Source organism: Butyrivibrio sp. WCE2006 (assembly GCF_000701985.1).
Taxonomy (GTDB): Bacteria; Bacillota; Clostridia; order Lachnospirales; family Lachnospiraceae; genus Butyrivibrio.
Genome location: NZ_JNKH01000002.1, coordinates 57,672 through 115,342, shown reverse-complemented (window position 1 = coordinate 115,342; position 57,671 = coordinate 57,672). Strand labels below are relative to the sequence as shown.

The following is a 57,671-nucleotide window of genomic DNA, read 5'->3' as shown; positions in this document are numbered from 1 at the left end:
CTGAACTTTTTTTATCAAGTCTTCCACTGAAATTATACGAAAGCTCTTACTTCCTAATGAAAAATAATGCCCCCAAAGTGAAGGATTATTATCAACCACAATTTCAATATCTTTGTCCAAAAAATATATTTCTACACACGATTCGAAAGATCTACCTGCGCCAAATACAATTACCTTCTTGTTCTTTATGTATTCTTTAAACTTTGTTGATCCAATGTTCTTAATTTTAACCATAATATTTTAGGAATTTGTAATCCGCATTATATGTATACTATAAGCTTTTATATAGTTCACATAATCCAATTATTTTGTCGCTCTTATCACTTTAAAATTATTAAATTACCCTTCACCTTTATTGAATATCATTCCTAAGCTTATAAAGGCATTGGTTAAGCTCATCCCTCTCATCTTTATAGTAATTTATTTCCTCTATTATTTTTTCAGTAAGTTTTACTTCATCGTTAATATACGGTTTATTGTCTAATGTTCTATAAATATCGCAATTTACTTTAGATATACCATGATAATAAGCCAATGCTAATCTATGCACTCCGTCGAAGATTTCATTGTTTTCATCTATCTTTAATTTGCTATCGTTTGAATATCCGCTATCTTCCCAAGAAGCAATTAGTTTTATAAATTGCTCTAACCTTTTCCTTGCTGTATCTGGACTACTATGTACCTGTTGCGCCTTCATATATATTGAATAACCAATTTTGTTTATCTTATAATATTCTTCAATAGCCAACACTCGAATCACTATCCTATAATCATTTTTGCAAGTTGTTAGAATTTCATTAGTTGGTACTAAAACTCCTTTTTTTATCGGTTCTCCATACCACATGTCAAAAATAAATGGATATATCCATACATAATTTTTTAGTCCCCTTTCATTAAGCACTTCTACAATTTCTTTCAAATTAGCTTCATGTACCGCAATACATATCAATAGATCATCATTTATATCTTTTATGCTCTTTACTGGAATCCCGTGATATTCACTGTTTTGATTATGGGTAGTAACAAATGAAACAGTATTTTTGCTAAGTTCAAGTCTGTTTAAAGCTTCATAAAAATGTTCAGCTACAAATCCTGTTCCATAGATATAAAAATTCTGTTTTTTCAACTTATCAATTAGTTTATCAGCTGTATACCCTTCATTCATGCTCATATGTTAAGTAATCTAATCGTTTTTTCTACAGCCTTACCATCATGCATAATTCCATTTTGTTTTATAAAACTCTCTGACTTACTTCTATATTCATGATCATCAAACTTTAGAATATTATTAATAAGTTCATCATTATTTGTCGCTATACTAAACGGTATCTCATTAAGCTCAAACATCATATTTCCACGGTCCCTCACATATTCTTCCAAATCATCCGCATAAATAAATCCCGGTTGTCCTGTAAGAAATCCTTCAAAAATTACAGTCGAATAGTCTGTTATTATTGCATCCGTAGCAGCCATGATCTCATTCATATCTGGTCTTACTGTTACATCAATAAGCCTATCGCTTTTGGTATTTACTGCCATCTTGTCCGTGTATTTCAATAGCTGAGGATGAAGTCTTAAAAAGACGTACCATGTTCCTCCAAATCTTTTTTCGAATGCATCTATCACTCTATCAAAATCAATTGATGATACATTTTCATTTATCGACCTGAATGTGCCCTGGCTTCCACCTCTAAATGTTGGCGCATAAATGACTATTTTGCAGTCCTTAGGAAGATTGTATTCTTCTCTGAATTGCTTGTGTTTTTTGTCTACTTCATTAATTAGAACATCGCATCTTGGAATGCCTAACTGCTCTATCCTGCCATCATAGAAAAGTCCATCTCTCCACATCTTTGTGCAATAGTCACTTCCGGAGATGAGTATATCTATAAGATCAGAATCAGCCTTTGAAACCAGATAGGCCATTTTAGAAAAGTTTTCACCGCGATACTTACCTATAGGTTTTAAGCTAAGTGATCCGTGCCATGTTTGAATATATGTAGTTCCCTTTCTTTTCCTTGTTCCATAGAAGGTTCTGGTATTTCCTATCCAAAACCTTGCAGTAGTCATATGGTATGCCCTATTCCATACACTATCCTTTACCTTTATTATCTCTTTTGGAAACTCCTTTGTTGTGTCTGTAAGAATCCAATATAGTCTGTAATCTGATTTATTTTCTCTGCTTTGTTTTAACAATTCTTCTGCTATATATTTTGGACTGCATCCATATCCGCCCTGGCCTTCCACAGTCCATAAAACAATCTTGTTCTTATCTATTGGGAATATCCGGCATATTGAAAAAGGAATTCCGTATATAAATGCTTTTACCTTTCTGCCTAAAATGTATACTTTCTCAGAAAAAGAGCTATTCATTATATTTAATCCTCTATAAGGTTGAGGAAGCGCTCAAGACTATAGAGCAGTAGTTTTTTTTCACCATTCATATTTTCAGCACACCCCGGGATAAATTCACCTCTCTCAGGGCCTTTCCAATTACGCATCCACGCCTCAGCAGGCCTTGACATCGGCTTTTTCTCAGGAACTTCAAAATCCGGATATCTTTTTCTAAATAGCTCTCTTATTAGATACTTGCTGTCTCCGTTTCGTACTCTGTTTAAATCCAATGGTTCTGACATTTTTAATTCTTCGTAAGGGTCTATGAAATCCAGTCCTATGCTTCTGCAAGCTAATGTGAGAGCTCCAGCAGTTGCTATGGAATAGATTTCTTTTATAAATTTTTCGTTGTCAGCTATCTCGCCCTTCTTGCCATATCTGTCATATATGTAATAAATGTCACTGGGATTTACCAATACTGTTTCAGGTTTTATATATATACTCCTATCTATCCACTCTTCCAAAGTCCAGTCCTTTGACATCATTAGGCTCATGCCACCAAATTCTGTATCTGCGGTATCCCCATGTATCATGCACTCTATTCCATCCTCTTTGGCTTTTTTAGCAATCTTATATGCCTGAGGTTCATTGGATATTATTGGTGCGCCTTGGAAAAGAGCCAGTTCGTTCATACAGTTTTCATAGTCATCCCAGCCTACTTCCACCACAATGTGTTCAAGGTCATATTTATCACAATACTTTCTCGCCTGTATGGTTTCATCAATTGCATTCTCACCTATGCACTTGGCAGTATATGCCTTAGTACCTTTGGGCATATATGATGCCAGTATAGCCGAGTCAATTCCTCCGCTAAGAAGAACTCCGCATTTGCTTAAATCCAGTTGTTCTAATATTTCTCGTATGTTACGGTCTATATCTTCTGAAGTTTTACATGGTCTTTTTTTATCTTCCGGAATTAGCTGGTGTTCCTTATGAGCTAAACCGCTTTTGAAGATTTTCTCTTCATCAACAACAAATCTAAAGGCTAAATATGAGCTCATGCAAAAATCTTTATCTACTGTCATCTGATTATTCCTCTTTTGGCGTAATACTATTTAGATTCCTATTTTTCCTCAAAAACGTTAATCATATTGGAGCCACAAAAAGTCAAATCTCGTCCACTCTTCTTGGAACCTCTACTCTTAGCAATGTACTGGATATATTCGGCGTGTGTGGCAGATATATAACGTCCACCCCATATGGTTTCAAGTCCTTTTCAGTCTGTATCCATCTTTCATCACCTTTCCAGTCATCGCCGATAAATACTGCATCAAAATGGTATTTCTCATATAGCTGAACTTTATCCAGTGTGTCGACAATTACACATTCATTAACGCTTCTGAGATTTCTGATAATCTCAGCTCTGTCTTCCTGCGAAATAACTGTTATCTTGTTCTTGTACTGCTGAACAAGACTGTCGGAATTAACACCAACTATAAGCTTCTCGCACCTCTTTGCTGCGTTATTTATAATGTGTAAATGTCCTATGTGGAACATATCATATACGCCTTGCGTATAGCCTAGTTTGTACACTATTTCTCCTGTTTTTATGTATGATAAAAGCGCAGCTATCGCTGCGCTTAACTATCCTTTATTGCACTGCTAAATACCTCTCTGACTTCTTCATTAGGAATATAAGTTTCATTCGTCCTGGAATCAAATCCCAAATACCCCATATGAATCAAGGCCGTCAAAACATCATCCTTTGATGAAAAACTAGTCAGATCATTTTGGAATGTACTAACATCAACCTGAATCTTTTCTCCTGAAAGCATATGGATGACTGCTTCTTTAAGTCCGTCTTTATTTAGTCCAATGTAATCATTTAGTTGTCTGAATCCTGCAGTATTTTTCCAATAGGATTCGACTTTATTAAAAGTAATAGCATCTACTATAGAATTTGGATTGTACATATGAACATAGGATCTGGTTCTGTCCGCATTAAGCGTTTCCATTTCATACCCATCGTACCATTTCTCTATTTTTTCTAATTCCATATCATACTTTTCCAGGTATGGCTCTATTTCCTTTCTTGTAAATCCAAAGTATGGCGCCAGATTTTTGGGCGAAATCATTGTATATTCGCTAAAATTGTTCATCGCAGATTCGCCATCATATTTTTTTATAGGCAAAATTCCTGTGATATATCCCAAAGCAACGAACTTTTTAGCTTCCTCCGTTTTAAAAAAGCCACGAAGATATTTTAAATAATACTCTATTAGTTTGTTATCATCTTTTGCATCACGAATAATACAGTCCCATTCATCAATAATAATAATGAATCCTATTCCATCTTTCTTCCAGACTTTTTCGATAGCTTTAGGAACGGAAGTAATCGTCTCATCTATTATATCTGAATGTTCCTCCTTAAATTCATTCAGCACAGTATCATTCATGTTGTCGACAGGATTTTCACCCTCTTTTGCGTCATTCAAGAAAGTAGACATGTCAATATGAAGGACATGATATTTGTTCAGGTGAATATCAAAGTTCTCTTTCTTACTGATTTCTAAACTCTGAAACAGTTGTCTGGAATCACAACCAAGACTATAATACGCATCCAGCATTCCTGCTGCCATAGATTTGCCAAATCTCCTAGGACGGCTAACTGCGAAAAAGCACTTCTCTTTTCCAATATTCGAATTCAATATATCAAGTAATCCGGTTTTATCTATATATATATCAGATTTGATAGCTTTTACAAAGCTCTCACTTCCTGGATCCAGGTACATTCCCATTAGGTATAATCTGCCTTCCTTTTAATGTTATTACATCTAAAGTAATATTATAAACATAGTTAGTAGAGTGTTCAATTCAGTTTAGTTAACTTGATAGTTCTCCTCTTGTTTTGTTCATTCGAAGATATACCTATAAATTCTTAATAATGTATAGATTCCTGTTTTCCTCAGAAAAACGGGAATCGTATTGGACCAGGTCCTCGCGAAGCGAGGGGCGTGTCCTGCCGAAGGCAGGATTTTTGCGGGCGATTTCCGCTTTTGCCCACAAAAAGTCATCATTTTTGTATTATAAAAGCGCAGCCTATGCTGCGCTTAATTTTCCTGTTTATGCTTGTTTTAACTGTAATTCCTGAATCTGTTCAGAGTGCTTTGTAACTACATTCTCTATTATACCTATTCTGGATATATTCTTATCGAATTCATCAGATTTATTTATGTATCTGTTTGATGCGTCTAAATAACATTGCTCCATATGTGTAAGTCTGGGAATAATATTGTTTTCCAGTAAATCCACTTTGATTATTTTTATGTCTGACTCTACATTATCCATACGAGTTTCAAGACCACCTATGCGAGTTTCAAGACCACCTATGCGATTTTCCAGACCACTTATACGGCTATCCAAACCGCTTACATGATTATCTAATCCACCTATGTGATCTTCTAACCCACTTACGTGTTCTTCTAGTCCACTTATTCCTTCATTTACTTCATTCCTGACTATCGTAGTTATTGCTTTTAAATCTTCTGCTGTTAAAGTCACTTTTTCACCTCCTTATCATAATATTCTTTTGCTTTCTCAGGTGAAAGTTTATACAGCTTTTGTAATTTAGCTAAAATTACATCCTCTGCTATGCCATCTTCAAGCTTATCTTCAATAAATATCTGTATTCCTTGCTCTACTGCCTGTTCCTTTTCTTTTTCTATATCATCTTTCATAAGTTCTCTCAATGCATCACACATAGTCGATTCCCTCCTTATTCTCTCATATAGCTCATAGTTGGCCGATACACTAACCTGTAAAATAGCATCCACGTTTATCTGATCTGCCTTATTGTTGATTGCAGTTGAATCATTGATAAACTTTCTTATAATAGTTTCATTTGCATTTTTAGTCATTATCTTTAGCGCTAAAAAAGTCTCATCTTCTAATTCATCAACAACGATAATCTGAGTAGGGATATTTATAATTCCATTAACATAATACACACCTTTACTATTCTCTTCAACCAAAGCTCCTAATTTGCTAAGTATCTTAAAGAGCTTATAAGGGTGTTTATGTCTAAATATTGATATCGACATGTTCGAAACATCAATTTGATTGACTCTTTCACCATATCCTTTGTAAAAGCATGCATATCCAATAGTTTTATAAAAGTCATCTATTGTAAGGTTATCCTCAGGACTTTTATACTCCACTATATTGTATGTACTGAATATTCTGCCTATAGCATTGTTGATTATGATCTTACTATTCTTTTTTATAATCAACAGATCCATTTTTATAGGCTCTTTAGCAAGCGTATGTTCCGGGGTGAATTTTAGTATTTGTCTGTATTGACGCAATCCAAATTCCATGCCTGCATAAAATCCCGGATGCCATTTAATGTTATTTCCTTCTTCCATCTTTCCTCCTTTATGATTATTTCGATTCAAATAACCATAAAGGACGAAGAATTAATCAGATTTACTCACTACTAAAATAAGCAATAAGCAGAACAAAACTTCATACAACAATCCCCAATAATCTGTAGTATACATGGAACTATTTGAGCGATTTGCCCGGATACCTTTATGGCATTTGAACAGTAATCATATTATCTTTTAACTTTGCTGTTGTCAAGTTGTATTTTGATTACGCATTTTGACCGAGCTTCGCCACATCACATCAACCTTTTGATGTAACTACCTCCCCTTCAATATGTCCACATCCTTGGCACCGTCAGTATAACCGCCCTGATACCTACAATGCTTCATAAAAATATCTAACAGCTGACTGCCTGCATTACATCTAAAAATACCTATCTTCAAGCCCTGCTGCCTGCTTTATTTCTTTAAAAATACCTACCAGCCTTGCTGCTGCCTTCGAATTCCCATGAATTTTTCTACGACTTTTGCCATAGCAATTGATTCCTGGGATGTCAGTTTGTAATCTTTACCGCTTGTTTTATTAATCTTGCCAATAAATTCTGCTATTTCATATCTAAATCCACTTCCACCGATGAATGGTGAGTCATAGTGGTCTACCTTATCAGGATCCTCGTATCTCACGTCAAAACTCTGAATGAGCCACCAGGGAGATTGAGCAATTATGTATCCTTCTGTCCCTGATATTACAAGTTGTCCTTCAGACTTTACCCCGGCTCCGGTTTTTGATGTAGCCATTCGATCTTTGTATAAAAACTGTACTCGCGTGAATCTGTCAATTCCGCCTTCACCTAGAATAGAATCAATCCTTATGTCTTCGTATTCTGTGCCAAATAGTTTAAATATCGGAAGCAATGTATAGCTTCCATATTCCATGAAAGCCCCACCATATTTTGCATCTGACATTTCTCTGGAATTCTTTATGCCTATTCGTGTAAAACATGCATCTATGTCACAAATATCTCCTATGCTCCCGTTTGTAGCCACTGTAAGGAGTTGCTGAAATCCCGGAAGATACGCAGCCCTGATTCCTTCCATCAGGACTACTCCATGATCATGGGCAAGTCCGTAAAGCTCTACTGCTTCATCATAAGTAAAGGTCATTGGTTTTTCACACAGTACATGTTTGTCCGCCAATATAGCCTTCCTGACATAGTCTGCATGGGTTTCGTTAGGCGATGCTATATATACTGCATCTATTTCATTTAAAAATTCATCAAAATAATCTGAAAAAGTAAGAACCGGATAGTTAACAGCAAAATTGCTAAGACTTATCTCATCCGGATTGTATGCCGCTACTGCTTCCACACCTGAAACATATTTGGTCTCGTCTATAAATCTTATTGCTATTCTGCCTGTCCCAACAATTCCCAGCTTGATCAGCCTCATTCTGTCATGTCTTAGGAAGGTAGATGATATATTGGGGGTTCTCTCAAGATAGACCACATTGCAGTATTTTTTCAGGTAATCAAATTTTCCTTCCCAGTCAGACCCAAGCACAAAGGTATCAATTCCATATTTCTGAATATCTTCAACCTTTTGCCCCACATGGTCTTCAACTATGATTTCATCTGCAAAGCCTGTGTGACGCACATTTTCTATTCTGGTCATTATTGAGTCAACCAGATTAAGTTTTCCTCTTTGCCTGTCAAAATGTTCTGTGGTCACACCCACAATAAGATAATCTCCAAGTGCCTTTGCACGTTCGAGAATCCTATAATGTCCTTCATGAAATAAATCAAATGAACCGTAGGTTATGACCTTTTTCATTGGCGTGCCCTCTACCCTATATCACAGTTACTACTGATTCTTATGAGTTTTCACTGCTTTATCCACAAGAATACTTATTACTTCTTATATATATCGGACCATCTTTAGATTTTTATAATATTTTGAGTTATATTACTTTGACATCATCTGCTCTAAGCTCTATTCTTGCGGTAGTCCCATACATTTCAAATGAAGAAATCACGGTTCTGTGCTTCGCATCTACTTTTTCTACTGTAAAGATCTGTTCACCATATATTCCGGTTTCATCGACGACTTTATCGCCAACGTGGATTCCGATATCTATAGCTACAGTTCCTGTAAGCACATCTCCTTTATTGTTTTCATCGTTGTCGAATATATCTAACTGCCTTTGCAATTGCGGAAGAGTGGGATCATCATCTGTCCATAAGCCAAATCGTACTTTTCTCTTTTTTTCGAACATTTCTGCTTCAACTACGGCCATTCTATGACGCATTTCCAATTTGGTTATATGATCTTTGTAATTTGCCAAAGGCCCCACAATTTTATCTATTCTTCCATTTTTAGCCATATGAACATAGCTAACATGCATCATTCCATCCGTAAAAAGTGTCTGAAGGAATTCTCTATCCTTATCCCCAATTGGTATGAATAACTTAGTCCCATCATCTTCCACGGTTCCAAGGAGTTTGGTGAATTCCGGGACCTTCTTTAAATTCTCAAATATGTTCTGTGGATTATCACTTTCAACAAATATATATCCCGGGAAAAGCCTTCTGAAATATATGTTACACTTACCACCACTTCTTCTTACTTCTTCATAAAGTGGCACAAAACATTTCCCTTTCAGGTCATTGCCGCTCCGGTTTTCTATTAGTAGTCTAAGCTCGTGTTCATCACCGCTCTTGACCTGAACCACGTACCAGGTGTCTGCCATTTATGTCCCTCATCTGTCCTTCAGCATTTTTTCAAAGACTTCTGCCCGTGCTACTGCCTCGCACTTCTCTCGATTAAGTAGTTCTTCTATATCATTGTGACAGTTATTATGTTCTACGCCTTTCGGTATCTCTCCTGTGTCATGACTAATTCTTTTACAAAATTCCTTAAATTCGTATCTTAAGCCATCCCCTTCAAATTCACATTCATACTTCTCAATTTGTTTCGGGTCTTCATGGCGTACTTCAAAATATCTTGTAAGCCACCAGGGTGATGGAATGAGTATGTATCCTCTTGTCCCTGATATCAGTAGTTGGCCTTCACTTTTAACAGTTAGTCCTGTCTTTGCTGTGGCAAATTTATTTTCATATTTAAATATAGCTTTTGTGTAGCCGTCCACACCCTCACCATGCTTAACAGGAATTGAATGAAAAAACACTTGCCTATAGTCTGTGCCCAGAAATCTAAATATCGGAAGCATAGTATAACTGCCAAATTCCGTGAACGCCCCACCATTTGTTATGTCAGTAAGTTCTCTTACATTTCCATCTGTAAGTCTTGTAAATGCTGCTTCTACGTCAATTACGCTGCCGATAGCACCACTTTTTACTACCTCTTCAAGTTTCTGAAATCCGGGACAATAAGCTGTTTTTATAGCTTCCATCAAAATAATGTTGTTAGTTACAGCTATTTCATAAAGATTTCTGATTTCACTGCCGCTTAGTACCATTGGTTTTTCACAGAGCACGTGCTTTTTCTTTGTCAGTGCTTTTCTAGCATATTCATAATGTGTTCCGTGCGGCGAAGCAATGTAAATCGCATCAACACTTTCAAGGAATTCATCTATATCAGCATATGCGTGATCAATATTATATTTTTTTGCAAATTCTTCTGCGTGTTCTTTATTGGGATTAAATACAGAAAAAAGACAGAGGTCTTCAACCTCTTTTATTTCATTAACGGCTCTACCGGCAATTCTTCCGGTACCGATCATGCCAAGTTGTATCATTTTCTCCCCTCAATCGAAAACGCTAACATACCATAATATAAAAACCACCGCATAGCAGCTTCATATTTCATCTCTGCTTTACGGTGGTTAATAATTCTATTAATTTGTTTCTGACTGTTGTTCTTTTTTCTTTGCAATATTACATCTAAGCAATCCTGTAAAGCAAAAATCAAATTTGAAGTTGTCACGGTGCAAACTTTAAAAAATATAATAATATTATACCATAGTTTTCACAAAATTCTTGAAATTATATGGAAATTTTTAAAGTCATGTACAAATTCAATACGCTGACCGAAATTGTATATCAACTTTTCGTTTTTCATCACATCACAGCCTAATTCTAAATCACTGCCATTCTAGCTTCTACAATTTTTATCATATCTTCCTTCATTTTTTCCGGTAAATATGAGAATCCTATCTCATTAATGATTACATCTTTTGCACCCTTGATTTTACCGATCAAGTTTGTTGCCACTCTTTCCGTAAGTCCAAAATTGTCAGCAAGTATCATCCAGTCCTTTTTCCTGATATTTCTTTTTTTACCATTTAATGACAATGCCATTTGATCCAGATCTTCCGGAAGAAGTAGGTTCACTGGTAATAAATCATATGCAGGTGATAAACCATATATTCTATTTCCAGGAGCATTTTCGATAAGTGAAAAATTCTTCAAATGCATATCGGAATTACCGGTCACAAAACAAAACAAGAGTCTATAATATAGCTCTGCCAAATCAATTCCAATATTTTGTGAATATTTTTTTATAACTTTTCCGCAGTTTTCATAGGAGCCTCTATATTTGTCACTTGTCATTCTTTCAGAAAGTTGGCAAAAGTCCTCCATAGCCAGCATTTTGCTCTTATTTCTGTCAACTCTTTTAGTAATATAGGTGTAACTGCCATCTGTCTTGATAAGTGCGCAAGGTACTGTTTTTATACCCATAGCCTCGGCCATCTTCATTACCATGAACTCTGCCTCGGGCAGATACTTATAAATCGCAGATTGCGGTTTAATGATATATCCTGCTGGATAATCTATTACAGTCAGTTTGGATACTCCGGCATCTCTGCTTAAATGAACAGATAGTTTCTTCTGGACTCCGGGAATAGTAAGCCCTTTATTTACAGCTGCATCTGCCATTTTCTCTAATGTTTCATCATCAATATCCAATTCCGGAAGATGTTCTGTACCAAAGAATTTTTTTACACATTTCTTATGCCATCCTATTCTTACCGACTCCGCATCTGCAATATTTATTTCCTTATTACAGCATAAACATCTCATTCAACAGCCTCCACACAGACATCTCCTATACAGTCACGGCACGATGCAAGCATTAACCCAAATCTATCCTTACTGTCTACCTTCCAATTCCGCTCTACAACATTTAAAAGCCACCCCTCTGGTATGAGCCCATCAAAAAAAGGGAATAAGACATTTGATTTATACTCTTCACTTTGCAAAGGTAGTGTCAAGCTTACGGCTAATGCTCCTTCATTTTGTAAATATGACTCATAGTATTTGAACAAGTAACCATCATCCTCTTCGGATATTTCTCCCACCGGAATTCCCTGAACATAAACCTTGCCTCTTCTACTCATAATTTTTCACCTGTAAATATTTTCAATCAAACATCTATATCGCGCGATAATTCCCCTGGGACTGCTTCCATTCCAAACATGGCGAGTGCCTGGTTAACTTTGTCCATGCGTACGGTCTCTTTTCCCTGTTCAAGTTCACGCACAAATCTAAGCCCAAGACCTGCACGTAGTGCAAATTCTTCCTGAGTTAAACCTGCCTTTTTTCGTTCTGTTTTTATATATTCTGCTATTTTATTCATAATACAAATTTACACCCTATAAGGTATAATTTCAACTCATACTAGTTATTTTATACCTTATTGGGTGTAATATTGACATTTTGTATTATTTTATACCCTTTGGGGTATATTTTTCCTTTTCCTCGAATTTCATCCTCGGCCATCTTCATTTCCATACTCTGTCTCAGACAAATCCCTTTCACATTATCAAATCCTTCATATCACAGCCTAAAGCCTTACTAAGTTGCAAAACAGTTTCTGCCTGGCTTTTCCTTATATCTCTTTGTCTTTGCTCAAAAAGTTGAATCTGTCTTAGTGATACTCCGGATTTAATCGATAATTCTTTTTGTGATATTCCCAGTCTGGTTCTATAACGTTTCAAAGCAGTATCAGGATAATATGTTTGCAGTTTGTAATCTAGCTCTTCAACAAACTTCATAATATCCATTTCATGAAAAACAGGATACATTCTCAATAATTCAGAAAAATGCACAGCCTTCAAAATATAGGAAAAATGCAAATCTCTAACCCACTGATAGTAGGAAAGTACCCATCCTCCCCAATACTCAGGGCTTCTGTCAATATACATTTTATCCTGCGGTATAGGTACATTATAACCTGCAGTTTCTAAAACCAACCTGACTATCTCAGGGCCGGTTTTCCCGGCTACATAGGTAGGATTTCCCTTTTCCATCTGGATGGCAATTGGTGAAATTGCAAACATACCGGCATATTTATCCGCATCTATACCAACTTCATTAATTGCAAAATCAAACATATGTCCCATTATGTTCTGTGCAGATTCGATATACATTTCATCGTAAGCGTGGATCTCCATTTTGCATGCCCTCTCTCATAATATCCAACATATATAGTTCACTTATTTCAGAAGCAGAACGTTTTTCCTCACGATATTCTTTTCTGGCTCTGCCGTCCCTTTCCATTTTCTGATTGTAGTAAATATCAACATCTGCCTCATGACTACCAATATATTTTATATTTTCAAATGCCTTCTTACTTATTAGTACAATTTGTTCGCCAAGTTCTCCAAGATGCATAGCCCGTTTTAATTTTTCCAAGGAAATAGCACCTGCCACAAAATCCTGTGCAAAAGTAAAATATGAATCATCTGCCCTATAGCCTATGACAACATCTGCCTCAGACAAATCTACATAGAAATTATCCTGTAAATAATTCTTTGCATCCGCAGAAATACTACTGTTTTGCCAATATGTTCTATGCTTGGTCAGAACTGCCAGCCAGTTAAGAATGTTATAAGGTTCTTCATTTAAGTTAAGAATTTTTAATCCATCCATCTCTAACTCATATTCATTAGCATACCCACTGTTCCCCCTGCCACAAGCCCATTCCTTAGCCAGTTCAAGGCTTCTTGTACAGTAGAATCCTCTGCCATAATCATTTTTCATACTGCCAAGTCCATACTCCGGCATTTCAATTATATGATCTGATCCATGGTAAATTGTCTCTTTCATAATATACTTTCTCCTTTAGCAGTATTATATCGCCACAGCGATATTTATTTCAAGACTTCCATGTATTCTTAACACTCCGTTATGCACGCTTACCAGATAAAAGGTTCTCTTCTTTTCTGTTGTGAGGAGATTTGCAGGTACTGTCACAGTTGCCTTTATACTTTTCCCATTAAGATCGCTAAGCTTCCTCTTATAGCAATTTGCCAGTTGGAAAAACATTGAAAAATCAAGATACATTCCAGCTGTTGCATCATTTAGTACTTTAGCCTCCTGCTCAACTTTCTGCCTGTTATCATATAGGAAATCCAACGGAATTTCCTATATGATAAAAGAGGCGCCCTCCATCATGGAGAGCGCCCCAGCATAATTGATTTTGATTGAATTTAGTTTTAAGTGCGTTTGCTTTGCGAGCTTTTCGTAACACATCCGAATCAGATTCGAAATGATATCATCAGGTTTTCTCAGCTTAACCCTGAAGGAGTGACATAACACCCTGTGTGCTCTGGTTAGCCTGAGCCAGCATTGACTGTCCTGCCTGTGCGAGGATGTTGTTCTTGCTGTAGGTAACCATCTCATCTGCCATATCTGTATCACGGATTCTGGATTCAGCTGCTGTTGTATTCTCAACTACGTTATCCAGGTTCTTGATTGTATGCTCAAGTCTGTTCTGTACTGCACCGAGTTCTGATCTCTGCTCTGATACCTGCTTAAGGGCATCTTCTATAGCATCGATTGCATATGTTGCTGCAATTCCTGTAGAATCTGCTACTGTAAGATTCTGGATTCCAAGAGAAGCTGCTGTCATAGGCTTAATTCTTACTCCTATCTTGTTAGTCATATCTGCATCAGATCCTACATGGAGACTGATTCCAAGATCTTTTGCAACCTGAGCTGTTGATTTAGAGATACTGAATACATATGTGCCGCCTTTTGCTCCAACATATCCGGTAAGTCTGGTCTTTCCATCATCAGCCTTGGTCCATCTTGCATTCTTCTCGTTAGGATCTCTGTTGAATACATCATCAACACCGTTAATGAGATCGCCTGTATCTTTTATACCGCCTGTATATGTTCCGGTAGTATCTGCATAAGCTGCTGTTCTTGTAGGTTTAAGAGTAACTTTTACTTCACTGAGTTTAGAAGGATCTACGCCTACTCTGTTAGCCTGTACAAGTGCATCCATAACCTTTGAGACTGCTGTACTTACATGGATATTCTTATCAAGTGTTTCATCTACAGCGGTTCTTGGCCACTCTGAGTCACCATCTGATACGGATACGATTGTTCCATCCTTAACCTTAGCCTTGATTTCTTCAACTGAGAATTCCTGCTCACCAAACTTGAAAACAACTTCTGTATGAGTTGAAGAATCAAGTGCAGTTACATATGATGTTCCATCTATTACAACTGTCTGCTTAATCATTGAAGCCCTTGCATAAGCTACAGATGTTATTCCATCAGTTCTGGTTCCAGGAGGATTATTTGACCATTCGCCGTTTCTATTCTGAATCTTATCCTTCCAGGATTCGATCTCATTACCATTCTTATCATAGGATGTATATGTTGTGATTCCATCCTTCTCAGTTTTTTCAATCTTATCGTATTCATATGCATTCTTTCCAGCCGGAGGATTCTCAATTCCATCTGGCCACATCTGACTTCTGGACTCAACGCTAAATCCGTCAGCTGCTATGTTTGCTACTCTTTGAATTGCCTGCTGGATACTTGCTATACTATCATCGTCTGTGTATACGTGATATTCTTTTCCAGCGATCTTTACGTTACTGTCGTCTTTGATATCCATTCTGAAGGATGCCTTAATACCTGCATCTCCGAGAACTCCTTCAAGACCTGCGTCATGCGCTTTCATATATACATTATGAAAACCTGTTGATCCTTTAAGAAGGTAGGTTTCATTAAATTTCGTAGTCTCTGCAACGCGGTCGATTTCTGTTGTGAGCTGCTGTATCTCATTCTGTATTGAAATACGATCTGTCTCACTGTTGGTTCCGTTTGCTGCCTGAACTGCCAGCTCATTCATTCTCTGGAGCATATCGTGTACTTCTGTAAGTGCACCTTCTGCTGTCTGTACGGAACTTACACCATCGTCTGCGTTTGTTGATGCTCTATCAAGACCTCTCATCTGCTTTCTCATTTTTTCTGAAATTGAAAGTCCTGCTGCATCATCTGCTGCCCTATTTATTTTATAACCTGAGGAAAGTTTTTCAGAAGATTTTGCCTGACCACCTGTTGTAATGCCAAGCATTCTATTAGAATTCATCGCCGTCATATTATGCTGGATAACCATATTATACCTCCATGTGGGTGCAGTTCATCCTATAATCCGTATAGTCAGAGACTGCCTGCTTGATAAAAAAATTCAAATTAAAAAGTTTCTTATTAAGTTGAGTGCGCTCCCACATCGATCATCCTTGACGATGTTTGTATTTGTTTTTACACTCTATATATCGTTCGGTTTTTCGATTACTTAACCCCTTCTTTGAAATTTTTTTGATTTTTTATTTCAAAAATGCAAAAACAAAAATACAAAAAGCTCAAAATCGCAGTATCCATGCGGCTTTGAGCTTTTATACAAATGAATAAAAAAATTCAAAAATTTGAAATTTTACCCTTGCACAATCAGTTAATATAGTATGCCAATCATAAATTTGTTCTAATATTATTTCACTCTAAGCATTAATTGCTTCCAAAATTGTCTCTTTTAAACTGTCACAGTTTTCCGGAAGATGAGAAAAATAATTTATTGCTGTTTCAAAAACCGGTATAGCTTCCTCATTTGTTCTGATAACAAACTGATAATCAGGTATTGAATACACATCCTCCACCCAAAACTCCTCCAAAAGAGCATTTACCGTTTTTAGGTAAATTTCACGTCTGAGATTATCAAGTCTATCCAGCTTTTTCTTGTTTTTTCTGTCATTTATATCCTGATATTTACACACCTTCAGCAATTGTTCACATAGAGTCGTTATTTCTGACGCATTTTTCTTTATCATATCCAGGTCAGTGCACCAAGCTTTAAGCTCCTCAACCGTTTCCTTATATTCATCCTCTGTCTGAGCCCTTGGAATATTTCTTATCATCTCAGGCAGATTATAGGTTTCTGAACTCAATTCATCAGCAACTTCTTCCAATGTCTTAACTTCTGATCCTCGAATAAGTGCGCCCCCTTCAGTTGCATCAATAACGTGAAGCTCAGGATTAAGTTTTATTCTCCGCTCAAAGAAATCCCTGAATTCTCTCCACATTCCGCAGGAAATAACTGTGCCTCCCAAAGCCCCCGGAAGCTCAACTATCTTTGACTTTTTCGCATCATCCCCACCGGATTCCAAATCATCCGCGTGGTGTTTCCCATCCAGATATGCCATATCCTGACCAATCAGAATTATAGTCTTTATTCCCAGTTTTTCACAGGCTACAAAACACGCACCAGACACATTTCCTCCAAGGTCCAGTCCTTCTAAATCCGCCTCAACCCTCTCTCCAAACAATTCATTCTCATAATGAAGAGCATGAAAATATATGCACCGTCCTCTAAATAATTCCTGTGCCTCACTATTTGCCTGCATGGAACACAAAAGTGGTATATTATCTGCTACCTTATATTTTAAAAATGAAGGATCCTTTACCGGCTCAGCTGATAAAACTACATCTGGCTCAATACCATGCGCATCAAGAACACCAAGTGCTCTGTCACTGCACATGATAAATGCATGCCCTTTTATCTTTTTCAGAACATCCACATTTTTACTAAGTGATGGTCCAGCAGAAACTATCACTGCAGGTATATCAGCCGGTAATACCGCTCTTAAATCCCTTAAAATAGCTGCATCTCTCATATGAGTCCAGGCATATATTCTGCATCTAAGGCTTGCTCTTCCACGCTCTCTCTGGTAATTGCGCTGTCCACTCATAATTCCGGACACTGCTTCACAGCTATCCAAAAACTGCTTATCTTCTACATAAAATGGCGTTTTTATCCCTTCTGTCTCTGAATTGAATGTAACAACGTCCATCATTGCGCTGTTAACATACAATCCTCTCTGTTTTTCATTTACGAAGAGACTCACCCTACTATCATTTATTAGATCAACAATATCTATGAATCCACAGATAAATGAAAACAGGCTCTCCTGAGGTTCAAACACATAAAACATAGTGTCAGGCCGCATTTTTCGTATCAGTGCCCGCAGATGATATCCTGCTCCGAAACCAAAAAAAAGAACTGTTGTCCTTCTATTTATAAATTCAAATTTCTCGCACCAACGCTGGGCTTCATAATCCGGGTCATACTCACTGTTCATTCTAAGATCACTGCCATCGGGCGTTGCTCCCTTAATAAAAAGGATGGGGTCGCCATTTTTCGCGAGTTCCATCCTGTAATCATTGTCTTCATTCGCAGCAATCTGTGGCCTGAACCCATATCGTTTTTCAAATGCCTTGAAGTTCTTTTCTCTTATTTCTTCGCTCTTTTGAATCATATTCCTTATTTAATCCATTCCTCTATCTGTTTATTCAGATCATGATGCATTATATCCGCTGCCAATATCAGGTCACCTGCTTCATTAGCAGCTGCGAGTTTCCCAAAATCTGCCTGCCACCTCTGTAATTGAACTGCATTATTGGAATCTATCTTGCCGCTCTGTACCAGTAATTCTGTAAACATAACAAGCTGCTTCATAACAGGTGCAATCATTTCGGCTCCACCTGGTTTTCTCTGGTAAATAGTGTCTGCAGCCTTATCATTATTTTTTATTACCTGTCTTCCCAATTCTTTTAAACTTGCCATAACCATCACCGCATTAAATCGTCTAACATTTCATTTAATATACTGAAAATTATACCATGTCGTTACAACTATTGAAAAGAGCCCTCCCTTTCGGGAGAGCTCTCTTTATGGTGTACTTAATGTACTTTAGTAATTTGCTAACTAAATTAGCCGAGGAGTGAAAGAACACCCTGGTTGCTCTGATTAGCCTGTGCAAGCATAGACTGACCAGCCTGAGCAAGAATATTGTTCTTGCTGTAGGAAACCATCTCGGAAGCCATGTCTGTATCACGGATACGGGACTCAGCTGCTGTGGTATTCTCTACTACGTTATCAACGTTCTTAATTGTGTGCTCTAAGCGGTTCTGAACCGCACCAAGTGCGGATCTCTGGTTAGATACATTCTTGATAGCATCTTCGATAGCATCGATTGCATATGTAGCGGCAACACCTGTGCTGTCTACTACATTCAGATTCTGTACGCCGAGGTTCTTAGCGCTCATGGCCTCTACGTTGATCATGATCTTATTGGTCATATCAGCGTCAGCACCTACATGGAGCTGAAGTCCAAGATCCTTGGAAACCTTTGCGAAGCTCTTCTGGATAGAGAATGTAATCTTCTGTGAAGATTTGTTGATTTCATCATCCTTAAGACCAGTTCTGCCAGTGCCACTATCCTTTGTAAGGTTAACCTTTACCTTACTCTGGTTACTTGCATCAACGCCAATCTGGTTAGCCTGCTTAAGAGCAGATGCCATCTTATTTGCTGCCGTAGCAACAGAGATGTTCTTATCAAGTGATGTATCAACTGCCTGACGAGTACCCTTTGTGAGCTCATTGCCATTCTCATCAGTGATGGAAACCTTCGCACCATCAACGATTTTAGCCTTCATCTGCTCAACTGTGAACTCTTCGTCACCATACTTGAAGATATCATTCTTTACAACAGATGTGCCATCTGACTTAGTCGTCATTGCCTTCTGCTGTGCAGCTGTCAATTTATTTGCAGAAATACCAACACTGAATTTAGCCTCAGTTCCATCAGCATTTTTGAGTGTTGTTCCATCTGCATCTTTAAGAGTAATCTTTCCATCAGAGTCTGGCTGAGCCTTTGCAATCTGATCATTTATGTAGTTTGTATTAGCTTCATAACTCTTAGATGCAACATAAGTTGTTCCATTGATTGATACAGATGCAGTATTTCCGGCATCCTGTCCCAGCTTGATATCTTTCTGCAGCTTATCGATATCATCTTGTGCCTTCTCGTATACGTGGTAATCTTTTCCTGCAATCTTAACATCAGTATTAGCATCGATGGTTGTTGTGAATGTAGCTGTCTTTCCTGCATCAAGACCATCTGCAAGTGTTCCATCAAGACCAGCGTCATGACCTACCATGTACTTATCTCTGTAACCAGTAGCGCCCTTAAGCAAATATGTCTCGTTGAACTTGGTTGTCTCTGCAACGCGGTCGATCTCGGTTGTCAGCTGATCGATCTCGTCCTGGATGGACTGACGGTCATTTGTGCTGTTTGTTCCGTTAGCTGCCTGAACTGCAAGTTCATTCATTCTCTGCAGCATATCGTGTACTTCTGTGAGTGCACCTTCTGCTGTCTGTACAGAACTAACACCATCCTGAGCGTTTGTTGAAGCACGATCCAGACCTCTGATCTGCTTTCTCATCTTTTCGGATATTGATAACCCTGCTGCATCATCTGCTGCGCGGTTAATCTGATAACCTGATGAGAGTTTCTCGGCTGACTTTGACTGTGAACCAGTTGTTACTCCGAGCATTCTGTTAGCGTTCATCGCTGTCACGTTGTGTTGTACTACCATAATATACCTCCTTGTTTGTGTACGCGGCAAATCCTTTTGCCGTAGTAAAAAATGAATTTTGTATCAGATTCGGATATACATCTGAGCAGGTTCCTAGGCTACTTCTCAATGCCTATCCTACTATATACACTAATGCATCTTTCTGCGTTCCGTGCCACATAATAAATGCATATGTGTTCTTACATACATTATATCGGACGGACTATCATAAAGTTAACCCCTATTTTCAAAAAAAATATAAATTATTTATAAATTAAAATAAAGTCCTTCCCATTTTTATCGTTTTCATAAATAGTCAAACCATCAAAATGATGGTGCGTAAAGCAATTTTTACAATCATTTTGATGGTTTTATAAATAATTAGCTAATTTCTATTTTTCTTCTTTTTTGCTCTTCAAATATTCATATATAGGATATTTTGTTATATATTCCTCTTTTCCCCATACTATCTCTATCTGTGCACCCTTCCCGGTATCTGAATTAATGAGGATCGGTGCATTGAGATTAGCAGTCATATTTGTAATATCCTCAGGAACAGTAATTGTAACAAGCAGAAGTAAATTCTCCTCTGTAAGTGGCTCAAGAAGCTCAACGTCACTTTCCTCAATCTGAGGATTATAATCCGGTTTAATCGTAAGAGGATCTATAACAGGTAATGCAATATCAGGATCATCCATAGATTGTAAATACCACAATGCACCTACAGGCTTCTTGCTGTCATGGATAAGTGCGAATTTTTGAAGATCAGGGAATCCCACAAGCCCAAAGGGCATTGTTATAATCTTACTATTCTCGATATCCACTTCTCCAAAAATCCTGGTATTTACTTTCATTTTCTCTCCCTCCTACTATAAATATTGGCACGATTACTCCGTAATCCTTCACGTTTCAGTTTATCATATTTTCGCTAACTTTAAAACGAATTTGCCAAAATCTCTTTTCCTCAATCATTCTTCTGTAATTAAGAAGATTCTCCCTGATATGTTGTGGATTATCATCAGGTGCTATCTGATATCCCGGAATTACGGGAACAATCTTTGCAGCCAGTGAAGCTGTTATTGAATGATCACCACAGCTGATAATATACTCCGGTCTGAGTTCTCGTAATGTACCAAGTATTATCTTAAGCTCGTCAGGTGATGGCATCTTGTCATCACACTGAAAATAAGGTACTGATAGACCTCTCACAAAAACGCTGTTGGCATTTGCAAGGTACTGCATGGAATTATGCCCCTCTATTCCAAAGAGCGGCACCACATTTGTAACCGGCAGCAGATCATTAGTATTTATTATGAAAACATTCTGGCACATACTTATCATAATCTCCTGTGCTATGAGATTAGTGATATGTGTCTCCCTGTGGGTATCAGTTAAATACTGCTGTGTCAGAATAACTGTCTGTCCTGCATTTCTTTGGGATAATTTCAGATAACTTCCAAAGTTACCTAATATATCTGCATAATATTGTTTACTTCTTTTATAAATTTTATGGAATAATCTGTCTGATTCAAACGTAATGATGTAAGGCTTTTGATATGATAGATATCTTGCCTGCATTAATAAGAAAAATCTATATCGTTCATCAATGCGCATGCCATCTACATAAGAAAGGAATTCTGTGTAAAATTCCTTACTCTCAGTAAGGCGCACCATTAAATGAAGATATGCTACATGACGCAGCATATCCGGTGTATCTTCCGTTGGAAGAAAATAGATACTTTTTCTGATACGCTCAGCAAGCTCTCTCTTACCTTCAGGCGAGAGCGCTCCGCTGATTATCCTTGCCCCGATCTGTAACATTTCATCAAAGCACTCTGTAATATCCTCACATAAAAGTATCTCTACTATTCTATTTTCGTATTCCTTTACAATCGGAAATTCATTCACATTATCACCTAGTTCTTCGTATCATAGAACTGAGGCGGTGTAATCCTGGATTTGTTCATCGTAAGATAATAATCAAGAGCTGCCTGTGAAGATCTTCGGCCCTGATTCATTTTATCCCTGGCCATACTAAAATAACTTTTTGCCAACGCTCTGTTGCGCTTTTCGCCAGCCTCTATTGAACTTGATAAATCAGTTATCTGCCTTATAAGATCCTGAAAAACAGCTATTTTTTCTTTATATTTATCTCTATTATCCTGAAGTTCAGCCTTTACACGTTCGTACAAGCTTTCAAATCCGTCATTTAGATTCTCAATCCGCCCTATCAGTTCGCCTTTGCGACTAATTGCTTCATCAAATCCTGCTTCATCAAATGCTACTGTACTTTCCAGTATTTCTTTCTGAGCCTCATTTTCCTTAATTATATCTTCAAGTACTTTTATTTTTTCCCTGAGGCTCTCTTCCATCATGTCCAGATATGACTCTGTCACTTTATCTTCCCCACTTTCTTCAGTCGTGTGATCCCCATTATTCCTCATCCGTCAGACAAGCTGACAAATACATTTAGCCATTTAAAAGCTACAGTTCTTTACGCCCCCGCAGGAACCGGTTTAGGTGCAGGTGCCTGCCCCTTAGCTATCTTGCAGGCCTCTACCCATGTATCACGCATGGTATGAATATGCTTATTTACCTCGTTCATGATCTCCATTGATTCTTCTCTATGAAGATCAGCTTCAACAAGCCTTTTCATGAGATAGTTATAAACATTTTCAAAATCCTTTGCAACAGGATATTTCATGTCGAGGGTATTGTTAAGGTAGTCTATTATGTTTTCTACCTTTAAAAGATATGTTGTAAACTTTCTTTCGTCATTATTCTCAAGCCCCATAATGGCAATATTGCAAAACTTTATGGCACCCTCATAAAGCATCAGAGTAAGTTCCTCAGGCTTAGCCTGCTGAATTCTTGTATTCTGATACTGATTCATTTGCTTCGCATAAGGATTCCTTGCTACCGGCATAGAATTCACCTCCGTGTTGTATCTTGTCGTTATACTTTTAGAAAACAATGTCTTCCTGTGGGCCAAAGAGAAAAAGCCCACAAGAATTCGAACTTTAAAATCAACCTGTTCCAAGCATTCCAGCCAGGGAATTAGTCTGCTCATTCAGCTTTGTCATAGCTTTTTCCATGTTAGAAAACTTCTTGTAATAGTTGTCTTCAACCTTTCCAAGTTTGTCCTGAGCTTCCTTGAGCTGGGTCTTATATTTATCTACCTGCTTCTTCATAGTTTTATCGTCATATAATGTATATGCACTTGAAAACTCGGTTGATTTCATAAGATCACCGATTTTACTGTACATATTTTTAGAAATCTGCTTAAAGAAGCTGCTTACAAGCGCAGAATTATTCTTTATCATCTCTTTTAATTTATCATCTTTTCCGCTTGTATACTCGTCATCCTCATCGCCGTCAATATGCCACTGGCCTCTGTCATTCTCTTCTGTCTCAAAATAGCTTCTCGTTGCGATTCCAAATGAAGCAAAAGATGTCTTAAAAGGTTTACCATTCTTATCAACTTCACCCATGTCAAAACTGCCGAGCATAATATTCTTCATCTCGCGCATAACACGTCCGATAGTTGCATCTTTTGAAAGAAGACCGTCCTCGATTTTCTTATTCCATTCATCGATTTCCTCTTCTGTCATGGATTCCTTCTGTTCAGCGGTAAGGATATCATATTCCTTATCACTCTCCGCATTGTAATATGTAGCCATCTCACCGATGAGTTCGTTATATTCCTTGAGGAATCCCTTAACCATATCATATACACCGCTGGTGTCATCTTCAGTTGTGAGGCTTATGTCTGAAGCTACCTGCTTGGCAGTAATTGTGAGACCATTGATATCAAACGTATTTGAATTGGACTTGTATTCGAGACCATTCAAAGTAATCTGAGCATCCTCACCGGCATTATATCTCATGTCATTGGAATTATTCATTCCCAGAGCAAAAATCACATTCATGTCTGTCGCACTATAGTCTATTGAAAAGCTTCCTGCTTCACCGGAAGTAGTTGATGTCAGATAGATACGTCCCTGATTTGAATCAAAATTTGCGTTTAAGCCATAGCCACTTTCAGATTTTACATCTTTGAATTTTGCAAGGGCTTCAGCAACTGTCTCTGATCCCTTAATTTCAATATCAACATATTCTCTTTCATCCTTGGCACCTGCCTCAGGCTCCGGCCCAAATCTTATGCGAACTTTATTTTTGATACTCTCATCTGTTGTTACAGATCCGTATCCTACCAGATTGTCAAGAGTAGTAGTATTGCTTACAGTTCCATCTCCCATCTTGGATTTAAGCTTAGAACTGGTCATATACGCACTACTTGCAAGTCTGTCTACTGACATTTTCTGCATACTGTTCATCGCAGATCCGCTGGTGGTAATGGAAACTGCATCATTATTAGAAGACGTTGTCGTCTTCTTTATATAGCTCGAATCAAAACGCATGTTACTCAGAGTCTTGTTGTAGAAACTTACTACCTTTTTGTTAAGGTCTTTCCACTTGTCCATCCTCATGTCATGCTTTTTTTGATCATTCTTTATTTTATCAACCTTTTTTGACTCTACCTTCGTAAGCTCGGTAACTATACTCTCTGTATCGAGCCCGGAAGCGAGTCCGGTTATTCTCATGGTCATATGGTGCTCCTTTCCCGGGTATATAAAATACTGCACTCTCTACATTCGCCAGAACCAGCTTGAAAAAAGCGCAGAATACCCCTTGCACGTTCTAAAACTGCTTTCAAAAGAACCTTTTTAGCCTCTTTCGTCGACCATAAGTCCTGCAAGTTCCCAAGCTTTTGCGATCATATCCAGCGTCTTCTCCGGTGGCAGCTCTTTTATTGTCTCTCTGGTTGTCTTATCCACGATTTTTATGGTGATACGGTTCGTATCCTCATGAATACCGAAGACTGCCTCTGAGTTGCTGATAAGCTTTTTGTTCATCTCGCTGATCGCGTTCTTGATTCGCTTGTTCTCAGCATCAATCTGTTCTTCTGTTATTTCCTGACGAGTCGGAACGTTACTGTTTTTGTTTTCCTGCTGCTCTGCGGCTGCTACCTGTGCTGCCTGTGCTGCCTGAGCTGTATGCTGAGGAGTATTCAATGAAAAATCAGGTTTCTCCTGATTCTGTCCTGCTCCACCTTCAGGAAAGTTAACTACACGTTCTGCTTTCTGAACTTCAGGAATCTGAGTTTTGCTCAATGCGCCTACATTACTAATTGCATCCATAGCCATCTCTCTCACCTCCTTGTGTTTATCACAGCGGCTATCCTTTTCCGCACTATTATAAGTATCCTCTGCATATTCAGCTCTGAACTAACTAAGAACCGTCATAAAAGGTCATACTTATAGTTTCCTATATCCATTATATCGGATGAAGATGTCAAACCTTTAGCATCTTATAGTAATTTTATAGAATATTAATAGTCTGTTAATATAGAAAAAGGGAGCTGTTACCCCCAACTGTGTAACAACTCCCTCGTACTTTACTTCTTAAGCAGATCAGCCAGTGCAGAAATACCATCGGTATTTGTCGCCGCTTTGTTCTCCTCCTGAATCTGCAGATAAACTTCTTTTCTATAGATAGGCACCTCTTTCGGCGCCGCTATTCCGACCTTTACCTGGTCACCCCTGATATCTAAAATTGTGATCTCTATATCATTATTAATGATAATAGATTCATTCTTTTTTCTGGATAATGCTAACATAGCTCTTCCTTCCTCTCCTTTTTTATACCGAACTCCCAACAGAAGTTTTTGATGTGATATTATTCTGAAGCTGCTTCCTTCTGTTTCTGAAGATAGTCATAAATAGGGTACTTAACAGGATAATCATCATCGTCGATAATGATCTGGCATGCCTTGCAGTTACCCGAATTAATAATGATAGGTCCCTTAAGGTTAACTGTCATCTTGGTAATATCCTGCGGAACAGTTACTGTTACAAGAATCAAAAGATCCTCATCATCCAGAGGCAGGATATCCTTAATGCTATCTTCCTGAACCACCGGATTGAAATCCGGTTTAACATAAAGAGGATCCATAACCGGCATTGCAAATACCGGATCATCAAGTGATTGCAACCATCTGATGTTGTTGGTATCCTTGTCCTTATCATGCATCAGTGCAAACTGAGTCATGTCCGGAAAACCAATTATGCCCTTCGGAAACTCTATGATCTTGCTGTCTTCAATCTCAATTTCTCCGAAAATTCTGGTTTTTAATTTCATTCTGGTGCCCCTCCATATGAAAATATGTAAAATGCTGTTTAAGCATTTCATCGAACTTTCTCTTATTAATGATTGTATAAAAACTAACGATATTTAGCAAGGTAAAATATATTACTCTAGTCTAGTATCTTGATGATATTTAGCAGCCAGAGTAATAACTATATCAGATGTAGTTCATAAGTGTATCTTTTCCTATTTTACCTGTTGCCATAAGCGCTGCCTGATAAGTCAGCTGCGCAGTGGCAAGATTCGTAGCTGTCTCGGCAAGATCCGCATCCTCATTGTCAGATTGTAATGTCTTAAATGTTGTATTCTGGTCCTGAAGTCTGGAGTTGATGAGCTCAAGTCTCTTACTTCTTGTACCATTATCAGTAACTGCTACATTTGCTTTATCCAGAGCAACCTGCATACTTGTAATCTTATGTTCAAACTCTTCCTGAATATTCTGTCTTAAATAGTCATAAGCCTTTTTGCATGCATCTATTTCATTCTGAACTACTCTCTTTTCCTTTTCATCCGTAAGTGTAGCGAGCTTATCCTTTAGTGTATTCATGGTTGTATCTACGTTATTAAGCTTAGCTGCTAACTGATCAAGATCGAAAACATCTCGTTTTACAGTTGTCGTGAAAACTGATGTTGCACTGGTATTTATAGTAATTTTCTGTGAATATCCTACATCATACTGAATTTCATGAGGAGCATTTCCTCCGTTGTAGATAACTTCATCATTGTCCACACATGCGAACAGATTCTGAGGTCTTATATCTCCTGTCTGCCATTCCTTCTTGTCATAAACAACATCTGTAGTATTGGCATTTATGATGAATGGAAGTGCAGCCAGCTTTTCTGTCAAATAATTGTTCAAAAGAACCTCGCCAGTCTTTGCATTTAAGAATACTATGTTGTTGTAGGTCTTAAGATATTCCTCATATGCTTCTTCATAATTTTTTTCATCATTAACGGGATCACCTGTGTCGAAGTCAGCCCTTCTTGGAGCATAGTCGCCATTTAACTGTTTATAAGCTGCATCAATCTCGTCTTCAGTGGATGTTGAATAAAGGATACGTGATGAATCAATCTCTATCGAAGTTTCCTTGTAGGAAGTGTGAATACTACCATTTTCAGTAACTTTGATAACAGTCTTTGTAGGATTATCATATTCATCATAATCCGTTTCCTTTTCCAGGGTAAATGTTCCGTCACCATTGACAGTTGCTATGAAACCATTATGAGTTTCGATGGTGTATTCCTGCCCAACCGGTCCAAGGAGTGGTACTGTAGTCTCGGTGTTCTCTCCATCTGCAAAATCTATGGATGAAACGCTGGTAGTATGTGTGGATACAATTGCACTTTTTATTCCGGTCGGAACATCCAGGTTTCCGTCTCCATCAGAGTCAGTTAAAACTCCGTCCTTACTTACTTCAAACTGGTACAGATCATAGGTTGAAAGATCTGTAACGCTTATTATATATCCTCTTTCAGGATCTGTTGCGCTTGCTCTTTCAGCAGAATATGTGTAGTTGCCAACAGTAACTGAATATACATTTGAAAGCGGAATGTAGGCCTTTTGCTCAATACCTTCCGAATTCACAAAGGTCATATCAAAATATGTAAGTCCTGTATCGGTAATCGATGCAGTTGCTTCTTTGTTCAGATTTTCCCTGAACTTAAGCTCGGAGCGCTTTCCATCCCCTTCACTATAATCAAGGTTGTCATAGGATAGTCTGATTCTTCCGATATCAACCTGCCTTATATCAACTTCCTTTGTTTCATTTATGAAACCGCCTCCGCTGACATTGAGAATATTTCCTGCATCAAGGTAATGCATGTTAAGTGTTCTGAAGGACCTGGATACATCTGCCGCATTGAATTCGTCATTTATATCTGTAAAGTTCTCTGTCGTAGATTTGTCATAGGATAATGCTGTATCTGTGCGGAATCCTGTGAAAACATAACGACCGGCATAGTCCACATTACCTGTGGAGTAATACTCTTTAGAAAGTGCATCAAGCTGAGTAACTATGGTATTCAGATCTGCCATCGTAAGATCCTTGTTTGCACCTCTGTTAGCCTGCATTATCGCATCCGTAAGCACATCCGTTATAGTTGAGAGTGCATCCTCTGTAACATCCATCCAGCTCTTTGCATCCTTCGCATTTTTGTCATAATACTGTTCGAGCTGTGATACAGTTGAACGAAGTCTGAGGGCTCTGATCGCTATAACCGGATCATCAGAAGGTCTTGCTATCTTTTTTCCGGTGGCCATCTGAGTGTTAACCTCATCCTCAACAACCTTATTGTTGTTGATATTATAGAGTGAGTTGTTGTTCATGATTTTGTTGGTAATTCTCATGGTAAATCCTCTCTTTATACTCCGGTCTCAAGTATCAGTCTGTTATAAACCTGAGATAGTGTGTTGATCATCTTGGAGTTAAGTGTGTAGCTGTGCTCAAACTGAACAAGTGCAGATGCTTCTTCGTCTTCATCAACACCCATTACTGAAAGTCTCTGGTTGCCGATTGTTTTCTCAAGGGCTGTGTAGGTCTGTTCAAGTGTCTCAGCATTGCTTGCGTTAAGTGCCACATCTCCAAGTACCTTGTCCAGGAATTCTCCGCTTGTGGCGCCCCTGAATATATCTTCTTTGGTAAGAAATTCATTCAGTAATTCTATATTTCTATATTCTGACTCACCTTCCGTTACATCCATCTTGGTTGCCAGGAGATCTGAGTTTGCCCTGAGTTCTCTTGTTACGATGAAATTACCTGCTGTAATATTGTAATAGCCTTTATTATTGGAAAGTGTTGTCAGCTGCGGATATGAGTACTGCGAGCTGGAATCCATACTATTGGTTCCTGAAAAAATGTATTGTCCTTCAAGTGAATCTGCAGTAAAACCCTTGGACATTATCTCATTTACCCTGCTTGAAAACTTTCTGACCCATTCATTCATCTGCTGCATGTAGTAAGGGATTCCTTGGTATTCAAAGTCTGCTCCCGCTTTGGCTGTCCTCTCTGATGGCGGCGTTGTGGAGGCTGTACTCTCTGCTGTCAATGTAAATGTATAGGTATCTCCTCCGTCATACTGCCATTCTTCATAGGAGTAGATTTTATTTGCAACTTCCAGTTTTCCTGTGGGTGGAAGTGTGCATTTGTTCATGTCCTTCAAAAGCGGATCATCTACTTTTATGGTAACTTTTGTAGTGCCGGTATATTTATTTTTCTCAGAATTCTGGACTACTCCGTTAAAGTAAAAACTGTTATTTCCGTCACGCATATCGATAAGGCCCTGAAGCTCTCCGCCGATCAGCTTGTTATCAAGATTAAATACGTCAAGTCTGCTGGAGTCATCGCCATCTTTAAAATCTGAAGGAGCCCACTTTATATCATATAATCCTACAATGTCACTTTGATTTACATTTTCATCTTCATCTCTTGCTACGCAGATAAGTCGTCTGTAGGAATAGCTGTCAAGGAGCTGCTGCTTTCCTGCAATATTTACGATAAGTCTTGTGGCACCTGTCTCCCTTTCCGGATTGCTTGCATCAACTACTTTTGTTTCTTTAACATCGATATTTACAATCTTGGAAAGCTTATCAAGAAGTCCGTCTCTCTGGTCTCTAAGTTCATTTGCCCTTGAACCCTGCATCTCTATTATGTTTATCTGTTCGTTAAGTGAGCAGATCTGCTGTGCGTAGGAATTGACCTTGTCACAGTCCATTTTGATTTCCTGATTTATGTCATTCTGAAGCTGCTTTAGCGATTCTGACATGTAATTAAAATAGTCCGTTATCTGGGACATTGATGAGACGAAGGTTGCCTTTGACTCCGTTGTTCCTGAGGCCTTCATAACATCCTGAAGGGCTGACTGCATTTTTGAAAACAGGCTTGAGAATCCGGTTGTTCCCTCATCTTTGAAATACTCCTGGGTCAACTGGTTAAAATAATTTCTCTGGGATACGCGCCCAAGAAGTGTTTCATTGGTTCTGTATTTCACGTCATAGAACTCATCTCGCACTCTCTCGATTGAAAGGGTATCAACACCTGCACCCGCGCATCCATAACTTGTAAAAAGTCTCAGCGCATCCGATGCCTGCTGATTTACCTTCTGACGGCTGTAATCTTCAGTATTGGCATTTGCGATATTATTTGCAGTTGTGTTCAGCGCTGCATTTGCTGCCCTGAGTCCTGACGCCGCTATGTTTAATCCAAAAAATGTTGAAGGCATATGTTATTCCTTTCTTTCTAAAGTAAATCCGTTCATGAAATTGCTAATCAAGAACCAAGAGCAGTTACCACATGCTCCAGCATCTCACTTACCACGTTGATGTATCTGCTGGAAGCGTTAAATGCATTTTGGAACTCGATCATGAATTCCAGCTCTTCATCACTGGATACACCAATTATCTGTTCTCTTGCATTTGATACTGCTGTTACTGTCAGTTCCTGATTTGACTGAATACCTTTATATACCTCCCCTGAGTTTGCAACCTGTGAAACCAGCATATTGTAATAACCTACAAAATCTGTTTTGGTAGCAACATTGGGATTTATCAGATACTCTGCCGTGGTAAATGCGCTCTTTAGCTTTTCTACTGCATCCTGATCTTCGCTTCCATCATTTAGCATGAATGTCATCGCAGTAGGCTCATCAAGGTATATCGGATTGATTCCAATATTCGTAATGATGAATCCTTTTTTATTTTCTCCTGCCTTGTGATTTTCATCTATATCATAGTTGAGGCAGTCCTCTTCGTTCAGGACTTTGAAAAGATCGTAATCCGCTGCAAATCCCTGTACTTCTCCGCTGGTAACCGGATTACTTGCTGCTTCTTCGTACACTTTGTTGATCGCTGTGCACATGTTTTTTATCATCTGGTCAAATTCTGCTTCTACATTCATGATGACTGACTGTGCAATATTTCTGTTGTAGTAATTGTTTGTCGGGTCATCTGTTATATCATGATAGTTCGCATGATGATCACCTCTTGCAAGCAATACTGAACGAAGTCTTCCGATATCAGTGTTCATGGCTGAGGATACCTGCTGCTGAAGATCAAATACTTTCGCACCTCGTATATCTGTTACCACCCATTCTTTACGAACTTCATCGTATTCTTTTTTTGCTGCAAATTCCCAATATGGTGTGTTATATCCAACCGGGCTTCCACCTTTATCTGCCGGAAGAATGCTGTCACATGCCATATGATTTACATGGTCTGTCGTTACAAACTGTGTTCCTTCGAACTGTACAAGTACATTTCCGAATACATCTTCGTAGTAACTTATTCTTCCAAGATCACCAAGCTTATCAAGAAGTAGATTTCTTTCATCTCTCAGGTCGTTGGCATGCTCCTGATGCCCTGATTCTATCTGAACTATATTAAGGTTAAGTTCTTTTATTCTGTCACCGATTTTGTTTATCTGCTCTACATAATCAGCAACTTTGAGGTTCATGTTATCCTGATAATTTGTAAAGCCTTCATACACACTATTGGCTCTTACAAGGAACTCATTTGCTCTTGTCACAAGTGTACTCTGGTTAACTGCAGAGGTTGGATTTTTACTCAACTCCTGAACTGCCACCCAAAGGTTTTCCATGGACTCCGCAAATTCAACTCCGTTCATCTCCTGAAGCTGATCCTCAATCTCTTCAAGGGTTGATACAGACACATCATAAAAGGCTTCTCTTCCGGATTCCTGTCGATAACTCTGATCAAGAAACAGACTCCTGACCTGCTTACAATTGTTGTAAGCAACACCGAGTCCGGTCTGCTTCCATGAGATTATTCTGAAATCCTTTTCAGTGGTGATGTATGGGCGAGTGCCCTGTGAAACCTGCTGCCTTGTATAGCCTTCCGTGTCTATATTTGACATATTATGAGCTGTTGTATTAAGAGCATTCTGTGATGTCTGAAGACCTGATGCTCCAATATATAAGCTACCCATTAAAGATCCCATGTATCTACCTCGTCAAGTAATTAGTGCTTTGCTAATTAAACTTATTATTTCTGTTGTTGCCTGCTTTGTTATGCAGGATATTCTTGCTTCTGACAGTTATAAATCTTGCTTCTTAAGTTAAATAGTTGTGCGCTGGAAGTGTTATTCACTGCTTCATTCATATACTTTATCGGCAGATTTGGCTTATATCTTATATTTATGAGAAAAAATGTTGCCTGTTTCTTTGCATTAGTGACTCCTTCTTTTACACAAATTCTTCCTCATTTACCTGATCCTCAGACCTAAATGGCAAAAGAAAAGAGTCATATTTGTTGTTTTTAACAAATTGACTCCTCACACACTTAAATTCCTATGACTTTTTGTGGGCAAAAGCGGAAATCGCCCACAAAAATCCTGCCTTCGGCAGGACACGCCCCTCGCTTCGCGAGGACCTGGTCCAATACGATTCCCGTTTTTCTGAGGAAAAACAGGAATCTATGACTTTTTGTGGGCAAAAGCGGAAATCGCCCACAAAAATCCTGCCTTCGGCAGGACACGCCCCTCGCTTCGCGAGGACCTGGTCCAATACGATTCCCGTTTTTCTGAGGAAAAACAGGAATCTATGACTTTTTGTGGGCAAAAGCGGAAATCGCCCACAAAAATCCTTTACTGCTTCGCATCAAATCTTCCCATAGGTGCAACACCCAGTCTGTCGCCTCTTGATCCTGCATATCTTGTATAATTCGCAGTCTCAGGAGCGCGCCTTGCTGATTGAATTATGTTCATCTCATACTGCACCATTTCAAGTGAGCTCTGAAGAAGAATCTGATTCTGGTCATTGTTTCTCTGGACATTCTGTGAAATAAACTTGAGCTTATCTCTCTGAACAGCAAGACTTCGCTGCTCGTTGGGTCTTGAATCAAGCATTCTTACAAGATCAGTAAGCTTAAGGTCATTCCCTTTCTCACCGATAACATCTGCAATGCTGTCCATTACTGCTTCACGTTCCTTATCAACTGCAGCTATGAGGGAAACAACTGCCTGCTCATCCTCTGTTATCTTAGCAAGCTCTTTTAAGTTTCTCTCCACAATTACAGGAGTCTTCTTTCCGGACAAAACCAGAAGTCTTTCATATAACGCACATTCTCTGTCGAGAACATCAACCAGATTCTGTAATAAACTTGCCATAGTTTTGTCCTCCTTTTTGTCCTAACCGGCATATCCTGTAACAAATTGCTTAGTACAACTCACAGTCTCCCTGATTGCCCATCTGGCAATTCATCACATCGATTTATCCTAAAAAAGGGCATAGATATAGAGCCTGCCTAATTTCCATCGGAGCTTAAACCGTTCGATTAAGCCGGCTCTAATAGTTTCCATATATGTTTTTCATGACAACTTCCTACTCAGAATGATTCACTGAGCTTAGCGAGGAGCTTATCTGCAAAAGCCTCTCCGCTAACGTCATACGTTCCGTTCTTAATCGCACTCTTTATAGGTGCCGTAACGTCCTCCCTGACATCCGGAGCCTCTTTCACAGCCTGCTTAGCAACCTGAATATCCTTACCGATGTTGGAAATATTCAGAGAATCAGAAACTCTAGTGGTATTCTGAGTCTTTGCTGCTTTATTCACTTTACTGGTGCCATAAACCTGTTGAATCTGGCTGTAAGCTTCTATACGCATATCGTTTCCTCCTTCCTTGGAGAATTTCTTTAGTTCTACTACTTTTATCGGAGTATTTTCTATTTACTTTAGAGGTTTTCTGAAAAAATATCAAATAATTTTTATTCTTCCTCTGCTCTCTCCCTCATATAACACTATCTTGTGGATAGTAGTTACGACATACCCGATTTAGTAGTTTCACCTTTGAAAACCCAAGGTATTGTGTCATTTGTTCCCCACCGATAATATTATCGGAGAGCATATAGCAAAACTTAACCCCTGTTTCATAAAAAAAATTTATTTTTTTTTAAGATTTTCTCATGTTAAATTTATGACATCTAAAGCCGATTATTGATCAATGGTTTTCTAAAAGTTGATAGATACTGTTTAACTGATTGCAATGATGCTAATTAACGTTCAACTGATTCCAACACCTTCACATCCTCTGTAACTATCTCAGGTTCTCCGGGAAGAGTTCCCATATGATCGCCATCTTCTATCATAAGCTCAATTTTTTCACCCTTATGATGATATCCAAGATCAATAACCTTCTGGCATGAAGCATTCCCGTATCCGCTGACAAACTCTCCGTCAAGGTAGATGGACAGCGCTCTCTGAATCATGCCTTCACGATTCATATAAAAATACAACTCACCATCAAGTGATGGTGTTACCACATACTTGAAAAGATTCTGCTCCTCTTTTTCAATCTCTGCTTCATAAAATACTTTTGAATCCATTCCGGTAAATCCTTTCAGCAACATCTCCTGTGCTGTAAAAGGATTCCTGGTTTCATCTATTTTTTCCAAGAGCTTTGTTACATTCTCACCTGACGTATACTCTACCGGGAGTACATAAGGATTCTCAGTTATCTTGCCATCATCGCCAATGAGGTACTTTATGCCCAGAATAGCATCGGCACAGGCTGTGTTTTGTGCATCGTAGGTTGTATAAAGACCATTATCATTAAATCCCAACTTGTACATAAAGAGGCGATTCTCAACCTTAAGAAGACTGTTGTAGGTTGTGGTTCCGTTATAGTCATAATGGAGACTGTCGTTGGGAGTGCGGGGAGATAGGAACTCTAATCTGTATGATTCCTTCGACTTAAAAAATCCGTCATCTGATACGGTAATTCTTTCAAGGTTGCTGTCTTCGCTTTCCGCTATGTCCATAACTTTTGAAAGTGCCTGCCTTGTCAGGATACATTTTTCCATATATCCTGATGCTGTCTCAGCATTCATGGAAGAGCTCTTATAAACACGTACAAAATTCATCGATATATCAAGCACAAGAACAGCCACAAATCCGACAAATATTGCTCTTGCTGCTATTTTCAGGGTTTTATTTAATGACTTTCCTTTCAAAGAATCTGTTGTATTTATCCGTGATATCCATCCCATAAAGGCAGCTGAAACAGCAACAAGTCCAGCATTTATTATCCACGCCTTTGTTCCCATAAAACCAGGCTTATTTATGATTGAAACAATAAAAAGGCCAAGTGCAATCCCACAAGCTATGAGCACGTCCTTAAAAACTATTCCCTCCATACGGGTCAGCGTATAATAAACCAAAATCAGACATACAAATGAAAAGATAAAAGAATATCTGTACAAGTATCCATATGCCTCAGTTCCCCCGTGGGCAAGTGTATTTAACGGCTTAATGCAGAAAAACATCATAAGCATGATCAAATAACTTCCACAAAGTAGCTTTGCCCTCTTGTGAATGCTTCGGTTAAAGAAAAATAAGATACACGGAATGATCAACACCGCACCAAAATATATATTTGGCAGACCATTCATTATTTCAAGCGAATCATAACTCATTGTGAAAAGCTTTGATATTACTGAAAAAGGAGACAGATTTCTCCCCACCGCCTCAGATGATGGTAGATACTCTGAAAAAGCCCTTACCATGTCTGCGGAATGATCCTTATTACTTCCCATAAGCGATAAAACAGTCGGCACCAAAAACCACGCATCCAGAATCAGTGCAACTACTGTCGTGGTAATGAATTCAGCAAAGCCACTTATATCAATGTTACGATAAGATCCTGATATATTTTTCCTGTCAGCAACTTCTCTGATACTTAACTTTTCAGAGTTTCCACTATACCCTATCAGGCATTGCAGAACCGCGAAAGCTCCCAGAAACATCAGAACCATAGCTGAAATATAGTAGTTAAGTACTATCATCACCATTACTGAAATGATGTATATTGCTCTTCCCTTTGACTCGCCGCGCATCATCTTAAAAAATCCAGTCAGAACTATCGGCATTAGAATTACAGCATCAAGCCACATGATGTTTGTCATGTTGGCAACTGTCCAGGCACTAAAAGAGAAAACAACCGACAATAAAACGTTAATCCATAATTTGCCACTTCCGGAATTCAGGAAATAATCTTCTGCCAGAATGGCAGAGCTATTACGCTTAGCATTATCTTGGGCATCTATAATATTCTTCCCACCCAAATACTCATGTTTACTCTCAGCCGAATACTCAGGTTTTCTATCCTTGTTTATCTTCATTTCATCCCCGTCAATATATGAAAAAAACAAGGATGTAGTAGCTGCCATTGCAGCCACCTTAAACATGATCAGGAAGGTTACCGCTATCGCATAATATTGGTCCTTAATAAATATGAACATTAGCAAAAATGGACTTGTCAGATAATATGCCCATATACCGAACATATCTGATCCAAGTCCACAGTTTTCAGAATAGAAGAAGCCATCCTCTCCATGCCAGACATTATGATAGTATGAAAAGAAATCCACATACTGCTGCTTCATATCTTCATATAAAAAAGTCTTATCACCAAAAGGTGTAATATGCAGCAGCAAGCACAGAGCAGCAAAAAGCCCTGCAGCAAAAAATGCTGAAAATGCTGCCCATAGTTTCCTGTTATTTTTTATTTTTTCCCCAATTAAACTTACCATATCCCCCGAAGCCTCTCTATACTTCAATCAAACTCTATCAGGCTCGAAAGAACCTTATCAGGTCGACTTACATAGATTGAATTAAGCTCGTAAAACTACACTAAATGCTCTGTTCAAGCATCTCTTGATGCTATACAAGCCTAAATTCTCCCTGAAAAACAAAACTAAAATACTTTACTTATCTTCGCCCCTGACGGCACTCATATCAATCCCTATAAGTACCATTATTACAAAGTATGCTCCCGGCCACCCCTGAAAGTCAAAAATAAATGTCATAGTAAGGAGCGGAAGAAGTAAATAATAAATCCATTCCGGCTTATTATTCCGAGGTGTCTTCTCCTCATAATTCATCTGCAAAACCTTTTTAAATGAATACAATGATTCCCCAAAATACATGATAAATGCAAATATTCCCTGCTCAAGGATCATTGTTGAATATGAGTTATCAATAGCAGGAAGTGATTTATATTTCTCAATAAGCCAGGTCTCAATCTCCAGAATATGATATGCTTTTCCAGCACCAATTCCAAACAGGAACCCGCCTATTCCTCTCTTAAAAATATATCTTACCGCAATACCTATCGTATCCATGCGGAATGTATATGAAGGATCATCACGCCAGTTGATTCCAAAGAATCTGTTGTAGATAACTTCTACCACACCGGTCACATATAATATTACAAACAAAACCGCCAGTACTCCAATAACAGTTGCGATTGTAACAGTTATTGAGGTGGATTTTTTCATGGCTTTCTTTCTCTGCTTTCTTATCCGTTTCAACGGATTTTTATTCCCCGTAGCCCATATGATAAGCATTACAGCAAGCACCAGATATGCTGATCTTGTAAGTGATGAATAAACTCCGGCGATACCAATAAATGCCATAACAAATCTGATACCGGTATCTATTTTCCTTCTCTTTTCATCCAGAGCAACATCCCCTGTCTCCTTTATAAAGGGCCCTGAAAACAGTGCTATACATACAAGGAACAACATAAAAAATCCAGCTAATATAGGATGAACATAAACTGACACCATTCTTCCCGGAAGTTCATAGAAAAATCTGGCAGCATCCACTGAGATACTCTCAAGAGGAAAAATCCAAAGCGCCCACCAGATAGTTCCGAAAATGGAAGTTACCGCCAGCGGAACTGTAGCCACATGTAGAACTTTCCCAAAGCTGTCCTTATATTTTTTTCCATATAAAAAGCCCGTGAATATAAGTATATATAACAGCAATCCTCTGGCTATCGTATGAAAAGCCAGTCTTAATACAAACATCTGATACAGCAGGCACATGCAGGCTGTAAAGCTTAGAAGCTTATGCTCCCAGAGAAATTCTTTCAGATATAGAGTCCTGTTCGTAATCAGATATAAAAGCACAAAAAATGCAGTCGCACCAATAAGCGTATAGTAACTTCTATAGACTTTAAAAAATCTTAAAGTCACCGCAAAGAACATTCCCCATAAAAAATAGTACTTCAGGATGAACTCTGCAATGTTCACAGATATTGACTTTTTTTCTATGCTCTTTTCATTTGCCATATTATTTCTTAACCTTTACTTTTGTTGTCCCGGAAACCTTTTATTACTTATACTTAGCTTCACTATTATGGAAGCCATCACTTCTTAACTTTGACTGTAATCGTCTTGGAAACTTTGTTATATGTGGTAACTGTAATAGTTACAGTTCCTTTTTTCTTTGCAGTGATGAGTCCGTTCTTTGACACTTTAGCTATCTTATTGTTAGAAGATTTATATGTGTAAGTGCTGCACGCCGTGTTAACCCTTGGATTTAGCTGATAAGTTGTGCCTTTTTTCAGTGTGAGTTTCTTTTTTCCAAGCTTAACTTTACTTGGAGCTTTCTTAACCGTAACGTCTATCGCTATATTAACTGCTCCGTTCCCGCGCTGCCATAATGCTGAAACAGTAGCTCTACCCCTTTTCTTGGCAGAAAGCTTTACATTTCCGCCTTTCACGATTGTTTTCTTGGATGAGCTGAATCTAAGAGACTCAGCATTTGCAAGGTCGGATGTCACTTTGGGCAGACTTAATTTCCTAATCTGAACATTTTCCCCTGCGCCCATGGTGTAACTTAGTGAAAAGCTACCGTTACAGGTCGAATCATTATCGATATAAAGCGCATAAGGAATCGAATCAGCAAGTGCATTATCTCTCACATCAGATATTGTTCCACCACTTCTTGCAGCAACTGCAGCGGCCTGTATGTCTGCAAAACTGTTATTTCCAACTGAAGAAGCCTCACTGCTGCTCTGAACAAGGACACCAAATCTTCCGTTTCTCATGGTGTTTCTTGCTACGGTCACACCATTAGCATACAGTACATATATATCTGCGTAAACAAATCCATCATTATAATTTCCCCAGTCACTGTAACCTGTTATTACATTATCTGTAATAGTGAACCCAGAGGGTGCATAGGTTCCTGCAGGATATTCATCACTTGAGCTGCTGCTGTGATAACCGCTTATCATGATTGCAGAAAGCGTATTACTGTCTCTGTCAGCTCCACCTAAAGCGAAAGTATTGCCAGTAATAGAAAGATTTGCATCATATGAAAATGCTGATGGCTTGTCCTCTTCTAATGTTGCCATATGTGTATACCAGGAATATGAAGTAGTATCAATTCCTCTTCCAACATTTGTAAATACATTGTTGTAAATTGAGGAGTCTTTCCACATGGTGCACATGATAGCCGTATTGGAGATGTTTTCAAAGGTACAATCATGAACCTTAACATTAGTCTGATAGAACTTGCCCTGAATTGCAGTGTGACTTCCAAATCCACGATAAACATTTCTGAAAATACATCCGGAAACGTCTACATTTTCGCAGCAATAGTCATCATATGCATTGTCCTGATCATATTTCATTGCATCTTCATTGGCTGCATCAATCTGAAAAGCCTCAAGAGGTTCAACACTAACCTTCTTTGAATTCTGGAAAATACAGTTCGTTACGGACACATTCTTACATGCCGCTATCTCAAGCATATGGCTTGCTGCACTATCCTCAATTGTCACATTATCGATAGTCAGACCTGTAAGATGTGCAAATCTGACAGGTACTGTCTCAGATGAATTGCAGCTAAAGCAGCCATTCTGTATTTTTATATTCTCATAATCATCATATTTGCCTTCACCAACAGGATAATCGCCACTCTTTATTTTTCTTGTTGTAAGCATAAGTCTTCCATCAAGACTTACAATGGTTGAGCCGTTCATATCAAAAGTGGTGTTACTTCCAATTCTCATGGAAACATCACTGATATCATTATTCTTATAATATGTTCCTGTGGGAAGAACTACTTTATAATGCTTTGACTTATCCTCCCTGTATCCATCCCAGGCCTTTTTAAATGCGCCGTTTACATACTGGGTAAACTGAGAGTTCAGCATTTCTGTATCATTTAAGGTATATACTGTCTCTTGGCCTGATGCAGATTCCTGGTAGCTGTATTTTAACAATGTTGCTATAGAGAAAACTGAAAAACTGTCTGTATCACATTCAAGCTCATATTCCTTAAGATATTCAGGCTCCTCAAATGTGCCGGCATTTAGCACCTTTACATCAGACTTATTTATAAGCTCATGAGTCAGGGGATCAATGTTTGACTCCTCCACGTAAACCTCGGTTGATTCTGATGATGTAATGACAATATCTGATTCGTCTTCATTCACCCTTGTGCTTAATTCCTCATTGTCAGCTTCGTGAAGGTGGAACATCTTAAACTCAGCACTTCCGCCGTAATCCTCCATGGCGTAGGATTTTTCCTCAGGAAGCTTAACCTTTATATGTACCTCTCCATCCTGAGGCTGAATCTCCTGTCCGTCTTCACCCAAAAGCTTAATATCAAAGGATGATGTCTCCATTACGCTGGTCTCAGACATCTCCTGAATCTCTTCCCTGGCAAATCTCTCCTCTTCCTCAGATAACTTAAGTATCTCTACAGTGGTGCCTTCCGGAATGATATTTTCCGAAGCAGACAATGAAAACTTATAGCCTTCAACATCAGCTTCATAGGTAAATTCTGCGCTGTTTAAAGGGCCTTCTTCGTGATCATCAGCATTTCCGTCTGAAACAGCAGGGTCATCTGCAATAAGCTCTTCATTATTTTCGGATGCTTCTGCATTTCCATCGGAAACCTCGGATTCAGCAAGTTCCTGCGATGTTTCTGCGTTTCCATCAGACACCTCGGATTCAGCAAGTTCCTGTACTGTTTCAAGGTTTTCCACAGCGCTTACGCTCTGCCCCTGAAATGCACATGAAACTGCAATTGTGCCGACTAATACTTTTGATAAAACTTTTTTCATTCTTATTTCCTTTCCCCTCTCCCCAAATTATTCCTCAGATTACTTATGTTTTTAATAGGTGTTAATTTTTCTCAGCCCCAACCTGATTCTTAAACACGTGCTTTTTACCTGTCACATAATTAATCGCAATAACAAGCACAGTCACAATGATTTTTCCATAAAGCTTCTTCATATGAACTATTTCCACGAGGAAAATAAGTCCTACATAGTCCAGAATCATTGTGGCACCGCGCCAGAAAACAAACCTTGCAAACTCCATGACAAGTTCCATGAAATTATTGCATTTACTCTTAAAAACAAAATTCTTATTACATAAATATGCAGCCAGCTTAACAGTTATAAGAGTTATCAGATTGGCAATTCTGTATTCCATGCCAAGTATATCCAGAACATGAAACATGGCTACATTCAAAATACTTGTAGCCACGCCAAAAATCGTATATAGAATAGTCTCTTTGTTAACCAGCTTTTTAAATATCTTTTCTAACATACATTTCTTTCCGTTAATTCAATATATAGATTCCTGTTTTTCCTCAGAAAAACGGGAATCGTATTGGACCAGGTCCTCGCGAAGCGAGGGGCGTGTCCTGCCGAAGGCAGGATTTTTGTGGGCGATTTCCGCTTTTGCCCACAAAAAGTCATGCATTCATGAAATCTTACGCTTCAATCTTGTCCTCATCCTTTGCAGCGGCATTATCATAATCAAGCTTCCTCACATGATACTGTACATCTTCAAGTATCTTGCGGTTTGCTGCAATAACGTCTGCCTGGAGCCCTACAATAAAAGTCATAAATCCCAGCATCATCAGTGTGCTTGCAAGAATAAGCGACTGAACATGACCACCATCTATGCCCATTGCTATAAATACCAGATAGCGCACTCCTAAAATAAAGCCAATCAGAAATGGTATAGCACCGCAGATTGAGAAAAACTGCAATGGCTTATACATGATATAGGCTCTTATTATAGTAAGCATGGATTTTTTTACATATCCAAGCATACTTGAAAAGAGTCTTGATGGTCTAAGCTCAGCGTTAGTCCTGATATCAACCGACTCCATAGGAATCCTCTCGCGGCCTGCCTGTACAATCGTCTCAAGTGTATAGGTGTATTCATTTACAACATTTAGTCTCATGGCTGCATCTCTGCTGTATGCCCTGAATCCGCTTGGAGCGTCCGGTATATCTGATTTTGATGCCTTCCTTACAACCCAGCTTCCGAAATGCTGAAGTTTTTTCTTTAATGGTGAAAAATGCTCAGTCTGATCTATAGGTCTTGCGCCTATCACTATGTCAGCCTTCCCATCAATAATAGGGCGAACAAGCTTCTCAATATCATCTCCGTTATACTGATTATCTGCATCCGTATTAACGATAATATCCGCGCCATTTCTCAGGCAGGCATCAAGTCCTGCCATAAAGCCTTTAGCCAGTCCCTTATTTTTCTTAAAGTTCACAACATAATGAACTCCCCAGTTTCTGGCCACTTCAACTGTGTTATCTTTACTTCCGTCATTTATAATAAGATACTCTATCTTATCAATTCCATCGATGTGCTTCGGCAGATCGTTAAGTGCAACCTCTAAGGTCTCTGCCTCGTTATAGCATGGAATCTGAATAATAAGCTTCATACACTTCTCCTCTATAGACGCTGGCTTATATCTGACTCAGTCCGGTCGGATATGGATAACGTGAGCGCCCAAAGGCGTGCGCTAACGGTAACCAGCTCCCACTTCTTCAAAACAATATCATTACTATATTAATGGTAATCACACTTATCTGCAAGCAAAAATAACCTGATACCAGTCTCACTGATATCAGGTTATTTCCTATATCATAAAACATCTGTCATGACAGCTGTAACACCCATTTTTCTTAGCTGCCTGTACTTCGAAATAGTATTTACGGGATGAGCAATAACTCCAACTCCTATTTTTTGGAACATGCTCACCGCATTTTTGTTTACATAATCTGTATAAAATGCGATATATCTTATTTTCTTACGTCTTTTGCAGATTTTTCTGAAATATTTAAAATCCGCATGCCCGCCTTTTTTAGGAGCTCCGGTTAGTCTGTAGGCTTCAAAAATGTATTCCGGAAAATTATTGAAGCTTTCAAGCTCTCTGTACTGTTTCTCATAATAAATCTGAGGAACTATATTCTCGAAATACTTTTCAGCCTTTTCCTTCCTGCATATCTTTTTAAGCTCTTTATACACCGTAACAAGTTTTGGTTCCTGGGTATCCACGATCAGTTTAATATCAGTATTTTTCAAGAGCTTAATTGCCCGTCTGGCAGTCATGGCCGTTCCTTCTTCATCTGGTTTTGAGCTAAGAAACTCATCATAGGAAACAGTCTTCCTTCCGAATGTAATAAAAGCATGATCGCAAACAAGCACATTGTCTGATGTGAACATAAAGTCAATCTCAATAACTCTTCTGTTTTTATCTATAGCTTCCAAAAGTGCCTCTTCGCAATTAGCATGTCTTACTCCGTTATACTCACCACAGGCATGAACTATTTTTCTATCCTTTATATCTTCCGGGAAAAGTGTCTGATTAACAACAGGACTCTCAGCCATGGCTCTGCCCGGTAATAAAATAATAGCAAGCATTATCGCTATTGCAGCTTGTATTACTTTTTTCACATAACCTCCTATGCGGCTCAAGAAATAGATTGCCGCGCGTTTATTATATGAAAAGGCAGTCAAATCATTTTGGCTGCCTCTTTTGTTATCATATATATAATACTTTAATTATGAAACATTTACCACTTCTTGCACTTATTTCCTTTGTCCTTAAGACTCTTATAGGAATCAATGTGGTATGCATTATCTATTCCGCCCTTACTGAATACTGTATTTCCTGTAAATGTAACTTTACCGAATTTAGCATGGCCTGTAGTTCCTGAAATACTTGCGCCGAACATTCCACCCTTAATGGTGTTGTTCTTTACTACTACTTTGCCTTTACTAAAGCCACCCTTGCCGCTGCCATAAGTCTGAACATGGAGACCAAAGGATTTATACTTCTGTGACTTCTTGGCATTGCTGATGATCTCATTATCAGTAACGGTTATGCCGTTTGTATTGAAGAGAAGTAATGCTTCTGTTTTTAGTGATGTAATATTGCAGTTGGTCACTGAAATTTTCTTATGATAATTGCTTGAATAAGTCTTCACTGCATTGCCACCCTTAATAGGAATATTAGCTGCAACACCTCTGTTTCCGGTAACAGTGCACTTATTTATAACCACATTCTCACAGCACTCTCCGTACATGCTGGAAGGAACAAATGCTGCTGTTGTCGGCGCTGCCATATCAAGCTGAATCTGCTCACAGGTCTTATCACTGCTGGAGCCCTGACCTTCAATAATGCAATTATCGATTGTTACGTTCTTACATGCTACAAGCTCAATGTTGTGTCCGCCCATTCCGGATACCTTTAATGTAGCGTTTGTAATCTTAATGCCATTACCGCCCCAAAGTTTAATAGCAGACTGTGTATCATGCTTAGGCTCAAAAGCAGGATTTCCATCAGCACCATCAGCTCTGATCCATGTTCCACCATTGAGGGAAAAGTCATTGAAGCTATCAACTCCATCAGCATTTGCAAACATATTTCCTCTGCACTTTATGGTAGCTCCTGTAGCTTCAATATGTGTGCCACTCTTAATTCTAAGATAACCATTTAAGTATATCTCACCCTTTAATACGACATCTTCTCCGTTATCTATTGCTTCCTGAATAGCCTTTTGATCTCTATACTGATCAGCATCATCGTGCACTACTTCTTTCGCACTTACCTGCGAAGGTCCAATCAGCATTATGGAAAATGCCATAATAGCTGCGGTCAGTCCATACTTGATTATACTCTTCCTATCCTTCATAAATTATCCTCCTAAAAATACATAAATCATAAATTAAGAGTCATTTTGCATATCTAGTGGATTTATTATAGCATCTCAATACAGCAAGAATTCTAAATCAACTATTAAACTTTTATTACAGTTTTGTAAGCCTCTACATTATGGTTTTATTTAATCAGTTTTTTAAGTTTGTCTATCAGTTCAGCATCTGAAGTCACACATAAATCTGGATACAATTCAGCAATACTTAAATATTCTTCCTGAACCTTACTGTATCCAATCTTGTCAGGCATCCATAAAAACAGCGGCTTTTCAGCTTCTATTGCAGCAAATGCTCTGGGACTGTAATCAGCTACGACCGCATCTGATGCTGATATAAGCTCATTTACTGAAAGTGGAGGCATATTTTTGTAATCTGCATCCGCCGCGCCTGTCATCTGGAACTTCTCCCGGTCGCCTCCCTGTGCTCCCTGCATTGCCACCATTTCAGCAAGGCTTCTCCTTGGATCAAACACAAATCCCTCAAGATAATCAGGAACTGTAACAACACTTCCCGGCTTACCATCCACTGCCATGCAGACACAAATAGTGGTTCTCGCAAAATCCTCATGCATTTTTGTAAACAGCTTAGCAAGCTTTCCCTCAAGCTGCTCTCTGTCCCTGCAGATAAAGCCGATGACTTTCTTATCCTTCGCATATGGGATTATTTGCTGAAGCCTCGTTCTTGCCTCTTCTTTGTAAGTCTCATCACCAAGCATTAGAAGTGTCGGATTCTTGTCTGTTTTTATCACGCCGCCACTTCTCAGTCTATAATTTTTCCTCCAGAACTCTTCCTCTTCCTTTGTGCTGCCATAGACAACATCATAAGCGGATTTAACAGGGAAAAGCCTGGTTTCCTTAACATTATATCCGCTTCTTGATGCCTTCGAAGCTCCCCACAGAGGATACAAAGGTCTAAGCTCAGGGCTTATCTGGATCATAAGAGTTTCAGGTCTTACATCAAACATCCTTAAAATATAAGGTTCGCCTGCACAGTAAATACATTCTGCACAGGATAGCTTTTCACAAAAAGTTTCAATGTTGTCGCTGTTATACTTTATATCCTCAAGAATCTCCCACTTTTTTCCGCTACTCTCAGCTTCCTTTTCAAGAATTCTCTTTACACCGAGAAAAACATCCCAGTCAGAATTCTCATCTCCGAGCAACACTACTCTTCCGGGAACTATCGGTTTTATTTTTCCACTATCGTAAGCGCGCCTTGCCTTTTTCCTGAGTTTTTCCATCTCAGCTATCCGCTTCTGTTCTGTGCCAAAAAGGCTTTTAACCTCCGGAAGATCAGTAAAGTCGCCATTTACAGGTTCTGTTCTCTTATATTTATCAAGCCTGCTGCCAAAAAACTCCCTGGCAATACGCTCTGTAGCATGCCCGTCACAGGCACTCATGAACCTCTCTCTGAAGGCATGGACCCTGGCTTTGTCAAAACGCTCGTCAACATGCTCGATATAATCTATCATTTCTGCATTTGTATAGCATACTGGTCCGGGGGTAAGCTCATCAAAGTTGTAATAGAATCCTCTCCAGTCAAAATAATTAGCCAGATCATATGCAAAAAACAGCATTGGTTTTTCAAATATGGAATATTCGAAAATAAGTGAGGAATAATCCGTAATACAGATATCCGTCACACATAAAAGTTCATCTATACTCATGGCATCAGTCATATCCCTGGCAAAATCCGAGTACTCAGAAGATATCTGTGGTTTGTTCTTAACAAGAGGATGATGCTTTACCAGCAAAACATAGTCATCCTTGAAATGGCTGTAGAACTTACCTATATCAAACATGTCCGGTGTCATGGCATTTCTGGGAATCCCCCTGAAAGTAGGTGCATAGAGAAGTACCTTTTTGCCTTTTGCAGCAGGCATTTCATCAAGGAGATGCTCATAGGCTTTCCTTTTGAAATCATCTCTGTAAAATACATCAGATCTTGATATTCCAATTCCCTTTACACAGGAGCTATCCATGCCCATAGCTTCAGCATAGGCCCACTCGACTTCAGGACTTGATACCGTAACAAGGTCATACTTTGGATGGAGTCTGTAGACCACTCCCTTTTTTCCGTCATTATAGAGCTTGTCTGCGGTGCTGTTGCCGAACTTCTTAAAGGCTCCGGCAGCATGCCACACGTTCATCACATGGGTTCCGCGTCTGACTTTAAAGGACCCTTGCGTATCACTGCTGTCATTGTAAATAAGGTATCTTGCAGTGGCGGCATCCTTTATAAAGTCTATCTGCCTTTTCAGCTCCTGCCTGTTATTCACAAAGCCCTGTCTCAAAAAATGACAGTGTATATCCATCTCATAATTTCTTACAAGATAGTTAAAAAGCTCTCTGTAGCTATCCGTAAGTTCACCGAATCTTATCTCCAGAAAAATGACCTTATCATCCTTAACCGGTTTTAGCGCATAAAAATGATAGATTAAGGGAAACATTATCTTTCTTGTAAGTATTCTGTTGAAATTTGCTGACAGACTGGTGTTGGCTGATGCAGAACTCTTAAAGCTCCTGCCTTTAACATGTCTGTTATCAAAAAAACTCATCTGTTAATTGCTCCTTTGGCAGTTTCTGAAAATATTCATGGACATGGCAATAAGTGGAACCATCGCCATCTGTATAGGATATAAGTATCTGATGTGAGCTCCGCTCTGCGGTCCAACAATACAAAGTGCTATTATCGCAAGGAACGGCACACACATTAAAAATACATATTTATTTTTTCTTACAATCGCATATAAAGCAAGAAGAATCAGCGTCCAGGTATATGTCGATGAAGAGCTGAAAATGCCGATTACAGGATAAGTTGATAATGCGGTCTGTATGCTGTAAATAACTCCTCTATATCCCGTTAAAGCTTCTGATTTTGGAAACGAAAAGTCTGCTCCCTCATCCTTAAGTATCTCGTTCAATTCTCCCATAGTTTTCTGAGCAGAATCATAGTTGTAATATGCCTTATTAAAAGGCACCGGATAAAACAGCTCATACTTAAATTCCAATAGCGCATAGAAATAAACATTGGGATGCTTCTTCATCATTGAGAAAAACGCTTTAAAATAGTTCTTCATATCATCAGATGTGGAGTCCTCTTTAAAACCGTTTTTTACCGGAGATGAATGCCTTGGATTATATTCCTCTGCAAGGGTGTCATACGAAAGAACCGCATCAATTGCGTTTTTTTCTTCTTCAGTAACATCATTTCCGCAGTCTCTGACATATCTGGCCGTCATCTGAAATGGCAGAGACAGCATTTCTCGCTTACTCCCCTGCATGATTCCTGCTGCCGGAAGAAGCGCATTATTCCAAAGAGAATGAACCACCACGATACCTATCAGCACTAAAGCTATGATCAAGGTCCACCCGGTTCTTCTTTTCCATGAAACAAGAATAATTGCAAATATTAAAGAAAGCAAAAGAATATAGTAGGCATCTTTCCTGAAAGCCATCATGCCAAGCCCTGAAAAAATGAGCATGAAATTCATTTTCTTATCCTTGAAAATCTTAAATGCTCCTGACAGAAAAAGCAGCATGAATCCTGTATATATGATGTCCTTAGTAGCAAGAAACATGTACCTTGTAAGATGTCCTCCCGCAAAAAGCACATATAACATAAAAACGATATTCCAGAAATCAGAAAAACCATATTCCGTGAAGATTTTTACAACATATGAAAAGCAGCACAGCATGAACAAAAACTGTATCAGGGTGTAAAGAAATAGTCCTGCATTAAAGGAACCAAAGATCACTACTCCCAATCTGATACATCCATATAGTAAAAGCGTATGCAAAATCGGATGATGGTTATCAAGCTTTGAACCTGTATAGTCCACAGCATAATGGTTAAAGGATGCAGTATTAAAGGCTCCGGCAAGCTGCGCCTTATTATCAGACATAACAAGGCCGGGGAATGCCGCCACAAAGAAAGGCAGAAAGCATATAAAAAGAGTAATGAAAGTGGTGACAAACGGCTTTTCCCTCAAGTATTTCAAATAAGCCCCAAACATGCCTTTTCCTACAATCCTTATACTGTCCTTCTCTACAGCAATATCCACAAGCATTGCTGCCACAGAAAACGCGACAAAGAGCATAACAGAATATCCAAGATACTCTGCAATGCTCTTTATCAGATTATTCTTTATAAGTTCTATCCCGCCTGTAGTTTTAACGGAATATCCAACTGTGAGGAAAAAGGCAAAAAACAGTGATGCTATCACATCAGCTATAACAAAGCCCTTTTCCTTTAAAATATTAAAATACCTTTTCAAGCAGTGTCACTCCCCATATTCAAAGAACGAATCCACCCTGTTCTTTTTATCAAAAAGATGGTTGTAGCAAAGTGTGTTGTATACATTGATCTCATTGAAGTAGGGTGAAGTCTTATCGTCCACTTCATAAAACTTACCATCTGCTCCAACGTAGCCATTGGCATTTATGATAGGAACATCCTTCATAAGATCCAGCAGATACTTATTATACCCGCTCATCTTCATTCCGCAGGCTTCAAGCATAACAGACTGAAGGTAATTTATGCTTATCCCATCTTCAAAAACATAGTTTTCTTCAGGTATATCATAGTTCGCCCAGATAAGGAATCTGGTGTGATACAGATTCATCTGCTCGAGTCCCTTAAGGCTGTTCTTCTCAGTTCCAAGAAGCTCATTGTAGAACTCATCAGAAAGTCCCGGCTCGTGATCTCCAAAGTAAACTATTACCGTGGGATCATCCGTTTTTCCAAAATACTCAACCAATCCTTTAAGTGCATCATCACTCTCATGAATGAGATTAAGATAATTCTCAACGCCATCCTGCTTCAGGTTATCATCAAGAATATCTATCTCATCAGGAAGATTTTCCCACTCTCCAACGTAAGGACTGTGATTTTGCATGGTAACGTTGAAAATATAAAATGGCTCTGAATTTTCACTCTTTGCCTTCTCATATTCCTCAATAATTCTTGCAAAGTCCTCTTTATCATCAACGTGTCCGCCGATAGTATGTGTATCCTCAGCAAAATCAGCCACAGTAATGAAATCAGAAAATCCCATGTACGGATAAACATTCTGTCTGTTATACCCGCTTGCCTTATAAGGGTGAAGTGCAAGTATTCCGCTGTAGTTATCAAGAATCATATTCTGAGTAAGTGTCGGAATAAAACTCTTAATATAGAGCTGATATGGCGTAGTTCCCGCAGGAAGAAACGCCTTGGAATCATTACTTAAAAACTCATACTCTGTATTAGCCGTCTGACCACCAAAGACTGAAACATAGCTTCTGCCCTTTATCGTGTTCTCTGTCAGACTGTCATAAAAAGGCATTACCTCTTTATCAGTATGAAGCACGCCCACATCCTGAAGATCAGCAAATGCCTCATCCATAATAACTATTACATTCGGTCTCTTGGCATCAGTATCTGCGGATACTTTATCCGAAGGGTATTTTTCCTGAAGCTCCGTTATGGTATTTATGCTGTAGCCCTTGGGCTTATCAATCACCATTGTACGTATGCTTCTGGTAAAAGTTAAAAGTCCTCCGTTATTTCGATAAGACTTTATCGGCATGAAAGTATTGATCGTAATGCCGTGGTTTTTAAGGAAGTCCGTTCCTGCCAGTGTATATGCGGATGAGATAACAACAACCGCTCCAAGTCCTGCAATTATAAGTCTGAATCGGGGATCTCTTCTCTTCTCATTTCCGGATCTGTAAAAAAGGAAAAATGAAAAGCAGGCAAGAATAAATGCGATCATCATAAACTGTTTTATGGTATATGAATACTCATAATCGCTTGCAACGTTTAGTGCTGTTCCTGTTGTAGCTATATCCCCTGCCAGAATCGGTATCTGCCTGAACTTGATTACATAATAGTTCACAACACCGAACATCCCTGACAGCACTCCCGAAATAAATAATGACCATCTAAGGGATAAGGTAAAAGCATAAATCGACCAGAGAAGCAAAGCGTACAGCCCGTAATTACCAACTATAACCTTAAGCTTACTTCCTATTATCGAATATGTAGTATCCAAAGCGCACTCTGTAAGGTAGTAGCATATAAAAGGATATATCAAAAGCACCACATATCTTGGCCACTTATCCAGGATTCCTCGCATTTTGTCACAGATAAACGGAAATGCAAATGCAAATAATAAAAAGCAGGCAGTCAGAACAATATATCTTTTTCCTGTGTAATCCGTTACCAGACTAAGCCCGAAAACCGTTACCACTGCCGCAATTACCAGGTAAATTATTTTTAAAACTCTGTTGTTCTTAGTCATTATTTTTCTTTCTTCTTATACTTCTCAAGTGATGGCTCAAAGAACATTTTCATGATTCTGTCAGTTGCATGGCCATCGCACGCACTCATAAACCGCTCCTTGAATTTTCTTACTTCTTCTTTGTCGAATCTCTCATCGATGTTTTCGATATAATCAAGGATTTCCTCGTTAGTCTTATAGACAGGTCCCGGAGTCAGTTCATCATAGTTATAATAAAAACCTCTCCAGTCAAAATAGTCATCCAGATCATAGGCAAAAAAGATCATCGGCTTTTCAAAAAGTGAATATTCATAAATCAGAGATGAATAATCGCTAATACAGATGTCACTTACAAAAAGCAGATCTTCTATAGTCATGCTGTCTGAAAGGTCCTTAGCAAAAGAACTGTATTTTTCAGGAATCGCAGGTCTTTTATGTACAATAGGATGATGCTTGAACACAAGGACATACTCATCACTCAATCTCTCAAAAAACTTCTCTACAGAAAGTTTATCCGGAGTTTCGGCACCAACAGTCTTCCCTCTGAAGGTCGGTGCGTAAAGTATTACTTTTTTGCCTTTGGCCTCAGGAAACTGCTTATAGAATCTCTCGAAGGCTTCCTTCTTTTCGCCATCCTTATAGAAAACATCCGTTCTTGAAAGTCCCACTGCCTTAATGCATTCAGGGTCTTTCTCTTTTCCCATGGCTTCTATATAAGCCCACTCAATCTCCGGAGAGCTTACCGTTACAAGATCATAATTCCCGTGGGAGGGAAATCTTTTCATGTTATCAGCGGTATCCCCAAAAAGCTTCGTAGCCGTGGAAAGTCCGAATCTCTTAAAAGCCCCTGCAGCATGCCAGGTATTTAACTGATGCTGCCCTTTTCTCTTGGGCACACAGGCATGAACATCATTTCCTTCGCTGAATATAAGGTATTTTGCATCAGAGGCCTCCCAGATATACTCTGAATAATGCTTGTATATCTCCCGGCGTCTGTCAGTTCCAATCCTGAAAAACACGCATTTCACATCCATATCATAATCTTCAGTGAGCCTCTTATACAGCTCCTTGTGATTATTAGAAAGTGAAAGGAGTCTCAGCTCCAGAAAAACCACCTTATTTTCTTTAATGGGTCTACGGCTCCCGATGAAAAACATCACAGGAAAAACTATCTTTCTGGAAACCCATCTTATAATAAAATCCTCAGTGGATTGTCTCCACTCCTTAAATGCCATTTAATTACCTTTCTCATCTAAAAGTATCCAAAAGTCTAAGACTTCTTGAATGCAAAGAGGAAAATTCATTCAAGAATCCTGCTTTACAGGATACGCCCCTCGCTTTTAGTTAGCCTTCAAAATGTCTATTGTGCGCTCAAGTCCCTTCTTCATGTCATAGCCTGCGCTCCATCCGAGAGCTTTTAGCTTTGCAGAATCAAGTATTGCCTTGGTTGCTTTGGAATATCCTGCTGCCTCAGTAGCATCAGGAAGCTCAAAGATAACCTTTTTACCTGCATAATCAGCTATGATTGCCGCAAGGTCCTTTAATGCTATATCAGAGGCTTCATCTGCGATGTTATAGGCTCCACCATTTTCACCAAGAAGAAGTACGTAAAGAAGACCTGTAACCGCATCAGCCACATAGCTGTATGAGAATAACTGCGTTCCCTCTGACTTAAGAACTATATCCTCACCATCAACGCCCTTCTTAATAAACTGCGATATAGCCTTGGTATCAGACCAAAGCATGGTCGGTCCGTAGGTTCTTGAAAGTCTCGGAATAACGATATCCATCCCCTTCTGCTTGATGTAGGACTGGCAAAGCGACTCACCTGCTCTTTTTCCCTCCGGGTATCCGGCCCTTACGGTATTACAATCTATGTATCCAAGGTAAGATTCGTCGAAACGATCCACATCTCCTCTGTTCTCACCATATATCTCAACAGAGGACGCAAACATGAATCTCTCTGCATCGGTGCTTATCTCAAGCATATTATTTAGTCCGATAAGATTGGTCATTATAGTTCCTATCGGATCTGTCGAATACTGCATAGGATGAGTATTACTTGCAAGATGCAGCACATAATCTGCTTTAACACTTTTAATCTCATCCATGAAAGGTTTATTAACATCCTGCTCAATCGCAGTTACAATATCAGGATTAAATCTGTTAGCTATTTTCTCTTTGCTTCTTCCGATAGCATATATTTTTATTCCTGATTTTTCTCTTTCCTCAAAACATGTAAGGGCATCAATAAGGCAGCTCCCTATAAGGCCGGTAGCTCCTGATATGAGGAAGCTTTTCCCCTTAATCTTTTCCCAGGGGAGTTCCTTTCCGAGAATGTACTCTATGTCCTCTTTATATAATGAATTTTCAAGTAAATTCATACCGTTTTATCCCTCCTCCTCTAATAACGATAGTTTATATCTGACATAGCTCTGTCAGATATTGGTATCTTATGCGCCAAAAGACATGCACTAACAGTAATCAGCGTCTAAAAAGCTTTTTGGGAAGCCAGAGCAGCTTTTTACCAATCTTATATGCCTTTGAATTGACTGTCTTATTGTACTTGTTCTGAAGCTCGCTCTCCATGAATAACATATATTCTTCATAGCTTCCTTCAGTAACATGCTTAAGAGTCAGATATTTATTGTGCTTATAAATATCATCAGTTCTTATTTCATCCCAGCCAAGCTTTCCAAAAGCTTCATTTTTAATATAATCAAAGGATTCTCTGAAGCTGTCTATAGTACTAAGACTCTTCTGGCATTTTAGACTGTACAGATAACTGTCTACCGCTCTGTTCAAAAAGCTTCTCTTAACCTCTTCGTATACGCCCTTTTCCTCAAGAAATCTCTTTGTCTCCTCAAATGCCCTGAACACACACATGGGAGATCTTGTTTTGTCGCTGGTGGTGCTTATCTTCTGATTGAATCTCCAATAGACAAGGGAATCTCTTATTATTGTGACTTTCTCTGCCAGAACCATTGCTGACATAGTAAAAAAAGCATCGTTTGCTCTCTCGATGCTTTGAAAGCGAATCCCCGTACTTTTAATAAACCCTGTGCGGAACATTTTATTCCACGGTACATTCGTAGTTATATTGAGGATGTAGTCAGGGTTGGTTTTCCTGTTATAGGTATCACCGTTTATAAGATACTGATAATTATTCTTATTCCCGGGAGTCCTTTTTCCGCTCTTATCATCCACATGATAAGCATCGCAAATACAGATATCCGCATTCTCTGCTTTGCACTTCGTATAAAGCTTATCAAGAGCATTTACAGCAAAAAAGTCATCTGAGTCCCAAAATACGATATACTCACCTGTTGCTTTATCAAGGCCGGTGTTTCTCGCTACTCCCGCATTCTGGTGCTCATTTCTTACAACCTGAATCCTGTCATCCTTTTTGGCATACTCATCAGCTATATCAGCAGTTCTGTCCGACGAGCCATCATCAACAACTATTATCTCGATATCCTTAAGCGTCTGTGAGCAAATGGTATCAAGACATTTTTCTATCTGATTCTCTGTATTGTACGAAGGAACTACAACCGTAACTTTCTTTTCCATACTAATCTCTCAACTTATCAATATCCCTGAGTGTTTCGGGGAATTTCTCTTTAAGAAAACCAATAGCTGCTCTATATGCTTCATCCTCCGGAACTGTCCCCATCATCTTTCTAAGCTCTGAGGTCTGTTCCTTGACTTCTTTCTCCTTGCGGATCTTAAAGTCTGCTGCAAGCTTATCTATGTCGGCCTGTGACTGCGGAATCTTCATCGTCTGAAGGAATTCCTCATAAGCGTCACAAAGCTTCTCTACATCGCTGCCAAACGCAATCTGTTTACCATGATCAAGCCACAGTATCTTATCGCATAGCTCTCTGACCTGAGATATGGAGTGTGATACAAGAATTGCAGTGATACCTTTTTTAAGTATCTCTCTCATCTTATTTCCGCTCTTTTCTCTGAAAGCTCCGTCACCAACAGATAAAACCTCATCCAGAATCAGTACATCCGGATCCACAAGACATGCGATGGAAAAGGCCAGTCTGCTTCGCATTCCGCTTGATAACTGTTTAAACTGATAATCCTCAAACTTCTCAAGCTCGGCAAACTGGATTATCTCACGGTATCTCTCATCCATAAACTGCCTTGTATAACCAAGCATGGCACCACGCAGGTACGCATTTTCCTTAACTGTCATATCTTCATCAAAGCCACTGGTAAGCTCAAGCAGCGCTGCTATTGTTCCATTAACCTTGATAGTTCCCTCAACGGGAAGAAGTATCTGGGAAATAGCTTTAAGTATTGTACTCTTACCCGCTCCGTTAGAACCGATGATACCAAGCATTTCTCCCTTTTCAAGCTTGAAATTTATGTGTCTGTCTGCCCAGAATTCCTCCACATGATAGTTACCACTGAGCTTTCTTACCACGAATTCCTTTAATCCAATTGCCTTTAAGTCTCCGGTGATATAACGGATACTAACATCATTACATTCTATTACTGACATGTGTACTCCTAAATCTTTGCCTGTATTATAACTATTACGGTCTTAACATTCTCCATAAAGCCCGTAAGCCCCACCAAGTGCTCTCTTTATATAAATCCAACACTGACGCCATCATATTACAGGTAGTAAACAAACTCGTGGTTGTATCTCTTATAAATCCACAAGCCTATTGCCAGATAAAACAGTGCATAAAAAGCGCAAAGCACATGATACTCTATTGAAGGTATGGTGCACTCCATTACAACAACTCTGACATACTTTATCATGACATAAACGGGATTCAGCAAAAATGCCCTCTGGATCATAACATTATTGAAATCCTCTACATGATAGAATATAGCTGACAAATATCCCAAAAGTGTCAAAAATACGTCATACAGATACTGAATGTCTCTGAAAAAGACATAAAGCGCTGATAAAATCATTCCTATTCCGATATTCATGATAAGCAATGTAGATATCGGATACAGGATCATAAGCATATGCGGTCCGAACTTTATCTTGTCAAAGAAACAGAATATGAAAAATACCACCAGCGTCAGCATGAAATTAACAAAAGCCGACACGTTCTTTGACAACAGGAACAGATATTTCGGAACATTTATCTTCTGAAGAATCCTCCGTTCCTTAAACAGTGAGCTCATTCCGTTCTTCGTAGCTTCCTTATAGAAGGACATCATTATATTTCCCGAAAAAAGGTAGGTCGTATAATAAAGCGAATTCTTACCTCTTCCAAAAAACTGTGTGAACACTATCTTCATTACAAGAAGATGAAGAAGCGGGGATAAAATACTCCATCCCATACCAAGTATGGTTCGCTTATATTTCTGATTAAAATCTCTCTGTACAAGTTCCTCAAACAGGAATTTGTAAGATTTTGCCTTTCTTATTCCTTTTTTTATCTTATTACTGATTCTCATATCTCTCTTACTCTTCAAAATTTAATTACTACACCAAACATCTATAATAGCAATTATTTACCCGTTTTACAACCTGGCCTGTTTATCAGCCTCTATCACCTCAGATATTCTCTTTGCCCTGCTATCAAAAGTATGATTTTCCAAAACCATCTTTTTCCCTGCTCTGGCAATTCTATCTCTCTCATATTCATGGGTAAGGTAGTAATCTATTTTGTCACTTAAATCTTTCCTGTCCTTATAGGTCACAAGGCTTGAACCGAATGTCTCATTAAGTCCCGGAACATCATCACTTATCACAAAAGCGCCTGCACACATGGCATCAAAGATTCTGTTGGAAATGATTCCGTATTCTCTCATATCATCCCAGTGATCATTTAAGAGAATTCTGGCATCGTGATAAACTGCAGAAACCTTGTCATTAGGTATATAATTTGCTATCACATGGCTCTGAACCTCAGGAAATTTGTCCCAATGTCTTCCATAAACATGCAGGTCATGATCCGTCGGAAGTACATCCCTAAGTATTTTCCTGAAGACTCCTCTGCTGTTACCCACAAAAAGGAGCTCAGGTGCATAGTTGTTTTCAGGTATAACCTT

General features: G+C 38.8%; 50 protein-coding genes (2 of these 50 cut by a window edge). All 50 read right to left on the bottom strand.

All coding sequences use genetic code 11. The features are described from left to right. Positions 1-234, bottom strand: partial view of a glycosyltransferase family 32 protein gene (locus tag T501_RS19825; protein WP_050008077.1) — the 5' portion only. Its footprint begins 858 nt before the window's first position; only the first 234 of its 1,092 coding nucleotides appear in the window; it begins with the start codon at positions 232-234; its stop codon lies beyond the left edge, outside the window. A gap of 118 nt (positions 235-352) precedes the next feature. Continuing rightward, positions 353-1,171 (bottom strand): hypothetical protein, encoded by an 819-nt coding sequence (locus tag T501_RS02430; RefSeq protein ID WP_044913064.1) that lies wholly within the window; start codon positions 1,169-1,171, stop codon positions 353-355. Continuing rightward, positions 1,168-2,373 carry a CDP-glycerol glycerophosphotransferase family protein gene (locus T501_RS02425; RefSeq protein ID WP_044913063.1) on the bottom strand — a complete coding sequence of 402 codons (1,206 nt, stop codon included), beginning with the start codon at positions 2,371-2,373 and terminating at the stop codon, positions 1,168-1,170. The genes T501_RS02430 and T501_RS02425 overlap by 4 nt, the downstream gene beginning before the upstream one ends. A 5-nt stretch (positions 2,374-2,378) precedes the next feature. Then, positions 2,379-3,419 carry an asparagine synthase-related protein gene (locus T501_RS02420; protein WP_044913062.1) on the bottom strand — a complete coding sequence of 347 codons (1,041 nt, stop codon included), beginning with the start codon at positions 3,417-3,419 and terminating at the stop codon, positions 2,379-2,381. 82 nt (positions 3,420-3,501) lie between these two features. Then, positions 3,502-3,927, bottom strand: coding sequence for an FAD synthase family protein (locus T501_RS02415; protein ID WP_330376973.1), 426 nt, complete (start codon positions 3,925-3,927; stop codon positions 3,502-3,504). Between the two features lie 47 nt (positions 3,928-3,974). Then, entirely contained in the window at positions 3,975-5,132 is a 1,158-nt protein-coding gene (locus T501_RS02410) for an AAA family ATPase (RefSeq protein WP_044913214.1), read from the bottom strand. Between the two features lie 325 nt (positions 5,133-5,457). After that, the gene (locus T501_RS02405; RefSeq protein ID WP_044913061.1) at positions 5,458-5,895 is read right to left on the bottom strand and encodes a hypothetical protein; all 438 of its coding nucleotides are present in this window, start codon (positions 5,893-5,895) and stop codon (positions 5,458-5,460) included. Beyond that, on the bottom strand, positions 5,892-6,758 hold the full coding sequence (locus T501_RS02400; protein WP_044913060.1) for a hypothetical protein: 867 nt from the start codon (positions 6,756-6,758) through the stop codon (positions 5,892-5,894). The genes T501_RS02405 and T501_RS02400 overlap by 4 nt, the downstream gene beginning before the upstream one ends. A 438-nt stretch (positions 6,759-7,196) precedes the next feature. Then, positions 7,197-8,549, bottom strand: coding sequence for a Gfo/Idh/MocA family oxidoreductase (locus tag T501_RS02395; RefSeq protein ID WP_044913059.1), 1,353 nt, complete (start codon positions 8,547-8,549; stop codon positions 7,197-7,199). Positions 8,550-8,676: 127 nt separating this feature from the next. Beyond that, complete coding sequence (locus T501_RS02390; RefSeq protein WP_044913058.1) at positions 8,677-9,465, bottom strand: transcription termination/antitermination NusG family protein; 789 nt, start codon at positions 9,463-9,465, stop codon at positions 8,677-8,679. Between the two features lie 9 nt (positions 9,466-9,474). After that, entirely contained in the window at positions 9,475-10,473 is a 999-nt protein-coding gene (locus T501_RS02385) for a Gfo/Idh/MocA family protein (RefSeq protein ID WP_050008076.1), read from the bottom strand. Positions 10,474-10,813: 340 nt separating this feature from the next. Next, the gene (locus tag T501_RS02380) at positions 10,814-11,758 is read right to left on the bottom strand and encodes a HipA domain-containing protein (protein WP_044913057.1); all 945 of its coding nucleotides are present in this window, start codon (positions 11,756-11,758) and stop codon (positions 10,814-10,816) included. Beyond that, positions 11,755-12,075, bottom strand: coding sequence for a HipA N-terminal domain-containing protein (locus T501_RS02375; RefSeq protein WP_044913056.1), 321 nt, complete (start codon positions 12,073-12,075; stop codon positions 11,755-11,757). Before T501_RS02375 ends, T501_RS02380 begins: the two co-directional genes overlap by 4 nt. Before the next feature lie 26 nt (positions 12,076-12,101). After that, the gene (locus T501_RS02370) at positions 12,102-12,314 is read right to left on the bottom strand and encodes a type II toxin-antitoxin system Y4mF family antitoxin (RefSeq protein WP_044913055.1); all 213 of its coding nucleotides are present in this window, start codon (positions 12,312-12,314) and stop codon (positions 12,102-12,104) included. A 178-nt stretch (positions 12,315-12,492) separates the two neighbouring features. Further along, complete coding sequence (locus tag T501_RS02365) at positions 12,493-13,131, bottom strand: helix-turn-helix domain-containing protein (RefSeq protein ID WP_044913054.1); 639 nt, start codon at positions 13,129-13,131, stop codon at positions 12,493-12,495. Further along, complete coding sequence (locus T501_RS02360) at positions 13,109-13,786, bottom strand: DUF3990 domain-containing protein (RefSeq protein ID WP_026509876.1); 678 nt, start codon at positions 13,784-13,786, stop codon at positions 13,109-13,111. Before T501_RS02360 ends, T501_RS02365 begins: the two co-directional genes overlap by 23 nt. 24 nt (positions 13,787-13,810) lie before the next feature. Further along, positions 13,811-14,095, bottom strand: coding sequence for a hypothetical protein (locus T501_RS02355; protein ID WP_044913053.1), 285 nt, complete (start codon positions 14,093-14,095; stop codon positions 13,811-13,813). 157 nt (positions 14,096-14,252) lie between these two features. Next, positions 14,253-16,094 carry a flagellin N-terminal helical domain-containing protein gene (locus T501_RS20605; RefSeq protein ID WP_044913052.1) on the bottom strand — a complete coding sequence of 614 codons (1,842 nt, stop codon included), beginning with the start codon at positions 16,092-16,094 and terminating at the stop codon, positions 14,253-14,255. A gap of 382 nt (positions 16,095-16,476) precedes the next feature. After that, complete coding sequence (locus tag T501_RS02345; protein WP_044913051.1) at positions 16,477-18,288, bottom strand: motility associated factor glycosyltransferase family protein; 1,812 nt, start codon at positions 18,286-18,288, stop codon at positions 16,477-16,479. Positions 18,289-18,293: 5 nt separating this feature from the next. Next, entirely contained in the window at positions 18,294-18,596 is a 303-nt protein-coding gene (locus T501_RS02340; RefSeq protein WP_044913050.1) for a hypothetical protein, read from the bottom strand. Between the two features lie 146 nt (positions 18,597-18,742). Beyond that, a complete protein-coding gene (locus T501_RS22450) occupies positions 18,743-20,410 on the bottom strand; it encodes a flagellin N-terminal helical domain-containing protein (RefSeq protein ID WP_044913049.1) in 1,668 nt (555 codons plus the stop codon). A 371-nt stretch (positions 20,411-20,781) separates the two neighbouring features. After that, a complete protein-coding gene (gene fliW / locus T501_RS02330) occupies positions 20,782-21,243 on the bottom strand; it encodes a flagellar assembly protein FliW (protein ID WP_044913048.1) in 462 nt (153 codons plus the stop codon). Between the two features lie 55 nt (positions 21,244-21,298). Continuing rightward, a complete protein-coding gene (locus tag T501_RS02325) occupies positions 21,299-22,297 on the bottom strand; it encodes a hypothetical protein (RefSeq protein WP_044913047.1) in 999 nt (332 codons plus the stop codon). Between the two features lie 8 nt (positions 22,298-22,305). Next, positions 22,306-22,833, bottom strand: coding sequence for a hypothetical protein (locus T501_RS02320; RefSeq protein WP_155994768.1), 528 nt, complete (start codon positions 22,831-22,833; stop codon positions 22,306-22,308). A 50-nt stretch (positions 22,834-22,883) separates the two neighbouring features. Further along, entirely contained in the window at positions 22,884-23,315 is a 432-nt protein-coding gene (gene fliS, locus T501_RS02315; RefSeq protein ID WP_242845471.1) for a flagellar export chaperone FliS, read from the bottom strand. A gap of 100 nt (positions 23,316-23,415) precedes the next feature. Beyond that, entirely contained in the window at positions 23,416-24,999 is a 1,584-nt protein-coding gene (gene fliD / locus T501_RS02310) for a flagellar filament capping protein FliD (protein ID WP_044913044.1), read from the bottom strand. A 117-nt stretch (positions 25,000-25,116) separates the two neighbouring features. Beyond that, entirely contained in the window at positions 25,117-25,596 is a 480-nt protein-coding gene (locus T501_RS02305) for a flagellar protein FlaG (RefSeq protein WP_050008075.1), read from the bottom strand. A gap of 251 nt (positions 25,597-25,847) precedes the next feature. Further along, entirely contained in the window at positions 25,848-26,069 is a 222-nt protein-coding gene (gene csrA / locus T501_RS02300) for a carbon storage regulator CsrA (protein WP_026509864.1), read from the bottom strand. 59 nt (positions 26,070-26,128) lie between these two features. Continuing rightward, complete coding sequence (fliW, locus tag T501_RS02295; protein WP_026509863.1) at positions 26,129-26,590, bottom strand: flagellar assembly protein FliW; 462 nt, start codon at positions 26,588-26,590, stop codon at positions 26,129-26,131. Between the two features lie 163 nt (positions 26,591-26,753). After that, on the bottom strand, positions 26,754-28,943 hold the full coding sequence (locus tag T501_RS19810; RefSeq protein WP_050008074.1) for a flagellin N-terminal helical domain-containing protein: 2,190 nt from the start codon (positions 28,941-28,943) through the stop codon (positions 26,754-26,756). Between the two features lie 14 nt (positions 28,944-28,957). Then, complete coding sequence (gene flgK / locus T501_RS19805) at positions 28,958-30,814, bottom strand: flagellar hook-associated protein FlgK (RefSeq protein ID WP_050008073.1); 1,857 nt, start codon at positions 30,812-30,814, stop codon at positions 28,958-28,960. Between the two features lie 47 nt (positions 30,815-30,861). Next, positions 30,862-32,547, bottom strand: coding sequence for a flagellar hook-associated protein FlgK (flgK, locus tag T501_RS02280; protein ID WP_044913043.1), 1,686 nt, complete (start codon positions 32,545-32,547; stop codon positions 30,862-30,864). A 645-nt stretch (positions 32,548-33,192) separates the two neighbouring features. Then, entirely contained in the window at positions 33,193-33,714 is a 522-nt protein-coding gene (locus T501_RS02275; RefSeq protein WP_026509860.1) for a flagellar protein FlgN, read from the bottom strand. 218 nt (positions 33,715-33,932) lie between these two features. Beyond that, positions 33,933-34,211 carry a flagellar biosynthesis anti-sigma factor FlgM gene (flgM, locus tag T501_RS02270; protein ID WP_026509859.1) on the bottom strand — a complete coding sequence of 93 codons (279 nt, stop codon included), beginning with the start codon at positions 34,209-34,211 and terminating at the stop codon, positions 33,933-33,935. 389 nt (positions 34,212-34,600) lie between these two features. Further along, positions 34,601-37,135: a YfhO family protein gene (locus T501_RS02265; protein ID WP_044913042.1), complete on the bottom strand. Its 2,535-nt coding sequence runs from the start codon at positions 37,133-37,135 to the stop codon at positions 34,601-34,603. A gap of 174 nt (positions 37,136-37,309) precedes the next feature. Then, entirely contained in the window at positions 37,310-38,680 is a 1,371-nt protein-coding gene (locus tag T501_RS02260) for an O-antigen ligase family protein (protein ID WP_044913040.1), read from the bottom strand. A gap of 77 nt (positions 38,681-38,757) precedes the next feature. After that, on the bottom strand, positions 38,758-41,469 hold the full coding sequence (locus T501_RS02255; RefSeq protein ID WP_044913038.1) for an Ig-like domain-containing protein: 2,712 nt from the start codon (positions 41,467-41,469) through the stop codon (positions 38,758-38,760). Positions 41,470-41,530: 61 nt separating this feature from the next. Continuing rightward, a complete protein-coding gene (locus tag T501_RS02250; protein WP_044913036.1) occupies positions 41,531-41,959 on the bottom strand; it encodes a GtrA family protein in 429 nt (142 codons plus the stop codon). A 166-nt stretch (positions 41,960-42,125) separates the two neighbouring features. Continuing rightward, a complete protein-coding gene (locus tag T501_RS02245; protein WP_044913034.1) occupies positions 42,126-43,100 on the bottom strand; it encodes a glycosyltransferase family 2 protein in 975 nt (324 codons plus the stop codon). 203 nt (positions 43,101-43,303) lie between these two features. Next, the gene (locus T501_RS02240; protein WP_044913032.1) at positions 43,304-44,116 is read right to left on the bottom strand and encodes a PI-PLC domain-containing protein; all 813 of its coding nucleotides are present in this window, start codon (positions 44,114-44,116) and stop codon (positions 43,304-43,306) included. 119 nt (positions 44,117-44,235) lie between these two features. Next, entirely contained in the window at positions 44,236-45,357 is a 1,122-nt protein-coding gene (locus tag T501_RS02235) for a glycoside hydrolase family protein (RefSeq protein ID WP_026509853.1), read from the bottom strand. A 146-nt stretch (positions 45,358-45,503) separates the two neighbouring features. Further along, positions 45,504-47,936 carry a CDP-glycerol glycerophosphotransferase family protein gene (locus tag T501_RS21710; protein WP_050008072.1) on the bottom strand — a complete coding sequence of 811 codons (2,433 nt, stop codon included), beginning with the start codon at positions 47,934-47,936 and terminating at the stop codon, positions 45,504-45,506. A gap of 3 nt (positions 47,937-47,939) precedes the next feature. Continuing rightward, the gene (locus T501_RS02225) at positions 47,940-49,655 is read right to left on the bottom strand and encodes a DUF6020 family protein (RefSeq protein ID WP_026509852.1); all 1,716 of its coding nucleotides are present in this window, start codon (positions 49,653-49,655) and stop codon (positions 47,940-47,942) included. A gap of 6 nt (positions 49,656-49,661) precedes the next feature. After that, entirely contained in the window at positions 49,662-51,662 is a 2,001-nt protein-coding gene (locus T501_RS02220; protein WP_050008071.1) for an LTA synthase family protein, read from the bottom strand. Further along, complete coding sequence (locus tag T501_RS02215) at positions 51,662-52,876, bottom strand: CDP-glycerol glycerophosphotransferase family protein (RefSeq protein WP_044913030.1); 1,215 nt, start codon at positions 52,874-52,876, stop codon at positions 51,662-51,664. The genes T501_RS02220 and T501_RS02215 overlap by 1 nt, the downstream gene beginning before the upstream one ends. Positions 52,877-52,981: 105 nt before the next feature. Next, complete coding sequence (locus tag T501_RS02210) at positions 52,982-54,025, bottom strand: NAD-dependent epimerase/dehydratase family protein (RefSeq protein ID WP_044913028.1); 1,044 nt, start codon at positions 54,023-54,025, stop codon at positions 52,982-52,984. Between the two features lie 100 nt (positions 54,026-54,125). Then, positions 54,126-55,211 carry a glycosyltransferase family 2 protein gene (locus tag T501_RS02205; RefSeq protein ID WP_044913026.1) on the bottom strand — a complete coding sequence of 362 codons (1,086 nt, stop codon included), beginning with the start codon at positions 55,209-55,211 and terminating at the stop codon, positions 54,126-54,128. A gap of 1 nt (position 55,212) precedes the next feature. Beyond that, positions 55,213-56,154 carry an ABC transporter ATP-binding protein gene (locus T501_RS02200; protein ID WP_081675194.1) on the bottom strand — a complete coding sequence of 314 codons (942 nt, stop codon included), beginning with the start codon at positions 56,152-56,154 and terminating at the stop codon, positions 55,213-55,215. 116 nt (positions 56,155-56,270) lie between these two features. After that, a complete protein-coding gene (locus tag T501_RS02195) occupies positions 56,271-57,074 on the bottom strand; it encodes an ABC transporter permease (protein WP_026509849.1) in 804 nt (267 codons plus the stop codon). Between the two features lie 66 nt (positions 57,075-57,140). Continuing rightward, positions 57,141-57,671: the 3' end of a glycosyltransferase gene (locus T501_RS02190; RefSeq protein WP_044913024.1), read on the bottom strand. It continues 1,185 nt past the right edge of the window; 531 of the gene's 1,716 nt are visible here — the last part of the coding sequence; its start codon lies off the right edge, out of view; its stop codon occupies positions 57,141-57,143.

What these genes read in the sequence shown, in the direction of transcription:
- T501_RS02430 (WP_044913064.1), bottom strand. Translation starts at nt 1,171, where the DNA reads ATGAGCATGAATGAAGGGTATACAGCTGATAAACTAATTGATAAGTTG.
- T501_RS02425 (WP_044913063.1), bottom strand. Translation starts at nt 2,373, where the DNA reads ATGAATAGCTCTTTTTCTGAGAAAGTATACATTTTAGGCAGAAAGGTA.
- T501_RS02420 (WP_044913062.1), bottom strand. Translation starts at nt 3,419, where the DNA reads ATGACAGTAGATAAAGATTTTTGCATGAGCTCATATTTAGCCTTTAGA.
- T501_RS02410 (WP_044913214.1), bottom strand. Translation starts at nt 5,132, where the DNA reads ATGGGAATGTACCTGGATCCAGGAAGTGAGAGCTTTGTAAAAGCTATC.
- T501_RS02400 (WP_044913060.1), bottom strand. Translation starts at nt 6,758, where the DNA reads ATGGAAGAAGGAAATAACATTAAATGGCATCCGGGATTTTATGCAGGC.
- T501_RS02395 (WP_044913059.1), bottom strand. Translation starts at nt 8,549, where the DNA reads ATGAAAAAGGTCATAACCTACGGTTCATTTGATTTATTTCATGAAGGA.
- T501_RS02390 (WP_044913058.1), bottom strand. Translation starts at nt 9,465, where the DNA reads ATGGCAGACACCTGGTACGTGGTTCAGGTCAAGAGCGGTGATGAACAC.
- T501_RS02385 (WP_050008076.1), bottom strand. Translation starts at nt 10,473, where the DNA reads ATGATACAACTTGGCATGATCGGTACCGGAAGAATTGCCGGTAGAGCC.
- T501_RS02380 (WP_044913057.1), bottom strand. Translation starts at nt 11,758, where the DNA reads ATGAGATGTTTATGCTGTAATAAGGAAATAAATATTGCAGATGCGGAG.
- T501_RS02375 (WP_044913056.1), bottom strand. Translation starts at nt 12,075, where the DNA reads ATGAGTAGAAGAGGCAAGGTTTATGTTCAGGGAATTCCGGTGGGAGAA.
- T501_RS02370 (WP_044913055.1), bottom strand. Translation starts at nt 12,314, where the DNA reads ATGAATAAAATAGCAGAATATATAAAAACAGAACGAAAAAAGGCAGGT.
- T501_RS02365 (WP_044913054.1), bottom strand. Translation starts at nt 13,131, where the DNA reads ATGGAGATCCACGCTTACGATGAAATGTATATCGAATCTGCACAGAAC.
- T501_RS02360 (WP_026509876.1), bottom strand. Translation starts at nt 13,786, where the DNA reads ATGAAAGAGACAATTTACCATGGATCAGATCATATAATTGAAATGCCG.
- T501_RS20605 (WP_044913052.1), bottom strand. Translation starts at nt 16,094, where the DNA reads ATGGTTATCCAGCATAATATGACGGCGATGAATTCTAATAGAATGCTT.
- T501_RS02345 (WP_044913051.1), bottom strand. Translation starts at nt 18,288, where the DNA reads ATGATTCAAAAGAGCGAAGAAATAAGAGAAAAGAACTTCAAGGCATTT.
- T501_RS02340 (WP_044913050.1), bottom strand. Translation starts at nt 18,596, where the DNA reads ATGGCAAGTTTAAAAGAATTGGGAAGACAGGTAATAAAAAATAATGAT.
- T501_RS22450 (WP_044913049.1), bottom strand. Translation starts at nt 20,410, where the DNA reads ATGGTAGTACAACACAACGTGACAGCGATGAACGCTAACAGAATGCTC.
- fliW (WP_044913048.1), bottom strand. Translation starts at nt 21,243, where the DNA reads ATGAAAGTAAATACCAGGATTTTTGGAGAAGTGGATATCGAGAATAGT.
- T501_RS02320 (WP_155994768.1), bottom strand. Translation starts at nt 22,833, where the DNA reads ATGAGGAATAATGGGGATCACACGACTGAAGAAAGTGGGGAAGATAAA.
- fliS (WP_242845471.1), bottom strand. Translation starts at nt 23,315, where the DNA reads ATGCCGGTAGCAAGGAATCCTTATGCGAAGCAAATGAATCAGTATCAG.
- fliD (WP_044913044.1), bottom strand. Translation starts at nt 24,999, where the DNA reads ATGACCATGAGAATAACCGGACTCGCTTCCGGGCTCGATACAGAGAGT.
- T501_RS02305 (WP_050008075.1), bottom strand. Translation starts at nt 25,596, where the DNA reads ATGGCTATGGATGCAATTAGTAATGTAGGCGCATTGAGCAAAACTCAG.
- csrA (WP_026509864.1), bottom strand. Translation starts at nt 26,069, where the DNA reads ATGTTAGCATTATCCAGAAAAAAGAATGAATCTATTATCATTAATAAT.
- fliW (WP_026509863.1), bottom strand. Translation starts at nt 26,590, where the DNA reads ATGAAATTAAAAACCAGAATTTTCGGAGAAATTGAGATTGAAGACAGC.
- T501_RS19810 (WP_050008074.1), bottom strand. Translation starts at nt 28,943, where the DNA reads ATGAGAATTACCAACAAAATCATGAACAACAACTCACTCTATAATATC.
- flgK (WP_050008073.1), bottom strand. Translation starts at nt 30,814, where the DNA reads ATGCCTTCAACATTTTTTGGATTAAACATAGCGGCGTCAGGACTCAGG.
- flgK (WP_044913043.1), bottom strand. Translation starts at nt 32,547, where the DNA reads ATGGGATCTTTAATGGGTAGCTTATATATTGGAGCATCAGGTCTTCAG.
- T501_RS02275 (WP_026509860.1), bottom strand. Translation starts at nt 33,714, where the DNA reads ATGGCAAGTTTATTACAGAATCTGGTTGATGTTCTCGACAGAGAATGT.
- flgM (WP_026509859.1), bottom strand. Translation starts at nt 34,211, where the DNA reads ATGCGTATAGAAGCTTACAGCCAGATTCAACAGGTTTATGGCACCAGT.
- T501_RS02265 (WP_044913042.1), bottom strand. Translation starts at nt 37,135, where the DNA reads ATGGTAAGTTTAATTGGGGAAAAAATAAAAAATAACAGGAAACTATGG.
- T501_RS02260 (WP_044913040.1), bottom strand. Translation starts at nt 38,680, where the DNA reads ATGGCAAATGAAAAGAGCATAGAAAAAAAGTCAATATCTGTGAACATT.
- T501_RS02255 (WP_044913038.1), bottom strand. Translation starts at nt 41,469, where the DNA reads ATGAAAAAAGTTTTATCAAAAGTATTAGTCGGCACAATTGCAGTTTCA.
- T501_RS02250 (WP_044913036.1), bottom strand. Translation starts at nt 41,959, where the DNA reads ATGTTAGAAAAGATATTTAAAAAGCTGGTTAACAAAGAGACTATTCTA.
- T501_RS02245 (WP_044913034.1), bottom strand. Translation starts at nt 43,100, where the DNA reads ATGAAGCTTATTATTCAGATTCCATGCTATAACGAGGCAGAGACCTTA.
- T501_RS02235 (WP_026509853.1), bottom strand. Translation starts at nt 45,357, where the DNA reads ATGAAGGATAGGAAGAGTATAATCAAGTATGGACTGACCGCAGCTATT.
- T501_RS21710 (WP_050008072.1), bottom strand. Translation starts at nt 47,936, where the DNA reads ATGAGTTTTTTTGATAACAGACATGTTAAAGGCAGGAGCTTTAAGAGT.
- T501_RS02220 (WP_050008071.1), bottom strand. Translation starts at nt 51,662, where the DNA reads ATGACTAAGAACAACAGAGTTTTAAAAATAATTTACCTGGTAATTGCG.
- T501_RS02215 (WP_044913030.1), bottom strand. Translation starts at nt 52,876, where the DNA reads ATGGCATTTAAGGAGTGGAGACAATCCACTGAGGATTTTATTATAAGA.
- T501_RS02210 (WP_044913028.1), bottom strand. Translation starts at nt 54,025, where the DNA reads ATGAATTTACTTGAAAATTCATTATATAAAGAGGACATAGAGTACATT.
- T501_RS02205 (WP_044913026.1), bottom strand. Translation starts at nt 55,211, where the DNA reads ATGGAAAAGAAAGTTACGGTTGTAGTTCCTTCGTACAATACAGAGAAT.
- T501_RS02200 (WP_081675194.1), bottom strand. Translation starts at nt 56,154, where the DNA reads ATGTCAGTAATAGAATGTAATGATGTTAGTATCCGTTATATCACCGGA.
- T501_RS02195 (WP_026509849.1), bottom strand. Translation starts at nt 57,074, where the DNA reads ATGAGAATCAGTAATAAGATAAAAAAAGGAATAAGAAAGGCAAAATCT.